The sequence below is a fragment of the Pseudomonas kitaguniensis genome, from assembly GCF_009296165.1.
Classification (GTDB): Bacteria; Pseudomonadota; Gammaproteobacteria; order Pseudomonadales; family Pseudomonadaceae; genus Aquipseudomonas; species Aquipseudomonas kitaguniensis.
In genome coordinates this window covers 1-55,152 of record NZ_VUAZ01000130.1, presented here as the reverse complement: position 1 = coordinate 55,152, position 55,152 = coordinate 1, and the positions used below count along the sequence as shown (strand labels likewise).

Genomic DNA, 55,152 nt, shown 5'->3' with positions numbered 1-55,152 from the left:
GCCAATTACTGCGTACTCGGCGCGTGGGGCTTTCAGAAGCGTGCCGACGGCCGGCTGACACCCGCCGCTCGCTGGCTGTATGCACCTTACCTGGCTGCGGCGTGGGTTAACTCGCGGCTGTGGACGCGACACCATCCAAAGCCCGACCAGATTGTGGATAACGTTTGGCTGGGTCGACTGCCTGCAACAAGCGAACAGGGCTCATTCAAGGCCATCGTAGATCTGTGCGCCGAATTGCCGATTAATCCACAGGGCCGCGCTTATCACAGCATCCCTGTGCTGGACCTGATCGCACCCACGCCTGCCGAATGCCTGCAAGCTGCGCAGGCCATCGAACGCCTGCGTTCAAACGGGCCGTTGCTGGTGTGTTGCGCGCTCGGTTACTCGCGCAGCGCCACCGCCGTCGCCGCCTGGCTGCTGCACAGCGGCCGCGCCGCCACGATTGATCAGGCGTTGACTATTATTCGTACAGCACGGGCCGATGTGGTCCTGCATCCCGCTCACCGCGAAGCCTTGGAGGGCTTACCCAATGCCCGCTGATATGGAACTCCAGGTGGTCGCCAGCCTGCTGCGTCGTGGTCGTTCACTGGATCAGTTATCCACAGGCCTGACGCTACTCGGCGTGTTGTTCGGCCTGGCCCAGTTGCTGATGGCGAGTATTTCGAGCATCTGCCTGCTACTCGCCCTGTGGATGATTATCTTGGGGCTGCTGCAAAAGTACTGGGCGCTGCGGGTGGCGTTTGATGCCGACCTGTTCGCTCTGCTGGCCCGCGATACCAAACGCACCGCCGACCTCGACCAGGCCTTGCAAGCCCTTGGCCTGCAATCGGCCAAGCGTGCTGGCAGACCGTGGACAGAACGTCGTCGCGGCGCCCTCAAACTGCTGCGCAAGCAAGCCTGGTTGCTCGGTGCGCAAGTGCTGCTGACCGTGGCCGTGATTTTCGCCAGCCCTTGGCTACCTTTCGCCGGATAAGGAAATCCCATGTTCGAACCCGTGGTCGCCGCGCTGATTACCTCAATGGCCCGCACTGTCACCGGCGCCCGCAGCCTATGGTTGGGCTGCGCGCCAGTGCCGGTACAACGTATCTATTTCGCCAACCACAGTAGCCACGGCGATTTTGTATTGCTGTGGGCGTCGTTACCGCAAAACCTGCGCAAATTCACGCGCCCGGTGGCCGGTAGCGATTACTGGAACAAAAGCGCCTTGCGTCGCTACATCATCAACCGCGTGTTTAACGGCGTGCTGATTGATCGCGAGCGCAAAGAGCCTGTGGATAACCCCTTGCAACCAATGCTTGCGGCCCTGGAAGGTGGCGACTCGCTGATCATCTTCCCCGAAGGTACACGCAACCTTGAAGAAGGCTTGCTGCCGTTCAAAAGCGGCCTGTATCACTTGGCAAAAAGTTACCCACAGGCCGAACTGATCCCGGTATGGATCGCCAACCTTAACCGCGTCATGCCCAAAGGCCGCGTACTGCCGCTGCCGTTGCTGTGCACCACCAGCTTTGGCGCGCCGCTGCACTTGGAAGAAGGCGAAGACAAAGCCGTGTTTCTTCAACGCACACGCGATGCCCTGCTTGCCCTCGCCCCGGAGCTTGTCTGACATGGATAGCCAAACCCTGATGTTGTTCGGCGGGATCGGCGCGATCCTGGTGCTCGCCTCGCTGATCGGCCTGATCCTCAAGCTGCGCACCCGTGGCACGCCGAATGCGGTAATCGATAACCTCAACGCGCGTATCAACGCGTGGTGGGTGATGGTGGTGGTGATCGGCATTGCCTTCTGGCTCGGCACTGCCGCGGTAATCTTGCTGTTCTACGCGGTGTCGTTCTACGCCCTGCGCGAATTCCTCACCCTCACACCCACGCGCCGCAGCGACTACCCGGCGCTGGTGGCCGCGTTTTACCTGGCGCTGCCGCTGCAATACCTGCTGATCTACGCCGACTGGTACGGGCTGTTCTCGATCTTTATCCCGGTGTACGTGTTCTTGCTGCTGCCGATCCTCGCCTCCCTCGGCGGCGACAGCACACACTTCCTCGAACGCGCCTCCAAGGTGCAATGGGGCTTGATGATCGCGGTGTTTTGCGTGTCCTTCGTACCCGCGCTGCTGACCCTCGACATCCCCGGCTACGAAGGCCGTAACCTGCTGCTGATCGCCTACCTGGTGATCGTGGTGCAACTGTCGGACGTGTTGCAGTACGTGTGCGGCAAGCTGTTCGGCAAACACAAGATTGCGCCCAACCTGTCGCCGTCCAAAACCTTCGAAGGCTTCTTCGGCGGAATTCTGCTGTCATCGCTGATCGGCGCCGCGCTGTGGTGGACCACGCCGTTCAACCCGTGGCAGTCATTCTTGATCGCGCTGTTGATCAACCTGCTGGGTTTTGCCGGCGGCATTGTGATGTCGGCGATCAAGCGCGACCGTGGCGTGAAAGACTGGGGGCATATGATCGAAGGGCACGGCGGGATGCTGGATAGGCTGGATTCGGTGTGCTTTGCGGCGCCGATTTTCTTTCATCTTGTGCGCTACTGGTGGACCTGAACCTGGCCCCTAATCGGAGAGCTCCAGGTAGTGGGATTCCCCACCGCCTGTCGCGCCCGACAACCAGCCCCATACAAAACTCAGCGTGGTGCGCCCGGCCTGATCAACGCTGACCGTGCCACGCGACCAACCGGCCAGCAACTCGCCCTCGTGGGTCAGGCACTGATAAAGCAGCTCGATGGTGTCAGGGCCGGTAACGCGCCCGACTTGGGTTCCCGCGCGAATTCGCCCGCCCTGGTAAGTACCGGAAATGGCATCACCCTCGACACGGTAGTGAAACACCGTGCCGGCACCGGAAAGCCCGTGGGTGTTGGCGGCGACCGTAAATCGGCGGTTGTTCAAACGCTGGTGGAGTTGTGCGAGGGTTTGCATCGAAGTCGCATCCTTTCGCTGAGGTCTGGAGGCCCGTTGGTGATCTTGAGGATTAAAAACTGTCTCAGGCCGTGCCCGTAATCCGGGCGCTTCGACCAGGGGCGTTGATGTTTTAAAAACTGTCTCAACGCTACAAATTCGGCCCTTGTACCAAGCTCCAAGGATTAAAAACTGTCTCAGCACATCGCAAAGCTCGCTTTGTGAATGAGCCGAAGATTAAAAATCTGTTTCGGTCCACAGAAAGAAGGTCTTTTCATCCGCTGAATCAGGAGCGTACCCGTCTGTAGTGATAACCACTCTCTGGGAATCCCGTTTTTGAGCGCCGATGCCAAATTGAAGCTTCAGCCAAGATGTCACTGATGCAACCTGACTTCTTGCGAACCATTCCCTGTGATGAATTTGTGCCGATTGGAACTGGGGCAGTCTTGTGTCGACACGTGGATCAATTCGGCAGGGGTATCAACATGCAATATTGCCACAGCACTATCAGTAGCTCTTTCGCAGCAAGTCGAATTGCTCCGTCATTGACGAACCTTCGAGACAAAATCTGCACGCACATCAGGGCCGAGGGACAACGCAGTGGCATCTGCCGCTAAGAGCATAAGTTGGCACAAAAAGCTCTCATTATTGCCTGAATTTGACAGAGCCGCTTTCAAAGGTGGGACTGTACTCAAAGGTGTGACAAGCTGAAACACCTCTGAGGAAATAATCCTCATCCAAGCAAAGCGCTGCCATAACGCGATTATGGGGATCAAATCACTTTTTATGTACGAATGAGCCACTAATTGAAGTGATCGAATACCCGCCAACGCATAGTTTCTAGGTGTTGGATGAACACCTTCGCAAAATACGGACAGGTCATCTATTAGGCTCTCTTCAAACGAGGTTGGTGAAGTTAGCTTCGCACCTGTTTCAATCCTCGCAAGGATGGTGCTTTCCACCGGGCCGATACCGAATCTCGAAACCATAGCGGCTTTCAGTTCTAAAACATCTTCAAATCGATGCTTGCTTGCGCACCTAACGGCATACGCAAGGAGTGCTTCATTCAGGATGTTCTTAGGCTGAGGGTCGAGCGCAGCTATCTTCAGCACTGGGATTTTTTCTCGAGCTGGCTGTAGCATATTGAGCTCTGCTAGATTTAACCGGCTGAATGCGTGAGACGCGCACTCTACATAACGTAGAACACATTCAGGAAACTCCAAGTAGTTACTATCTTCAATAATAACTACAAGTTCCCTAATACACAGGCTAAACTCCAAACTTAAAATAGTACTCGAGCCCAATTCCTCACGAAGTTTAGCCGCGTATCCAATCTTAGTGCGGGCCAAGACGTCCAGCTTCGCCAGCATATACCACGCAACGTCCATTGCTGCGACCGGACGCTCTGCGATCGCTGCTGGCGGTTCGGGATTACTGCAACTCCCAGGTACTAGTAATATAGGTTTACCCTCGACCTCTACAGAGATATCTTCAATACATGACGTTAGCCAGAGTAAGGTATGACGCACGACATTATGGCAGTATATAGATCGCAAAGAGGTGTGTGGATCAATACTCTCTAGCTCAGTCAGAGCGCGCCCAATTAGGATCAACGATTTTTCTACATTACCAGCCTTGAAAGCCGCTGCTGCGGCATCAGCACCAAGTCCAATGCCCATGACTTTCATGTCTTGGAGGCCGGCCTGAAACGCCGATTCTCTGCTTTCTAGGAACCACTGCTCCGCTTGTGCCCAGTCGCTAGTCTTAGCGGCGCTGATTGCGGCCTCACGCAAAGCGAAAGTTCGCTCGACACAATTGTCACTGCCGATTACATCAGCAATGCCACGCAGTATTGTTAACGCTTTAGTATGATCTTGCGCCCGCCAGTAAATTTTTGCGCGCGCACGTGCTAACAGAACATCCTCGCCGCAAGCAGCCACTGCCTCATCAAGGACACGAAGAGCACCTGCCTGATCACTGGCATGCTCATCGAACATTACGGCCCTAGCAATCCAGCATTGCAGAGTTAAAGCACGAATCCCCCAATCCTTAGTGAGATTTGCCATCCGATAATAACGCGCTGAAGTATCTATATAATCTAGAGACGCTCGGTCCTGAGCGACCCATGGACCATTCACCATGACGGAATAATCGGGCGTTATATCTTGGATAGTACTAAGATAAAAAGTCCTATCGCTGGGCTCAAGATCATTCAGCTGGCTTAAGACTTCCTCCAGCGTAACAACACTATCCAAACCGGAAACTCCGACTGCGAAAAGGCTCGAAACAGCGCCATCCAAATTAAAGTTTTCTTCTAACATTTCGTCTGCTTCAGTATCGAGCCATGTACTTTCCCGCATGAACTCTCGATATTCCTGCAAAATCACGAACCAATCGCTAAAATAATTTGCAACACCTAACGAATTCAATATTACGAGCAGCCCGGAGACGTGCATCGCATCTCTCGCCGGCCCTTCAGGCAAAAACTGAATTTCCTTACGCAATGCCGAAAAACAGGACGGTATCTTATCTCTAGATTTAGCAGCTACGAGAACTTTCAACTGCACCATTCGAAGCAATGCCGCCACCTGAGTATCATGTGGATATATTGGAGCATTGGTTTCAAGCACTTGAAATAACGAAAAGTTTTCACAGAGATAGCTTATGATAGATTCGTCTGCTTTCAGCAGCTTCGTAGCAATTACTGCCAAAGCAAGGGTATTTTTCCCGATGATTGAGTGAGTTATTATTTTGTCAACGTCGCTAACGTCAACGCTTGATTTGAAAATTAAATGCTGCGCAATCCCGCTATGGATGAGTGTTTGAAGAGATGGAGAAAGCATTTCTTTTCCAAACTTAGCAGCCAAGGGCGAAATTCGGTACCGATCTCTTCCCACTGTTTCGACCCAGGGGCCAATAAGTTTATCCAAATCTTCGCCCGGGGCGCTTCCAGGCGGTGGAATTTCAGCAACGATCATAGCCATGTTGCGATCGAAGTTACCTATTAACAGGCTGAGACGATAGAGGAGCGCTCTCGTATGCTCTGGGAGTGCATCAACGATTTTTCGACGAGCACTATCTCGCTCTGCGGCGACATCTCCAGATGATAGGCCAGCATCCAAAAGCTTCAGCATCTCGGACTTTGGCCAATCCCGAGCGGCCATACCTGCAATAAATGCATGCACCAATTGAGGATGCCCAAAAGCCCCTGTTATTCGAGTTAATTGGCCCCAAACTCCTGGATCACCACCATGTAGCGACACCAACTCGTCAACTTCATTTTGATTAAAGTATAAACATTCGTGAATGCAATTAATCTTTAGACCAAAGCTAGCCAAGTCTCTTGCTGTGGGTTTGCTGTAGCACGTTATCATTACGCCTATGTCGCGTCTAGCTAGCGCCTGAAACACTTGACTAAGTAATAGACCAACTTGAGGGTTTTCATAGCAATTGAGGTCTTCTAAAAGGATCACCTGTGCTTGAAGACCACCTAGACGAGAAAGCAATACATCTAACCGGTTCTTTGTCTCTTCAACTTCTGCATCCCGAAAATCAACTAGGAAAAATCTTCCACCGATTGCTTCCGCAACAGCACGAACTATATTCGTTTTTCCAACGCCGCTAGTCCCAACAATAAAGCCGACTCCAGCCTCGCGTACGATTGCCTCAATATCATTCTTAACGACCGGCCGAGAGAGAAAGCCTCGAGCCCTCGGAAGCGAACGTCCGTCGATTAGCCAGCGCAGTGCTGGGGTGGGTGGCATCCCGGGCTGGACACCTCTGGCGAGCCCGCCTGAGAATTCCGTCAGGTTGTCGAGCATCACCCTAGGAACCGATATCCGGGTGCATGTATCTACTGCAGTAATTAGGTCCGCTCGTGTCAACCACCGTTCTGAAGCGTTCTTGCCTATGCTCTTCTCAAGCACAATGTAAAGCAGAGTGTCTGCGATGCTCTCACTTTCTGAAGCAGGCACCTGGAATCGCTCCCTTGCCACCACTATCAAACGCTGATTGAACTCTCTGCGCAGCGCGGCCAGATCGGGTTGGCCGCAGTTCCAATGAATTCTCCGTAGTAATTCATTTCTCAGCTGTTCGTCGTCTCGCTCTCTTACGAAGGTTCTAACCGGTTCTACGAATGAGTCGCTATTGAGAAACTGTCGCAGAAGTGAAATATCTCCACTTTTAGCTGTTGAACGCCAGTATGCCAGGCCCGACTCTCCCGATGGAAAAGGCGTAGATCCGGCTAATTCTTTACCGATCTCGGAGGTTGTAAAATATTCAAAATGTACCTCAACTGAGGGGTTTTCAAGGGTCAAACAAACAAAGTTGGCGATCGCCTTGCGGACGCTCTTTGTATTGAGAGTGACCGTAGTTGATGCTTGGGTATCCTTAACTTGCACAGCCTTGAGGACTTTACCAGCCATCGTTGCATAGTCCTCAGCAACCTCTAGAAAAATTCGAGATCGTTCACCGATATCCAACCACGCAAGGGCCGCCGCAGTCACCTGATAGACGTAACCCCGCAGCGAGTCCACAGCTTGGCGCGCGGAGTCAGCTTGGGGGATGAGTCCTTCATCACCTACGGTATACAGCTGTTCTTTATTCATATTTGGCTAGAAAATCCGTTTTATATAAAGTAAATCGCCCCGAGTTTCGTATATTCCGGACACGCGATGAGCCACGGGCGGATATATTTGCGTACGGTGAACGTGTTCGTGACCGAAGAATACTTCGTATGGTCTCTAGAAAAAATGTGAAGCTTTGAGCTTTTTTAGCACCGTCATTAGAAACGTGATAGATCCCCTTCAGAAAATCGTCATCGGACCGGTTGAAAAATCTAGCTGAAATTTCGACACTCAAATCCAACTCCGATTTCCGATGGCCCCTCTCCACTCCGATTTCGACGTTTTTTCGTTAACCAATTTCACTTGACGCTAAACGTTGCATTAGGCAGTATTACCCTCAATCGCGCCCGATCCTCTGGTGCTGGCTTAGTCCGGCATTACGTTCGGGCCTTCTAATTTCTGGAGACATGGAAGTTGCTAGCTCCGAAACCGTTCCGGACCTACCCCGATCTCGTCTCCCTGCTCACTCAGCGCAATATGCACGTAGCCGACCAGGCACGGGCAGAGCGTAAGCTCGCTCAGTTGGGATACTACCGCCTCAGCGGATACTGGTATCCCGCACGAGAGTTCGACAAAGATCCCGCGACCAACCAGACCAAAATCTGTCCGATTTCAGGCAAACCGCTTCGGCAGGATGTGTTCGCAGCTGGGGCAAATTTCGACGACGCGGTTTCCCTTTATCAGTTCGATAAGCATCTCCGGCTTCTCATGCTTGATGCTATCGAGCGGTTAGAAGTTAACCTGAAGACCGTGGTGGCCCACGTTGTGGGGTATCACCACCCGATGGCATACGCCGATCCCAATTTCATCCGGCCAAAGCACGTCAAGAACTTTACTTCGCGCGGGAAGGTAAGGAACAAGTGGAACGAGTGGGTAGCTCGGCAGCAGGAGCTACTGAATAGGAGTACCGAGGACTCCATCGAGTGGCATCGTCAATCGGGGAGACCCATTCCTTTCTGGGTAGCGGTGGAGGCTTGGGACTTTGGTGCGTTGTCTCGCTACTTCGAGATGCTTAACGGCACTTACCAGAACCAGATTCTTGCAAGATTTGGCCTATCCGACGCGCGGATCTTCGCGCGTTGGTTGCAGGAGATCAATCTCCTACGTAATCGTTGTGCTCATCACACTCGGATCTGGAATCAGGTGTCCCTGAACCCGCTTTCCGCACTTCCTGCTGAACCATATTTCACTGCACTGAACCTAGACTGCAATGCGCTGACTAGATTATATGGTCTGGTGTCCATTGTCTGGTTCTTGCTGGAGAAAATCGCACCACGCTCGAACTGGATCAAGGCCGTCGCGAATTTGGTTGATACTAAGCCGCGGTTGCCAGGATGCACGTTTGCATCCTTCGGCCTCCCAACTGAGACAGGGTTCCCCCGGGCTTCCTTCGGGATCTAGCTTCACGGCAAATTTCCAACCCCGTTATCAAGTAGCTGCGCCAAAAGGGTCTCACGCGAAAGCCCTAGGCTTGATAGGCGAACCAATGCGTTAGCGGCGCCTTGTGCAAGGCCGCGTGCCATGACCCGATCTTTGGTTGAGATGGGCTGAAGACCAGCGCGTCCATGGACAAACATACTCCTCAAGTCGAACAGGTTCAGAAAGTCTCGTGCTGCTTGAGGCTCTCCGACTGCCGCGCTAAGCCTGGCTGCAACTCTTTTAGTTGCCCAAATTTTTTTATGGGGGTCGGGCTTCGGGCGTAATTGAGACTTATGGTCACTCTCGGTCCCGAAGGCAGCCTCGACCACCGTCAGGTGCGCCATGAGTTCATCTATTTTATTCGTAAGCGTCCGCCAAACACTCCTGCATGATTACGCGCACGCCCACCTAGCCTCTGATCAATACATTTTGAGTTGTTATTTCAGGCACTTTTCGAAGCGAACATCACCTTCTGGTAAATTTTCCACGGGTTGCCAGCCGAGATTTCGATAGAAGCCACTCGCGCGGCTTGCTTCAGCGGTTTCTAGCCATATCATTTGGTGGTGTTGAAATAGGCAAGCCTCCGCTTTATTCATTAGGCTGCGCCCCAATCCGTTCCCCTCGAACTCAGGAAGAACGAAAGCAGCGAACACACAACCATCCTCAACATCAACCATGGAAAACCTACAGGAACACCATCGACTTCGGCGACCCAGGCACATGGAGTATCTAAAATTGCCTGTCGTATAGTTTCGGGAGTAATGCCCATATCCGTCAACTGATCATGAGACAAGTGGTTTTCCTGAACACTGGTTCGAATATCAAAAATGGCATTGATATCTGCCGGATTGGCGAGTCTGATTGTTTTTTCCATGACGTACTCCGTTGTATTCCATCAACGCGATGGAAAGTATCCTTACATATATGACGTGATCAAAGGTGGCCCCACTTATGCGGCAGCAACTGATCGATTTCACTCGCCCGCTGAGTCGGCAGCCGCGTGAGAACATCCTTCAAATAGGCGTACGGATCATGACCATTCAGCCGCGCTGACTGGATCAGACTCATGATCGCCGCCGCTCGTTTACCGCTGCGTAGCGAGCCTGCAAAGAGCCAGTTCTTGCGTCCAAGAGCCCATGGTCGGATCTGGTTCTCTGCCCAATTTTTGTCTATGGGTACCAACCCGTCATCGAGGTAGCGCGACAGCGCTGCCCAGCGTTTCAGGCTGTAATCGAGTGCTTTGCTGATGGCTGAGCCTTCGGGCACAAGATCGCGCTGGGCGCTCATCCAAGCATGTAGCATGTCCATTACCGGGACGGCCTTTTCTTGTCGTATTTGGCGCCGTAAATCCGGTTCCAGATCGCGGACTTCGCTTTCGATTTCGTACAGCAACAGGATATAACGCAGTGCTTGCTCTGCAAGCATACTTTTATTTGTAGCGTGCAGTTCAAAGAACTTACGCCGCGCATGGGCCATGCACCCAATCTCGGTCACGCCGAGTTCGAAGCTGGCTTTGTAACCGCCAAAATCATCACAGACCAGCTTTCCTTTCCAGTCATTTAGGAAGTTGCGAGCATGTTCTCCGGCGCGGCTGGGGCTGAAGTCATAAACTACCACTGCCACATCGGCGAATTGGCTGGTGGCGTAGGCCCAAACATAGGAACGGTGGGTTTTCTTTGTTCCCGGCATGAGCATTTGCACGGATGTTTCATCGGCATGGATGACTTGTTGCCCGAGTACCACCTCGCGCAGCGCATCGACCAGCAGCTGCAACTGAACCCCAGTCACGCCAACCCATTGAGCCAGGATTGAGCGTGGAATCGCCAGGCCCGCTCGACCGAAGATCGATTCCTGACGGTAAAGCAGCAGGTGGTCGGCAAACTTGGCAATCATGACGTGAGCAAGTAGGCCCGCAGTCGGGATGCCCTTATCAATAACCTGCGCCGGCACGGGTGCCTGGATCAGCGTTTCGCAGTCATCGCAGACCCATTTGCCGCGCACATGGCGCTCGACGGTGAACACGCCCGGCGTGTAATCCAGCTTCTCACTGACATCTTCACCGATGCGCTTGAGGGCGCAGCCGCATGGGCAGTGAGTGTTGTCCGGTTCGTGGTGGATCAATGTGCGTGGAAACTCAGCCGGTAATGCAGTGCGTTTGGGTTTCTGCTTTTTCTCAGTCGCCGCTGGCACTGTTTGCAAAGCCTGAAGCTCTGCTTCAATCGCTGCGATATCGGTATCGATCAGGTCATCGAGCAAGCTGGCCTGTTCGGGATTCATCTGCTCGCTGCGCTTGGCAAACTTCAAACGCTTGAGCTGGGCGATCTCGTGGGTCAGTTTCTCGATCAGCGTTTGGTCGCGGCTGATCTTCTTGCCCATGGTCTCAACGGTCTTACCCATCGTCTCAACTTGTTGGTCGAGCGTCTCGACACGCTGCATCAACTGCGCCGCCAAGGCGCGCAGTTGTTCAGAGGAGAGGTGGTCGAGATTGGGTAGCGAAGTTATGGGGCCGATTTTGCCAGAGCAGGCAATTTGCGGCGATAGACCGATAGGCTAATGGCAGCCATTAAAGCAGTGTGATCGAGCCTCCAGAACCTGCGCGTTGCCATGGCAGACCCAGCACTAATGCCTGAAGTTGCTCAGTATCCAGTTCCATCTCAGAGCCATGGCGAATGCCGGGCCAGTGAAACTTGCCTTGGTTCAACCTGCGCGCCACCAGCCATATTCCGAAGCCGTCATGCACCAGCACTTTCATACGATTGGCGCGGCGGTTTGCGAACAGATAAGCACAGTGCGGCTGCGCCGCACCGAACACTGCGATCACCTTGGCCAATGCCGTCTCGGTACCGGCGCGCATGTCCATCGGCTCGGTGGCGAGCCAGATTGAGTCGATGCGTATCATCGCAAAAGGTCTCGAAGAAAGGTCGCGCAGGCAGCAGCATTTTCAGTTGGCCAATTCACTTTGACGGTGCCACGCGGATGCTGGATTTCAACGCAGATATTCGATGATGCTGGGTGCAAGCTTGCCCCGGCCAGCGGCACGGGTAACGGAATAAATACAGGTTGCAGCGCTGTGCTTTTCTGCGATTGCAGCCGAATCCATTTGTGGACGAGGTTTGCATTGAGGTTATGGCTGAGTGCGATGCTCGCAATCGAAGCACCTGGCTGGGCACACTCTTGAATGACTTGGGCCTTGAAGGGTTTGGAATAGGAACGGCGTGTTGGCTGCATGAAATACCCGCTTAAAAGGCTAGAACTGGTGTCCACTTAATTTAAGTGCACACCATGTATTGGCCTTGTGCGGCTGGGTAGATGACTTGGGCGGACGCATACGGATGATGTAGTGTGAAACCATCCTCGGGCCTTCGTGATGGCTTCAGCGGCTATACGACGCGCATTAACGCGGGGTTCCAGCTTCATGCCCACGGCAGATAAAAAAAACCTGCTGTCAAAGCACAAGAGACCAAACCGACATAGCCGTATCACACGAGGCAAACATGTCGATTGCCAGCATGTACAAGGCTCCGCTTAATCAGAGCTGGCTCCGCAAGCGCACTGAGGAATTTTCTCATCGCAGTCTTTGCACACCTCACAGGAACAGTCAGGTTCTTTCTCACCGCAGTTGTCGCAAGTTTCACAGGTGCAGTTATCTTCTTTGGCGCTACAGTGACTACACCGCTCGCACACACAGTCAGCTTCCTTTTGCTCACAGTCTTCGCAATAGCTGCATTCACAGGCGCTGCCTGGCTGTTCACAACCATCACAAATTTTATCCATGGGATCCATAGCTAGCACTCCTTCAGTTTATGGGCACGGAATCCGCACCTCTCCTACGGGCTTAGCCCGCACTTGGCGGGCTTGTGGATGCAGCGATTTTTCCGAACTATTTGGGGTTGGAGGCCGATGCCGCTATTTCGCGAAGGTCACTAATGATTTTCGGAACGAAAACAGATAATTTACCGTCCCGCAGTGCAGCATTTCTGATCGTGGTGGCCACGTCTTCGACGCGCCAATACTCCTCAACAATCGGCGCTGAAACTTCCGCTTTTTCATAGATGTAACTGCTGAGCAGGACGCCTGGCACATGAGTCAACACAAAGCCCATTGCAACGCGCCCGTGGCGATTAACGCGGGCAACCAGTAGGGCAGTCATTTCGTCAAAGCGCCCATCCTTCGCCAGCTCGCGTAACGCTCCAAGAGCAGGCTCGCTGACGTATTTTTGGTCCCAACTTTGAAAGAACTCAGCAATGATTTCTTCAATCGCCCGCATCGTGCTATCTCACCGAAAATGGTTAATAAGCAGTCAAAGCTGCCCTTCTTACGTCATGAGCCCCGCATTCGATAGGGCTAGGTTGCCTTTCTAAAAATGATCGGAGAGATTCGTCTGGCTGAATGGTTAAAAGCATGTGGGGGCGCCTCGGCTTTCCGTTAGGCCTTGAAGGAGCTGTAGAGAGGGAGAGCCGTTTGAGCCCCACAGGGGCTCCACGCGAGACAGTTTTTAATACTCAGAGACAGTTTTTAATCCTTAACACCATTGGGCCTCCAGAGTCTGCGGTATTACTCCACCGTCACCGATTTTGCCAGGTTACGTGGCTGGTCAACGTCAGTGCCCTTAAGCACAGCAACGTAGTACGACAGCAGTTGCAGCGGGATGGTGTAGAGGATCGGCGACAGGGTGTCGTGGATGTGCGGCATGTTGATGACGTGGGTGCCTTCGCCATTGGTCATGCCGGCTTTTTCGTCGGCGAACACGATCAGTTGGCCGCCACGCGCGCGCACTTCCTGCAGGTTGGATTTAAGCTTTTCCAGCAGTTCGTTGTTTGGCGCGACGGTGACCACCGGCATGTCGTCATCCACCAGGGCCAGCGGGCCGTGTTTCAGTTCACCGGCCGGGTAGGCTTCGGCGTGGATGTACGAGATTTCCTTGAGTTTCAGCGAGCCTTCCATCGCTACCGGGTACTGCGCGCCACGGCCGAGGAACAGGGTGTGGTTTTTGTCGGCGAACAGCTCGGCGACTTTTTCCACGGTGCTGTCCATGGCCAACGCTTCGCCGAGACGGGTTGGCAGGCGGCGCAGTTCTTCGACCAGCGTGGCTTCGACGCCTTCGGCGAGGGTGCCGCGCACTTGGCCCAAAGACAGGGTCAGCAGCAGCAGGCCGACCAGTTGGGTGGTGAACGCTTTGGTCGATGCCACGCCGATTTCGCGACCGGCCTGGGTCAACAGGGTGAGGTCGGATTCACGCACCAGCGAGCTGATGCTGACGTTGCAGATGGCCAGGCTGCCGAGGAAGCCCAGCTCTTTGGCGTTACGCAATGCGGCCAGGGTGTCGGCGGTTTCGCCGGACTGGGAGATGGTCACGAACAGGGTGTCGGGCTGCACCACAACCTTGCGGTAGCGGAACTCGCTGGCAACTTCGACCTGACACGGGATGCCGGCCAGTTCTTCGAGCCAGTAACGCGCAACCATGCCTGCGTGGTAGCTGGTGCCGCAGGCGACGATCTGCACGTTGCGCACTTTGGCAAACAGCTCGGCGGCTTGTGGGCCGAAGGCGTTGACCAGCACTTGGTTCTGGCTCAGGCGACCTTCCAGGGTGCGCTGCACCACGGATGGCTGCTCGTGGATTTCCTTGAGCATGAAGTGGCGGAATTCGCCTTTGTCAGCGGCTTCAGCACCGTCGCGGTATTGCACAGCTTCGCGCTCGACGGTCTGGCCGTTGATGTCCCAGATCTGCACGCTTTCACGGCGAATGTCGGCGATGTCGCCTTCTTCCAGGTACATGAAACGGTCGGTGACCTGACGCAAGGCGAGTTGGTCGGACGCGAGGAAGTTTTCACCCAGGCCCAAGCCGATCACCAATGGGCTGCCACTGCGCGCGGCGACCAAACGGTCAGGCTGGCTGGCGCTGATCACGGCCAAGCCATAGGCGCCGTGCAGGTCTTTGACCGTCGCCTTGAGGGCGGTGGTCAGGTCGCTGTGGTCCTTGAGCTTGTGGTTCAGCAGGTGCGCGATGACTTCGGTGTCCGTGTCCGAGGTGAACACGTAACCCAGGCCCTTGAGCTGTTCACGCAGCACTTCGTGGTTTTCGATGATGCCGTTGTGCACCACCGCCAAATCACCAGAGAAATGCGGGTGCGCGTTGCGTTCGCACGGCGCGCCGTGAGTCGCCCAGCGGGTGTGAGCGATGCCGAGGCGGCCGACCAGCGGCTCGCCGGCCAGGGCCTGGTCCAACTCGCTGACTTTGCCCGGGCGACGCATGCGCTCAAGTTTGCCGGCATTCGTGAAGATCGCCACGCCAGCGCTGTCATAGCCGCGGTATTCAAGGCGCTTGAGGCCTTCGATCAGAATGGCAGTAACGTTACGTTCGGCGACTGCGCCAACAATTCCACACATGGTGTATCTCCTAGATGACGGCCGCGCATATCAGCGTTATGCCGCGGGCTTGGATCTGGTCGCGGGCCTCAAGCGGCAGGCGATCATCGGTAATAAGGGTATGGACGCTGCTCCATGGCAGTTCCAGGTTAGGAATCTTGCGGCCGATCTTGTCGGACTCAACCATCACCACCACTTCACGGGCAACCTCGGCCATTACGCGGCTCAGCCCAAGTAATTCGTTAAACGTGGTAGTGCCGCGCTGTAGATCGATGCCATCGGCGCCGATGAACAGTTGATCAAAATCATAAGAACGCAGTACTTGCTCGGCGACCTGGCCCTGGAACGAGTCGGAATGCGGGTCCCAGGTGCCGCCGGTCATCAACAGCACCGGTTCGTGTTCCAGCTCGCTCAAGGCCCCGGCAACGTGCAGGGAGTTGGTCATCACCACCAGGCCGGGCTGGTGGCCCAGCTCGGGAATCATCGCGGCGGTGGTGCTGCCGCTGTCGATGATGATGCGCGCGTGTTCGCGCAAACGCATGACGGCCGCCCGCGCGATGGCACGCTTGTAGGCCGAGATCGGTTGGGCGGCGTCGCCGACAAGTTCCTGCGGCATGGTGATTGCGCCACCGTAGCGGCGCAGCAACAGGCCATTACTTTCGAGGGCTGCGAGGTCCTTGCGGATGGTCACTTCCGAAGTTTCGAAACGTTTGGCCAATTCATCCACACTGACTTCGCCCTGTTCGGTGAGCAAGGTCAGGATGTTGTGGCGTCGTTGGGGGGTATTTCGTTTCGACATTGTGATGATAAGTTTCGTTTCGAAAGATAACGAAGGCAATCAAAACCTATTGGCGTAAAATCGTCAAGCGGTGGATAGCGATTTTTGCTGCAGCGCCTAATAAATGTGGAAGCGGGCTTGCTTGCGATGGCGGTCGGTCAGTCACTGAATAGGTGACTGATACACCGCCATCGCGAGCAAGCCCGCTTCCACACAAGAGGAGGTTTCTTATGCAGCTGTGGATAACTTAGCGTTTGGTGATTTTGACCGGGCGTTTCCAGCCGTCGATGTTGCGTTGGCGGGCGCGGGCAACGGCAAGTTGCGACTTATCCACATCCTGGTTAATCGCCGAACCGGCGGCGGTGTTGGAGCCGTCACCGATGATCACAGGCGCAATCAGCGAATTGTTGGAGCCGATGAACACGTCCTCACCAATAGTCGTCTGATATTTGTTCGCGCCGTCATAGTTGCAGGTGATGGTGCCTGCTCCGATATTGCTGCGCGCACCGATCACGGCATCGCCCAAGTACGTCAAGTGACCGACTTTGGCGCCCTCACCCAGATGGGCGTTTTTCAGTTCGACAAAGTTACCCACATGGGCTTTGGCTTCCAGCACGCTGCCAGGGCGCAAGCGCGCGAACGGACCGGCATCGCTGCCCTCGCCCATCACGGCGCCGTCAATGTGGCTGTTGGCTTTCACTACCACGCCTTTGCGCAAGGTACTGTCCTTGATCACACAGTTCGGGCCAATCACTACGTCGTCTTCGATGATCACGCGGCCTTCAAGAACCACGTTGATGTCGATCAGCACGTCGCGGCCGACGGTCACCTCACCGCGTACGTCGAAGCGTGCCGGGTCGCGCAAGGTCACACCTTGCGCCATCAGGCGGCGGCCTTCGCGCAGTTGGTAGTGGCGCTCAAGCTCTGCCAGCTGCTTGCGGTCGTTGGCGCCCTGCACTTCCATCGGGTCGTGAGGCTGTTCGGTGGCGACCAGCAGGCCGTCATTCACCGCCATTTCAATCACGTCAGTCAGGTAATACTCGCCCTGCGCGTTGTTGTTGGACAAACGGCTCATCCAATCCGCCAGGCGATCGGCCGGCACCGCGAGAATCCCGGTGTTGCCTTCGGTGATGGCGCGTTGGGCTTCGCTGGCATCCTTGTGCTCAACGATGGCTGCGACTTTGCCGTCAGCAGTGCGCACGATGCGCCCATAGCCGGTAGGGTCGTCCAGCTCAACGGTGAGCAGGCCCATCTGGCCAGGCACCACGTGTTTGAGCAGGCGCTGCAGGGTGTCGACTTCAATCAGCGGCACGTCGCCGTAAAGGATCAGCACAGTGTCGGCGCTGATGAACGGTACGGCCTGCGCGGTGGCGTGGCCGGTGCCCAGTTGTTTGTCCTGCAATACGAAATTCAGGTCATCCGCCGCCAGGCGTTCACGCACCGCGTCGGCACCGTGGCCGATGACCACGTGAATGCGTTGTGGGTCGAGTTGACGAGCGCTGTGGATAACATGGCCAAGCATGGAGTTGCCCGCCACCGGGTGCAGCACTTTGGGCAAGGCTGAACGCATACGGGTGCCCTGGCCTGCGGCGAGAATGACGATTTCAAGAGACATGAATGGCTACCAATCCTGGGTGGTCCGGGTTCAGACCTGAGAAGTGTTTTTGCAAAAAAGAAAAAGGGTAGCCGAGGCTACCCTTTTTAATCAATCACACATGAAGCATTACGGCTGGGCCGCTTACTTCTTGCGGATCTGCTGGAGCGTGCGCAGCTGAGCTGCAGCCTCGGCCAGACGTACAGCAGCAGCGCTGTAGTCGAAGTCCGCGCCCTTTTCGTTCAGGGCCTTCTCGGCAGCCTTTACGGCTTCCTGAGCGGAGGCTTCATCCAGGTCGCCAGCACGTTGCACGGTGTCGGCAAGTACCTTGACCATGTTCGGCTGAACCTCGAGGAAACCACCGGAGATGTAAAACACCTCACGTTCCCCGCCTTGCTTGGTCAGAGTGATCGGACCTGGCTTCAAGCTGGTGATCAACGGCGCGTGGCCCATGGCAATACCCAGGTCACCGAGTTCGCCGTGTGCAATCACCATTTCTACCAGACCGGAGAAGATTTCCCCTTCCGCGCTGACGATATCGCAATGGACTGTCATAGCCATCTGATTGCCTCAACCTGATGAGCGCCCGTTGCCGGGCGCCGGGATTACAGTTTCTTGGCTTTCTCGATCGCTTCTTCGATGCCGCCGACCATGTAGAACGCTTGTTCTGGCAGGTGGTCGTAGTCACCGTTGAGGATGCCTTTGAAGCCAGCAATGGTGTCTTTCAGGGAAACGTATTTACCCGAAGCACCGGTGAAGACTTCAGCCACGAAGAACGGCTGCGACAAGAAGCGCTGGATCTTGCGAGCACGGTTTACCAACTGCTTGTCGGTTTCCGACAGCTCGTCCATACCCAGGATCGCAATGATGTCCTTCAGTTCTTTGTAACGCTGCAGCACGTACTGAACGCCGCGAGCGGTGTCGTAGTGCTCCTGGCCGATCACGTTCGGGTCCAGCTGGCGCGACGTCGAGTCGAGTGGATCGACCGCTGGGTAGATACCCAGGGAAGCGATGTCACGGGACAGAACGACGGTGGCGTCCAAGTGGGCGAAGGTGGTCGCAGGCGACGGGTCGGTCAAGTCATCCGCAGGTACGTATACCGCTTGGATCGAGGTGATCGAACCTTCTTTGGTCGAAGTGATACGTTCTTGCAGAACGCCCATCTCTTCAGCCAGAGTCGGCTGGTAACCTACTGCAGAAGGCATACGGCCCAGCAGTGCGGATACTTCAGTACCGGCCAGTGTGTAACGGTAGATGTTGTCGACGAACAGCAGAACGTCGTTACCTTCGTCACGGAACTTCTCGGCCATGGTCAGGCCAGTCAGTGCTACGCGCAGACGGTTACCCGGCGGCTCGTTCATCTGACCGTAAACCAGTGCCACTTTGTCCAGAACGTTGGAGTCCTTCATCTCGTGGTAGAAGTCGTTACCCTCACGAGTACGCTCACCCACACCGGCGAACACGGAATAACCGCTGTGCTCGATGGCGATGTTACGGATCAGTTCCATCATGTTTACGGTTTTGCCTACACCGGCACCACCGAACAGACCGACTTTACCGCCTTTGGCGAACGGGCAAACCAGGTCGATAACCTTGATACCGGTTTCGAGCAGATCGTTGCCGCCAGCTTGTTCGGCGAACGAAGGTGCTGGACGGTGAATGCCCCAGCGCTCTTCGGTGTCGATCGGGCCAGCTTCGTCGATCGGGTTGCCCAGCACGTCCATGATCCGGCCCAGGGTCGCTTTACCGACCGGTACGGAGATGGCAGCGCCAGTGTCAAGCACGCCCAGACCGCGCTTCAGGCCCTCGGTGGAACCCATTGCAATGGTCCGTACCACGCCGTCGCCCAGCTGCTGCTGAACTTCGAGAGTGGTGCCGGCATCGCTCTGTACTTTCAAAGCGTTGTAGATGCTCGGTACGCTGTCGCGTGGGAATTCCACGTCGATAACGGCGCCGATGATTTGAACGATACGTCCGCTACTCATAGCTGGATCCTCTGAATATTTGAACCGTTAAACCGCGGCAGCGCCGCCGACGATTTCCGAGATCTCTTGGGTGATCGCAGCCTGACGCGCCTTGTTGTAGATCAGCTGCAAATCGCTGATCAGATCACCGGCGTTATCGGTAGCGTTTTTCATCGCGATCATCCGCGCCGCTTGTTCAGCTGCGTTGTTCTCGACCACCGCCTGGTACACCTGCGACTCCACGTAGCGCACCATCAAGCCGTCAAGCAGCTCTTTGGCGTCTGGTTCGTAGAGGTAGTCCCAGTGGTGCTTGAGTTCCTGATCCGGATTCGCCACCAGTGGAATCAATTGCTCCACGGTTGGCTGCTGGGTCATGGTGTTGATGAACTTGTTGGATACCACGGACAGGCGGTCAATCCGGCCATCCAGGTACGCATCCAGCATCACCTTCACACTGCCGATCAAATCATTGATCGACGGTTCTTCACCCAGGTGGCTGATAGCTGCTACGACGTTGCCGCCGAAGTTACGGAAAAAGGCCGCACCCTTGCTACCCACAACACACAGATCGATCTCGACGCCCTTTTCGCGGTTTACCGCCATGTCCTTGACCAGGGCCTTGAACAGGTTGGTATTCAGACCACCGCACAAACCACGGTCACTGCTCACTACCACATAACCCACACGCTTAACGTCGCGGTCGATCATGAACGGGTGGCGGTATTCCGGGTTAGCGTTAGCCAAATGCCCAATTACCTGGCGGATACGCTCCGCATAAGGACGGCTAGCAGCCATGCGCATTTGTGCCTTGCGCATTTTGCTGACCGCCACTTTTTCCATGGCGCTGGTAATCTTTTGCGTGCTTTTGATGCTCGCAATCTTACTGCGAATCTCTTTTGCGCCTGCCATGTAACACCTATCAGGTTAGCAAGCGGGAGCCTTGCGGCTCCCGCTGCGGCTTACCAGGTTTGGGTGGCCTTGAACTTCTCGATACCGGCTTTCATGCCAGCATCGATATCGTCATTGAAGTCACCCTTCACGTTGATCTTCGCCATCAATTCGGCGTGATCGCGGTTGAAGTAAGCAATCAGCGCTTGTTCAAAGCTGCCGACCTTGGTGATTTCAACGTCGGTCAGGAACCCACGCTCAGCGGCATACAGCGACAACGCCATGTCAGCGATCGACATTGGGGCGTATTGCTTCTGCTTCATCAGCTCGGTAACGCGCTGACCATGCTCAAGTTGCTTACGGGTCGCTTCGTCCAGGTCAGAAGCGAACTGGGCGAATGCCGCCAGTTCACGGTACTGAGCCAGAGCGGTACGGATACCACCGGAGAGCTTCTTGATGATCTTGGTCTGAGCGGCACCACCCACACGGGATACCGAAACACCGGCGTTCACTGCAGGACGGATGCCTGAGTTGAACATGGCCGATTCCAGGAAGATCTGACCGTCGGTGATGGAAATCACGTTGGTCGGAACGAACGCGGAAACGTCGCCAGCCTGGGTTTCGATGATCGGCAGTGCGGTCAGGGAACCGGTTTTGCCGGTCACTGCGCCGTTGGTGAACTTCTCTACGTATTCTTCCGAAACGCGGGATGCGCGCTCCAGCAGACGGGAGTGGAGATAGAACACGTCGCCTGGGTAAGCTTCACGGCCTGGTGGACGGCGCAGCAGCAGGGAAATCTGGCGGTAAGCCACTGCTTGCTTGGACAGATCGTCATAAACGATCAGCGCGTCTTCACCGCGGTCGCGGAAGAATTCACCCATGGTGCAACCGGAGTACGGTGCCAGGAATTGCAGCGCAGGAGATTCCGAAGCACTGGCAGCCACGATGATCGTGTTGGCCAGGGCGCCGTTTTCTTCCAGCTTGCGAACCACGTTGGCGATGGTCGATTGCTTCTGACCAATGGCTACGTAGACGCAGAAAATGCCGCTGTTCTTCTGGTTGATGATCGCGTCGATCGCCAGAGCGGTTTTACCGATCTGACGGTCACCGATGATCAGCTCACGCTGGCCACGGCCGACAGGAATCATGGCATCGACAGCCTTGTAGCCAGTCTGTACAGGCTGGTCTACCGACTTACGCCAGATCACGCCTGGAGCAACTTTCTCGACCGCATCGGTCAAGGTGTTGTTCAGCGGACCTTTGCCGTCAACTGGGTTACCCAGTGCGTCGACTACGCGGCCCAGCAGTTCCTTACCAACCGGAACCTCCAGGATGCGGCCTGTGCACTTGGCGCTCATGCCTTCAGCCAGACTGGTGTACGCGCCCAATACAACGGCACCTACGGAGTCTTGCTCCAGGTTGAGGGCCATACCGTAGACGCCGCCCGGAAACTCGATCATCTCGCCGTACATTACGTCGGCCAGACCGTGAATCCGCACGATGCCGTCAGATACGCTGACGACAGTGCCTTCGTTACGGGCTTGGGAGGTCACATCGAGCTTGTCGATGCGGCCCTTGATAATTTCACTTATTTCGGAAGGATTGAGTTGCTGCATTGCTCTGCTGCCCCTTCAAACTCAAGATTTCAATGCTTCGGCAAGATTCGCGAGTTTGCCGCGAATCGAGCCATCGATAACCAGGTCGCCGGCGCGAATGATGACACCACCAATCAGGGTGGCATCCTCCGCAACTTGCAGGCGCACTTCCCGGTCGAGTCGTGCACTGAGAACCTTGGCGAGTTTGTCTTGCTGTTCTTGGTTCAATGCAAAAGCACTGGTGACTTCAACGTCTACCGACTTCTCTTGCTCGGCCTTGTACAGGTCGAACAGAGCGGCAATCTCCGGCAGAAGCGGGAGACGGTCGTTTTCGGCAACGACGTTAATGAAGTTCTGCACTTTCACATCAAACTTGTCGCCGCACACGTCAATAAACGTGGCGGCCTTGTCTGCGCTCGTCAGTCGCGGGGCCTTGAGCACGCGCTGCATGGTGTCGTCTTGCGACACTGCTGCAGCCAGGCCGAGCATGGCTGACCAAGAGGCCAGCTGCTGGTGGGCCTGGGCGTGCTCGAAGGCTGCCTTAGCGTAAGGTCGGGCCAACGTGGTCAATTCTGCCATGATCGCCCTCGCTTAAATTTCAGCAGCCAGTTTGTTAACCAGCTCCGCGTGCGCGTTTTGATCGATTGTGGCACCCAGGATCTTCTCGGCGCCGCCGACGGCCAGAGCACCCAGTTGGGCACGCAGCGCATCTTTGACACCATTCAGTTCCTGCTCGATCTCGGCCTGAGCCTGAACCTTCACACGGTCAGCGTCGATACGGGCTTTTTCAACAGCCTCTTCAACAATCTGGTTACCGCGTTTCTTGGCTTGCTCAATGATTTCGGCTGCCTGAGCTTTCGCTTCGCGCAGTTGTTGACCCACTTTATCGTGGGCCAACTCCAGGTCGCGAGCTGCTCGTGCGGCAGCGTCCAGTCCATCCGCGATCTTCTTCTGACGTTCGTGCAAAGCTGCGATGACCGGAGGCCATACGAACTTCATGCAGAAAACGACAAAAATCAAGAACGCTAAGGACTGACCAATAATGGTTGCATTAATGTTCACGCCAATACCTCGCTCATTCGTTGCACAACACACCAATCACTCGAAAAAACGAGTGATTAACCGGCGAGTTGACCAACGAAGGGGTTCGCGAAGGTGAAGAACAGAGCGATACCAACACCGATCATGGTCACGGCGTCGAGCAGGCCGGCAACGATGAACATTTTAACTTGCAGCATTGGAACCATTTCTGGCTGACGCGCTGCGCCTTCCAGGAACTTGCCGCCCAGCAGGCCGAAACCAATGGCAGTACCCAGGGCGCCCAGGCCGATCAACAGTGCAACAGCGATAGCGGTTAGACCAACTACAGTTTCCATCTTTCCTCCCGACTTTTACGTCGTATGGTTTAGGTTTTTTAGATTTTAAAGCGGTAAAACAAATCGTTTCATAGCCCTTTCAGGCCACCTTCCCGTTTCACCGGGAAGGACATCAGACTGGCCGAGGCCGGTCTTAATGGTTCTCTTCGTGCGCCATCGACAGGTAGACGATGGTCAGCATCATGAAGATGAAGGCCTGCAGGGTGATGATCAGGATGTGGAACACAGCCCACGCCCACTGCAGAACAATACCCAGGCCGCTAAGCCAGAGCAGACCGCTGCCGAACATCACAGCGATCAGAATGAACACCAGCTCGCCGGCATACATGTTGCCGAACAGTCGCAGAGCCAGGGAAATCGGCTTGGCGATCAGGGTCACGAATTCCAGCAGGAAGTTCACCGGGATCAGCAGCGCTTGCAAGAAGATGTTCTTGCTGCCGAACGGGTGCAGGGTCAGTTCGCCGATGAAGCCGCCGATGCCCTTGATCTTGATGCTGTAGAAAATGATCAACGCAAACACCGAAAGGGCCATGCCCAGGGTGGCGTTCGGGTCAGTGGTCGACACGGCACGGAATGGAATGTGCGGATCGCCGCTGATCGCCATGGCGAGCTGAGGAATCCAGTCAACCGGGATCAGGTCGACGGCGTTCATCAGGAACACCCAGACGAAGATGGTCAGTGCCAGCGGTGCAATCACCGGGCTACGGCCATGGAAGCTGTCTTTCACGCTGCCATCGACGAATTCGACCAGTACTTCAACGAAGTTCTGCAAGGCACCTGGCTGACCGGAAGTCGCCTTTTTTGCCGCCATGCGGAAAATCAGGACGAAGATCAGACCCAGTGCGACCGACCAGCCCAGAGTATCCAGGTGGAAAGCCCAGAAGCCCATTTCTTTGGCCTCTGCTGCGGAGTGGGCAAAGCCCCAGCCGCCGTTGGGAAGCTGACCGAAGGTCAGGTTCTGCAAGTGGTGCTGGATATAGCCCGAAGCGGTTGTTTCTGCCATGGTTGCCTCAAACGCCCTAAGGTTTCGAAAGTCTTGTTTTCATTAGCAGGGGAGCGAACCAGCTGACCAGTTGGGTCAACACGAACACGCCGAATACAGCCAGCGGCGCCAATGGCTTCACACCTGCAAAGGTCAGTGCGAACAGCACTGCCGTCAAAATCAGTTTGCCTGCTTCACCGGCATAAAAAGACCGGACGATAGCTTGGGCTGCTCGGGCGCCGGAAAACCGAAAGGCCCTGTGAGCAAAATACATATTGGGCAGCAAGGCTATCAGGCCTCCGCAAAGTCCTGAATACCCGGCGACGACTCCCTGCCAATACCAAAGCGCCAAAGCGGCGATCAGCAACACGACAAATTGCGCCAATAAAACCGGGAAAACGGCCAAGCGATGGAACGGCAACGTGTTTGGCGTGCGGGTTTCCATCACTCTTGCTCCTCAATGGTCGGCTGCCGGAAATCAATAACTTGGCATAATTTGTGCCGACAAAATGCGCGCAGAGTATAGGGGCGGTTCTGCCCCTATTCAACTGTCGGGTAGTGTTTTCCGATCGCGCGCTACATAAGCAAATGTTTCAGCGGATGTGGGCAAGGACGCCCTGAAGCTCATCAAGGGAGTTATATCCGATGACTAATTGCCCTTTGCCTTTCTTGCCGTGGCGAATTTGCACCGCAGAGCCTAGGCGCTCGGCCAGGCGCTGCTCAAGGCGCGCAATGTCCGGGTCAGGTTTTGCCGCTTCAACGGGCTCAGGTTTGCCGCTCAGCCACTGGCGAACCAGGGCCTCGGTCTGACGAACGGTGAGACCCCGTGCGACAACGTGTCGCGCCCCTTCAACCTGTTGATTTTCCGGCAAACCGAGCAAAGCACGGGCGTGGCCCATCTCCAGATCGCCATGCGACAACATGGTCTTGATGACTTCCGGCAACGCAATCAGGCGCAGCAAGTTGGACACGGTCACACGAGACTTGCCCACCGCATCGGCCACTTGTTGCTGAGTCAGCTGAAACTCCTGCTGCAAACGCTGCAACGCGATGGCTTCTTCGATCGGGTTGAGGTCTTCACGCTGGATGTTCTCGATCAACGCCATGGCGATGGCGGTTTCATCCGGCACATCGCGCACCATCGCCGGGATGGTTTCCTTGCCGGCCTGCTGGCTGGCACGCCAGCGGCGCTCGCCGGCGATGATTTCAAAGCGGCCGCCGCCAATGGGGCGCACCACAATCGGCTGCATCACGCCCTGAGCCTTGATCGAATTGGCCAGTTCTTCCAACGCCTGGGGGTCCATGTCCCGGCGCGGCTGGTATTTGCCGCGCTGGATCAGGTCCAGCGGCAGGTGCTGAAGCTCGCGCTCGTCGGCCTGCACCGCTTGTTCTTCCAGCGAAGTGACAGTCGGACCACTCAGCAGTGCATCCAGTCCACGTCCGAGACCTCGTTTCTTGACGGCCATGGGGATTCCTTAAGTTGGCTGGGCGGCAGCGGTGCGTGAGTTGCGGCGTTGACGGCGAACCATCTCGCCGGCCAGCGCCAGGTAAGCAATGGCACCGCGCGATGATTTGTCGTACGCCAGCGCGGGCATGCCATAGCTTGGTGCTTCGGCCAGGCGGATGTTGCGTGGAATCACGGTGTCATACAACTGATCGCCGAAGTGTTCCTTGAGCTGCGCCGACACATCGTTCATCAGGCTCAGGCGCGGGTCATACATGGTCCGCAGCAGGCCTTCGATTTGCAGGTTGGGGTTAAGCAACTCGGCGATGCGCTTGATGTTATCCACAAGGTCGCTCAAGCCTTCAAGTGCGAAGTACTCGCACTGCATGGGGATAATCACCCCATCGGCAGCCACCAATGCGTTCAGCGTGAGCATCGACAACGACGGCGGGCAGTCGATCAAAATGTAATCGTAGTTCTCCCGGATCGGCGCCAACGCGCTGCGCAGACGGCTTTCTTTCATCTGCATTTCCAGTAGCACCACTTCCGCCGCGGTTAAATCGCGGTTGGCCGGCAGCAGTTGATAACCGCCGTGTTCGGAGTAGTGCATGGCCTGCCCCAGGTCGCACTCGCCAATCAGCAAGTCGTAGACCGAGTTTTCCAGGCCGTGTTTATCCACACCGCTACCCATGGTGGCGTTGCCCTGTGGATCGAGATCGATCAACAGCACCCGGCGCTTGGTAGCCACCAGGGATGCTGCGAGGTTGATACAGGTGGTGGTTTTGCCCACGCCACCTTTCTGGTTCGCTATCGCGAATACCTTAGCCATTCTTGCTTGTGTTCCCAATCATGCCGTGCGGCGCAGTATCAGCAGATGGCGTTGGCCTTGGCAACCGGGTACGGCCAAAGCATGTTCGCTATCGAGGTGGAAGTCTGCCGGCAATGCTAACAGCTCGTCGCTTGGATGAACGCCCTTCATTGCCAGCCAGCGGGTGTCGCGGTCGCCCAAGTGGCGGGTCCAGTTGCTGAAATTCTCCATGCTGCTGAACGCCCGGGAAACAATCCCGTTGAAGGGCAGCTCAGGCGTGAAGGTTTCAGCACGGCTGTGGATAACCTGCAGGTTATCCAGTTTGAGTTCGAGTTTGACCTGAGTGAGGAAGCGGGTTTTCTTGCCGTTGCTGTCCAGGCACGTCACGTGCGACTCGGGAAACAGGATGGCCAACGGAATGCCGGGCATACCACCGCCGCTGCCAACGTCGAGCCAGCGGCCGTTTTCGATAAACGGCATCACGCTCAAACTGTCGAGCAGATGGCGCGAGACCATTTCGTCAGGGTCGCGCACCGCCGTCAGGTTGTAAGCCTTGTTCCATTTGATCAACAGGGCCAGATAACCCAGCAGCAACGTGTGCTGGGCTTCGGTCAAGTCGACGCCCAACTGGCGTGCACCTGTGGATAACTCTTCGGCGTGTTGCAAGGTGACCAACGAACTCAAGCGCTTTGCTCCAACTGACGGCCCGCGCCGCGTTTTTTCAAATGAATCATCAACAGCGAAATGGCCGCCGGTGTAACGCCCGGGATGCGTGACGCCTGACCCAGCGTTTCAGGACGAGTTATCCCCAGCTTGCCTTGAATTTCTTTCGACAACCCGGAAATACCGGTGTAGTCGATATCCACAGGCAGCTTGGTGTCTTCACTGGCGCGCAGGCGAGCGATTTCGTCCTGTTGGCGATCAATGTATCCGGCGTATTTGGTTTTGATCTCAACCTGCTCGGCGACCTGTGGGTCTTCAGCGCCGCCTCCGGTTACTTCAACCAGGCCAGCGTAGTCGATTTCGGGACGCGACAGCAGGTTCAGCAGGTTGTATTCGTGGGTCAACGGCGTGCCGAATTTTTCCGCAATCGCGTCGCCTTGCTCGGTGCCTGGGCGTACCCAAGTACTTTTCAGGCGCTGTTCTTCCAGCGTAATGCTTTCGCGTTTTTTGCAGAAGGCTTCCCAGCGCGCGTCATCGACCAAGCCCAGCTCACGACCTTTTTCGGTCAGGCGCAGGTCGGCGTTGTCTTCGCGCAGAATCAGGCGATATTCCGCCCGGGAGGTGAACATCCGGTACGGCTCCTGGGTGCCCAGCGTGATCAGGTCGTCAACCAACACCCCGATGTACGCTTCATCGCGACGCGGGCACCAGCTGTCTTTGCCCTGCGCGCGCAGTGCGGCGTTGGTGCCAGCCAGCAAACCCTGGGCGCCGGCTTCTTCGTAACCGGTGGTGCCGTTGATTTGCCCGGCGAAGAACAAGCCACCGATAACTTTGGTTTCAAGGCTGTATTTCAGGTCACGCGGGTCGAAATAGTCGTACTCGATGGCGTAGCCCGGACGCACGATGTGCGCGTTTTCCATGCCGCGAATCGACTGCACGATCTGAATTTGCACATCGAACGGCAGGGATGTGGAAATTCCGTTCGGGTACAGCTCGTGGGTGGTCAAGCCTTCGGGCTCGATGAACACCTGGTGGCTTTCCTTGTCGGCAAAGCGGTGAATCTTGTCTTCGATCGATGGGCAATAACGCGGGCCAATGCCCTCGATCACCCCCGAATACATCGGCGAACGGTCGAGGTTCGCGGCAATGATTTCGTGGGTACGGGCGTTGGTGTGGGTAATCCAGCAGCTCACCTGTTTCGGGTGCTGCTCTTTGGAACCCATGAACGACATCACCGGTATCGGCGTGTCACCGGCCTGCTCTGTCATCATCGAGAAATCCACCGAGCGCCCGTCAATACGCGGCGGCGTACCGGTTTTCAGGCGGCCGACGCGCAGCGGCAATTCACGCAGGCGTTTTGCCAGGGCAATCGACGGCGGGTCACCGGCACGGCCGCCGGAATAATTCTGCATGCCAATGTGGATAAGTCCGCCAAGGAATGTGCCGGTGGTCAACACCACGGATTCTGCGAGAAAACGCAGGCCCATTTGGGTAACAACACCGCGTACCTGGTCTTGCTCGACGATCAGGTCGTCGGCGGCTTGCTGGAATATCCACAGGTTCGGCTGGTTTTCCAGGGTTTCGCGTACCGCAGCCTTGTACAGAATGCGGTCAGCCTGCGCCCGGGTTGCCCTTACGGCCGGGCCTTTACGGCTGTTGAGCACGCGAAACTGGATGCCACCCTTGTCGGTGGCCATCGCCATGACGCCGCCGAGGGCATCGATTTCTTTGACCAGATGGCTTTTGCCGATTCCGCCAATGGCGGGGTTGCAACTCATGGCACCGAGGGTTTCCACGTTGTGCGTCAGCAACAGGGTTTTTACACCCATGCGTGCTGACGCCAGTGCTGCCTCGGTACCGGCATGACCGCCGCCGATGACGATCACTTCAAAACGGGAAGGGAAATCCACCACGCACCTCGTGCCTGCTTATGTAGGTAATCAGGAATTATGGGTTGAAAGGGTTTTACAGCTTGGCGGCAAGTATAGGGACTTAGCCGTTCCTAAAGAACCCTTTGCACAAAATTTAACCAGCTGTGGATGAATCACAGACAATAGAAATTAAAAGAGAGAGATTTATTAAATCTTTGTTTTTATGTTTATTTATACTGAGCCTGTTTTCTGTGGATAGATTGCTGCAGGCCTTTATTTATGATGTGTACAGAGATTCAAAAGTCTGTGGTCATGTGCCCATGAGGGGCTTGGATAAGTGCTTTAAGCCTGTGGATTAAACAGGTGGTTATCCACAGAGGGGTTTTTACTCAGGTTTCAAGCCCTGTTATCAACTGGGCACAGGGGCGGTTATGCACAGAGCTTAATCGACAGAATTCTGTACGTAGGTACAAATAACACCCACACAAAAGCCGCCAGGCGCCTGGTAATAATTCAAAAAGGTAGGAGAAAACGCTGAAATCGGGGAAACAGACAGGCGCGAGTGGCCTGTCTGTGAACATCGAAGGGTTATTTACCGATACAGAAGCTGGAAAAGATCCGCCCCAATAAATCATCCGAGCTGAAAGCGCCGGTGATTTCGCCCAGCAGTTGCTGCGCTTGACGCAAGTCCTCAGCCAGCAGCTCGCCAGCTCCCGCCAAGGTCAACTGAGCACGACCATGCTCCAACGCTGCGCTGGCGTGACGTAACGCCTCCAAGTGCCTGCGACGCGCGCTGAAGCTGCTCTCTGAGGTCTGCTCATAGCCCATGCAGGCCTTCAAGTGGTCGCGCAGCAGCTCTAACCCATCGCCGGCAGACTTGGCACTCAGGCTTATGGTGACGTGGCCATCCTCACTGGTGTGCAGCGCAATGGCTTCACCCGTCAGGTCAGCCTTGTTACGCACCAAGGTGACTTTGGCCGGGTCGGGCCGCTGCTCAAGGAATTCCGGCCACAGTGCGAACGGGTCCAGCGCCTCAGGCGCCGTCGCATCGACCACCAACAGCACGCGGTCTGCTTCGCTTATGGCTTTTAGCGCTCGTTCCACGCCAATTTTTTCTACCTGGTCTTCTGTGTTGCGCAACCCGGCGGTGTCGACCACGTGCAGCGGCATGCCATCGATGTGGATATGTTCACGCAAGATGTCCCGCGTGGTGCCGGCGATCTCAGTCACGATCGCGGCTTCACGCCCTGCCAGGGCATTCAGCAGGCTCGATTTGCCGGCATTCGGCCGCCCGGCAATCACAACGGTCATCCCGTCGCGCAGCAAGGCACCCTGGCCCGCTTCACGCAGTACTGTGGATAACTCATCACGGACTTTATCCAGCATTGCCAGAACGTGGCCATCGGCGAGAAAGTCGATTTCTTCTTCGGGAAAATCAATCGCCGCCTCAACGTAGATGCGCAGGCTGATCAACTGCTCGGTCAAGTTATGCACACGCAAAGAGAAAGCGCCCTGCAACGAGCGCAACGCATTGCGCGCCGCCTGTGCAGAACTGGCCTCGATCAAGTCAGCAATGGCTTCGGCCTGAGCCAGGTCGAGTTTGTCGTTGAGGAATGCGCGCTCGCTGAACTCACCCGGGCGCGCCAAGCGGCACCCCAGTTGCAGGCAGCGCTGCAGCAACATATCCAGCACCACCGGGCCACCGTGGCCCTGTAATTCCAGAACGTCCTCACCGGTGAAGGAATTGGGCCCCGGAAAATACAGCGCCAGGCCTTCGTCCAACACCGTTTCATCGGCGTCCAGAAAGGCACCGTAATGCGCATAGCGCGGTTTCAACTCGCGGCCGCTGATCGCCTTGGCTGCAACGCCTGCAAGCGGCCCGGAAATTCGAACGATACCGACACCGCCACGACCCTGAGCGGTAGCGACAGCAGCGATGGTTTCACGAGGAAAGCTCATCAGCAGGTTCCAGAACAAAAGTGACGGAAAGCAAAACGCCCCACTAGGGGGCGTCTTGAGTGGTTATCCACAGAGTAAATTACGCCGCAGCTTTTTTGGTAGCCGCTTCGATTTTACGTGTGATGTACCACTGTTGAGAGATCGACAACACGTTGTTGACCACCCAGTACAGCACCAGACCGGCTGGGAACCACAAGAAGAAGAAGGTGAAGATGATTGGCATCATTTTCATGACCTTCGCCTGCATCGGGTCCGGCGGAGTCGGGTTCAAACGCTGCTGGATAAACATGGTTGCGCCCATGATGATCGGCAGGATAAAGAACGGGTCTTTGATCGACAGGTCAGTTATCCACAGCATGAACGGTGCCTGGCGCATCTCTACGCTTTCCAGGAGTACCCAGTACAGCGACAGGAACACCGGCATCTGCACCAGAATCGGCAAGCATCCACCCAGCGGGTTGATCTTCTCTTTCTTGTACAGCTCCATCATGGCCTGCGACATTTTCTGCCGGTCATCACCATGTTGCTCTTTCAGCGCGGCCAGTTTCGGTGCCACGGCACGCATGCGCGCCATCGACTTGTAGCTGGCTGCCGACAGAGGGAAGAAGATCCCCTTGATCAGCATGGTCAGGAAGATAATCGAGAAGCCCCAGTTACCGACGATGCTGTGGATATGTTGCAGCAACCAGAAAATCGGCTGGGCAATGAACCACAGAATGCCGTAGTCCACTGTCAGTTCCAGACCTGGGGACAACTCTTTCAGCACGGCCTGGCTTTTCGGGCCGGCGTACAGAGTGGCGCTGGTTTCAGCCTTGGCACCTGGAGCGACGTTCAACGCCGGGCCAGTAAAGCCAATGATGTAGTTGCCTTGGCTGTCTTTGCGGGTTTGAACCAGGTTGGCTTCACCCTTGTTCGGGATCCATGCGGTCACGAAGTAGTGTTGCAACCAGGCAACCCAGCCACCTTGAACGGTTTCTTTCAGCGCGCCCTTGTCGATATCTTTCATCGACACTTTTTTGTACGGCTCGCCACTTGTCCACAGGGCTGCGCCCAGGTAAGTCGCGGTGCCGGTGGCGGTGCTGGAAGAAGGATCGGCGCTGTTGTCACGCTTAAGCTGGGCAAACAGGTTGCCCGTCCACGGCTTGGCACTTTCGTTGTCGATCAGGTAAGTGACCTTCAAGTCGTACAAACCGCGGGTAAAGCTGAAACGCTTGATGTAGTTGACGCCGTCCTGACTGAATTTCAGGTCGACGTTCAACTGGTTCTGGCCATCAGCCAGTTGATAAGTCTTTTGTTCGGTCGAATAAACCGGACGACCGGTAGCACGCGCATCCGGACCGTCAGTGCCGGTCAGGCCGCTTTGTGCCAGATAAGTACGTTCGCCACCGTTATCAAACAGTTGGAACGGCACATCCGGATGGTCTTGGCGACGTGGATACAGCGGCAGTTTCAACTGCGCGATATCACCACCTTGTGGGTCGATAGCCAGGTCGAGCACATCCGTTTTTACATGGATGAGGTCTTTATTGGTGACCACTGGCGTTTCTAGAGGGGCGCTTGTCTCGCCATTCGCGCTGGGAACATCGGCACTCGCGGACGCATTGGTACCCAGAGGCGTGTCCGAAATAGCCGGCGCAGCCTGATTGGTAGCAACATTCTGAGTCGGCAGGGCAGCTTGGCCGTAGTCCTGGTTCCACTTAAGAACCATGACGTAGGACACGATTGCCAGGGCGACGATCAGGATCGTGCGTTTAATATCCATGATTACTCGGCCATCGAAGAAGAACGGGAGGTAGGGATAGGCGGAACCGGGTCATAACCACCGGGATTCCACGGATGACAGCGACCTAAACGACGAAAGGCCAGCCAGCCACCGCGCACAAGGCCATGATTTTCTATGGCCTCTAACGCGTAGCAGGAACAACTGGGGTAGAAACGACAGTGGTTAGCCATCAGAGGACTAATGGCATAACGGTAAAACTGGATCGGAACGAGGGCCAGTTTACGCATTGGTGCTGTATACCCCTACAGTTTCGGTGCTGACTGCTGGTGCTGGCTTATTGGTACGCGCCAAACGTTTCCAGAGCTTGCCGAAATGCTGAATCAATTCGGGGTTTTCTACGTCCCCCAAGCCTTTGCGCGCGACGATAACAATATCCCAACCAACCAGAGTGTCCTGGTGGAGGCGAAACGATTCGCGCATCAGACGCTTGAGGCGATTGCGCTCAACGGAGAGCTTTACGCTCTTCTTGCCGATCACCAACCCGAGACGGGGGTGATCAAGATCGTTGTTACGCGCAAGGAGCAGGAGATTTTTCCCCGGAACCTTGCCGGTGGGGGAGTCAAAGACTGCCTTGAAATGCCGGGGGGTTAGCAGACGCTTTTCCCGACTGAAGTCCTGACTCACCACCAGTACCGGATTATCAAACTGCCAGACGCGCACGACCTTTGGCGCGGCGACGCGACAGGACAGCACGGCCGTTCTTGGTAGCCATGCGAGCACGGAAGCCGTGAGTACGGGCGCGTTTGATGGTGCTTGGTTGGAAAGTACGTTTCATGGCGTTGTTACCTGGTTCGTCCACAACGGGCCGGAATGGCCCCCGTTTTAAGAGACCGGCGATTCTAGAGAAAGCAAGCCTCTAGGTCAATTTCCAACCAGCTTTTCCTCTAATTATATGTTTGTGGCCCCTCGCCACGTTTTTGTCCGACCGGGCTTTCATGAGCAGTGCCATAGATATAAAAATAAAGAAGGAAGTTATTTAAAGCTTTTCTGTAAAGCTTATAAAAGCTATAGGGCCACTTATCTGTGGATAACTACCTTTAGGCCACGTTTTACGTGCTGTACAGAGGATGACAAAGCGGGGGAGAAACGGTGCTCTGCCTGTGCTGCGCTGTCGGATAAGCTGTGTGTGGAATGGCTTGTTATCCACAGGCCAGTTACCCACAGACTTTCGACCCCACTTGTGCAACGGGCTTAGGTGCGCTTATCCACAGAGCTTATGCACACACCACTGGTCGGCTTTTTGATGCTTAACGCGTTGATTTTGGCTGCCTTGTGAGCAACCTACATGTGGATAAGTAGGCGGCTGACCGCTACAATGGCGGCTGTTTTTGCCTCACCGGCTTTCAACTTAGGGGATATCCGTGTCAGTGGAACTTTGGCAGCAGTGCGTGGAGCTTTTGCGCGAAGAGCTGCCTGCCCAGCAATTCAACACCTGGATCCGTCCGCTACAGGTCGAAGCCGAAGGCGACGAGTTGCGTGTCTACGCGCCGAATCGTTTTGTTCTCGACTGGGTTAACGAGAAGTACCTGAGCCGCGTTCTCGAATTGCTCGATGAACACGGCAATGGCATCGCGCCCGTTCTTTCCTTATTAATAGGCAGCAAACGCAGCTCCGCACCGCGCGCGGCTCCGAATGCGCCGTTGGCGGCAAGTGCTTCGCAGGCGCAGCAAACCTCGGCACCTGTTAATAACGTGCAAGCGCCCGTTGCCCAAGCGTCTTCGAAATCCACGTCGCAGAAAAACGCGCCTATTAATGAAGAGCCGTCGCGCGACAGCTTTGACCCAATGGCGGGTGCCAGCTCCCAACAAGCACCGGTACGCGCCGAACAGCGCACCGTGCAGGTTGAAGGCGCGCTGAAGCACACCAGTTACCTGAACCGCACGTTTACCTTTGAAAACTTCGTCGAAGGTAAATCCAACCAGTTGGCCCGCGCGGCTGCCTGGCAGGTGGCTGATAACCCCAAGCACGGTTACAACCCGCTGTTCCTGTATGGCGGCGTTGGTTTGGGTAAGACGCACTTGATGCACGCTGTGGGTAACCATCTATTAAAGAAGAACCCGAATGCCAAGGTCGTGTACCTGCACTCGGAGCGCTTCGTGGCCGACATGGTCAAGGCCTTGCAGCTCAACGCAATTAACGAGTTCAAGCGCTTCTATCGGTCTGTCGATGCACTGTTGATCGATGACATTCAATTCTTTGCGCGCAAAGAGCGTTCCCAGGAAGAGTTTTTCCACACCTTCAACGCCCTGCTCGAAGGCGGCCAGCAGGTCATCTTGACCAGCGACCGTTACCCGAAAGAAATCGAAGGCCTGGAAGAACGCTTGAAGTCGCGCTTCGGCTGGGGCCTGACCGTTGCGGTCGAGCCGCCGGAGCTTGAAACCCGCGTTGCCATCTTGATGAAAAAGGCCGACCAGGCGAAAGTCGATCTGCCCCACGATGCGGCGTTTTTTATCGCCCAACGTATTCGCTCCAACGTGCGTGAACTGGAAGGCGCGCTCAAGCGTGTCATCGCTCACTCGCACTTCATGGGCCGCGACATCACCATCGAGCTGATCCGCGAATCCCTGAAAGACTTGCTGGCGCTGCAAGACAAGCTGGTGAGTGTGGATAACATTCAGCGCACCGTTGCCGAGTACTACAAGATCAAGATTTCCGACCTGCTGTCCAAGCGCCGTTCGCGCTCGGTAGCACGTCCCCGTCAGGTGGCGATGGCGCTCTCTAAAGAGTTGACCAACCACAGCCTGCCGGAAATCGGTGATGTGTTTGGCGGTCGCGACCACACCACGGTTTTGCACGCCTGCCGAAAGATCAACGAACTTAAGGAATCCGACGCGGATATTCGCGAGGACTACAAGAACCTGCTGCGTACACTGACTACGTGATGACACCAGCGCAGCTTATTAAGGCAAGGGACTAGACCATGCATTTCACCATTCAACGCGAAGCCCTGTTGAAACCCCTGCAACTGGTCGCAGGCGTCGTTGAGCGCCGACAGACCTTGCCGGTGCTTTCCAACGTATTGCTGGTTGTCGAAGGCCAGCAATTGTCCCTCACCGGTACCGACCTGGAAGTCGAACTGGTGGGTCGTGTACAGCTGGAAGAACCTGCAGAACCGGGCGAAATTACGGTGCCGGCGCGCAAGCTGATGGACATCTGCAAAAGCTTGCCCAACGACGCGCTGATCGACATCAAGGTTGATGAGCAAAAGTTGGTGGTCAAAGCCGGGCGCAGTCGCTTCACCCTGTCGACGTTGCCTGCCAACGACTTCCCGACGGTGGAAGAAGGCCCTGGCTCGCTGACGTGCAGCCTTGAACAAAGCAAACTGCGCCGTTTGATCGAGCGCACCAGCTTCGCCATGGCTCAACAGGACGTGCGTTACTACCTCAATGGCATGCTGCTTGAGGTGTCGGAAGGCATCATCCGTGCAGTCGCCACCGACGGCCACCGCTTGGCGATGTGTTCGATGAAGGCCGATATCGGTCAGCCGGACCGTCACCAGGTCATCGTGCCGCGTAAAGGTATCCTTGAACTGGCACGGTTGCTCACCGAGCCGGAAGGCAACGTGAGTATCGTCCTCGGTCAGCACCACATCCGTGCAACCACCGGCGAGTTCACCTTTACCTCCAAGCTGGTTGACGGCAAGTTCCCGGACTACGAGCGCGTGCTGCCTAAAGGTGGCGACAAGCTGGTGGTCGGTGATCGTCAGGCCCTGCGCGAAGCGTTCAGCCGTACCGCGATTCTGTCGAACGAGAAGTACCGTGGTATTCGCCTGCAACTGGCTAATGGTCAGCTGAAAATCCAGGCAAATAACCCGGAGCAAGAAGAAGCGGAAGAAGAAGTGGGCGTCGACTACAACGGCGGTTCGCTGGAGATCGGCTTTAACGTGAGTTACCTGCTCGACGTACTCGGCGTGATGACGACTGAACAGGTACGCCTGATTCTGTCTGACTCCAACAGCAGCGCCTTGGTGCAAGAATCCGACAACGACGACTCGGCTTACGTTGTTATGCCGATGCGCCTGTAACCATGCTCAGCAGAAGCTAGATGTCCCTCAGTCGCGTCTCGGTCACCGCGGTGCGCAATCTGCACCCGGTGACCTTCTCCCCCTCCCCCCGCATCAATATCCTCCATGGCGCCAACGGCAGTGGCAAAACCAGCGTGCTGGAAGCCATCCATTTGCTGGGGCTTGCGCGTTCCTTTCGTAGCGCGCGCCTGTTGCCGGTGATTCAGTACGAGCAATTGGCATGCACGGTGTTTGGCCAAGTCGAATTGGCTGAGGGCGGGCACAGCAGCCTGGGCATATCTCGTGATCGCGGCGGTGAATTTCAAATTCGCATTGATGGGCAAAATGCTCGCAGTGCCGCGCAGCTTGCGGAAATTCTGCCGCTGCAACTGATCAACCCCGACAGTTTCCGCCTTTTAGAGGGCGCGCCAAAAATCCGCAGACAGTTCCTCGATTGGGGAGTGTTCCACGTGGAACCACGGTTTATGGCCACGTGGCAGCGGTTGCAGAAGGCCCTGCGGCAGCGGAACTCGTGGCTGCGGCATGGTACACTTGACGCCGCTTCGCAAGCAGCTTGGGACCGGGAACTGTGCCTGGCCAGCGACGAAATAGATGAATACCGCCGCGCCTATATCAAAGCCTTGAAACCAGTCTTTGAACAGACCTTGAGTGAGTTGTTGGATCTCGAGGGGCTGACGCTGAGTTACTACCGTGGTTGGGATAAAGAACGTGAGCTGAGCGCAGTGCTCGCCACCTCTTTACAACGGGATCAGCAAATTGGTCACACCCAGGCAGGCCCCCAACGCGCTGATTTGCGCCTTAGATTAGGCGCACATAATGCCGCGGACATCTTGTCCCGTGGTCAGCAGAAATTGGTGGTGTGTGCATTGCGGATCGCGCAGGGTCACCTGGTTAGCCAGGCCCGCCGCGGTCAGTGTATTTATCTGGTGGATGACTTGCCGTCTGAACTCGACGAGCAACACCGCCGCGCGTTATGCCGCTTGTTGGAAGACTTACGCTGCCAGGTGTTTATCACCTGTGTAGACCACGAATTATTGAGGGAAGGCTGGCAGACGGAAACGCCAGTCGCTTTGTTCCACGTGGAACAAGGCCGTATCACCCAGACCCACGACCACCGGGAGTGAAGGCATGAGCGAAGAAAACACGTACGACTCGACCAGCATTAAAGTGCTGAAAGGTTTGGATGCCGTACGCAAACGTCCCGGTATGTACATCGGCGACACCGATGATGGTAGCGGTCTGCACCACATGGTGTTCGAGGTGGTCGACAACTCCATCGACGAAGCTTTGGCCGGTCACTGCGACGACATCAGCATCATCATCCACCCGGATGAATCCATCACCGTGCGCGACAACGGTCGCGGCATTCCGGTCGATGTGCATAAAGAAGAAGGCGTATCGGCGGCAGAGGTCATCATGACTGTGCTCCACGCCGGCGGTAAGTTCGACGACAACTCCTATAAAGTCTCCGGCGGTTTGCACGGTGTAGGTGTGTCCGTCGTGAACGCGCTGTCCGAAGAGTTGGTGCTTACGGTTCGCCGTAGCGGCAAAATCTGGGAACAGACCTACGTGCATGGCGTTCCACAGGAGCCGATGAAAATCGTTGGCGAGAGTGAAACCACCGGTACGCAGATCCACTTCAAACCGTCTGACCTGACCTTCAAGAATATTCACTTCAGCTGGGACATCCTGGCCAAGCGCATTCGTGAACTGTCCTTCCTCAACTCCGGTGTGGGTATCGTCCTCAAGGACGAGCGCAGCGGCAAAGAAGAGCTGTTCAAATACGAAGGCGGCCTGCGTGCATTTGTTGAATACCTGAACACCAACAAGACTGCGGTTAACCAGGTGTTTCACTTCAACATCCAGCGCGAAGACGGCATCGGCGTGGAAATCGCCCTGCAGTGGAACGACAGCTTTAACGAGAACCTGTTGTGCTTCACCAACAACATTCCACAACGCGACGGCGGCACTCACTTGGTGGGTTTCCGTTCCGCGCTGACGCGTAACCTGAACAACTACATCGAAGCTGAAGGCTTGGCCAAGAAGCATAAAGTCGCCACCACCGGTGACGATGCTCGAGAAGGCCTGACGGCGATTATCTCGGTGAAAGTGCCAGACCCTAAATTCAGTTCCCAGACCAAAGACAAGCTGGTGTCTTCCGAAGTGAAGACCGCAGTGGAACAGGAGATGGGCAAGTACTTCTCCGATTTCCTGCTCGAGAACCCGAACGAAGCCAAGCTGGTTGTCGGCAAGATGATCGACGCCGCACGTGCGCGTGAAGCAGCACGTAAAGCCCGTGAGATGACCCGTCGTAAAGGCGCGTTGGACATCGCAGGCTTGCCGGGCAAACTGGCCGACTGCCAAGAGAAAGACCCTGCCCTCTCCGAGCTGTACCTGGTGGAAGGTGACTCTGCTGGCGGTTCCGCCAAGCAGGGTCGTAACCGTCGCACCCAGGCTATCCTGCCGTTGAAAGGCAAGATCCTCAACGTTGAGAAAGCCCGCTTCGACAAGATGATTTCCTCTCAGGAAGTCGGCACGTTGATCACGGCGCTGGGCTGCGGTATCGGCCGCGACGAGTACAACATCGAGAAGTTGCGCTACCACAACATCATCATCATGACCGATGCTGACGTCGACGGTTCGCACATCCGTACGCTGTTGCTGACCTTCTTCTTCCGTCAGCTGCCGGAGTTGATCGAGCGTGGTTACATCTACATCGCTCAGCCGCCGTTGTACAAAGTGAAAAAGGGCAAGCAAGAGCAATACATCAAAGACGACGACGCCATGGAAGAGTACATGACGCAGTCGGCCCTGGAAGATGCAAGCCTGCACTTGAATGACGAAGCCCCGGGCATCTCCGGTGCGTCGCTGGAGCGTCTGGTTAACGACTTCCGCATGGTCATGAAGACCCTCAAGCGTCTGTCGCGCCTGTACCCTCAGGAACTCACCGAACACTTCATCTACCTGCCGGCTGTAAGCCTTGAGCAGTTGGGTGACCATGCGGCGATGCAGGATTGGCTGGCCCAATACGAAGTGCGCCTGCGCACTGTCGAGAAGTCTGGCCTGGTCTACAAAGCCAGCCTGCGTGAAGACCGTGAACGTAACGTGTGGCTGCCAGAGGTTGAACTGATCTCCCACGGCCTGTCGAACTACGTCACCTTCAACCGCGACTTCTTCGGCAGCAATGACTACAAGACGGTCGTAACCTTGGGCGCGCAACTGAGCACGCTGTTGGACGACGGTGCTTATATTCAACGTGGTGAACGCAAGAAGCAGGTCAAGGAATTCAAAGAAGCCCTCGACTGGCTGATGGCCGAAAGCACCAAGCGCCATACCATCCAGCGATACAAAGGTCTGGGCGAAATGAACCCGGATCAACTGTGGGAAACCACCATGGACCCCGCTCAGCGTCGCATGCTGCGCGTGACCATCGAAGACGCCATTGGCGCGGACCAGATCTTCAACACCCTGATGGGTGATGCGGTCGAGCCACGTCGTGACTTCATCGAGAGCAACGCCCTGGCAGTGTCCAACTTGGATTTCTGATCAGGTAACCCTGCTACAACAAAAAGGCCAACGCTTAGCGTTGGCCTTTTTTATTGCGCGATATTTGAGAATGCTCCACGTGGAACATCGCATTTCTCAGCGAGCTTAGGCCGGCGTCACACTCTCCGATCGATACCCATACCCATAAATCGTCAGCAACTGCCAACCGCGATCCGCGGTCAGCCCCAGCTTGTTGCGCAGCCGATAGATATGCGTGTCGAGTGGCCGCGATGAGACTATTTCCTCATGCGTCCAGAAGCGCTCATACAGGTATTCCCGAGACAGCGGGCGTGTCAGGTTGGCAAACAAGCAGCTCGCCAAGCGGTATTCGCGCTCGGTCAATGTGATCGGTTTACCCGCGCGGGTGACGGTCAGCTCCGCATCGTCGAAGGTAAGGTCGTTGAAACTCTGTACTTCATGGGTGGAAGATTTTTGCAGGCCGTGGCGGCATAAAACAGCGCTGACATCGAGCCTTTAGCTCGTTGGGGCGGAACGGTTTGCTGAGGTCATCATTCGCCCCGCAATTGCCAACCGCGTTGCTCGTGAAGTGTTTGGTAATGACCTGGTGACTGAAAACATCCTGGAGCAACTCGCCGACCTGGGGTATCCGCCGCTGCACAATGGCGTTCGCCCTGCCCTCTCGGCGATCCTGGCGTTGCTGGATGTGCATAACGACACCTCACCGATATGTGCCCGGATCGAGCAACAGGTTAAGCGAGCCTTGAACCTCACTGAAGCCTTCGTGCAGTTGGCCAAAGCCGCAGCAGATCTGCCGGAGCTGTTCAGCCAATATAGGCGGTTTGATTCGGCGCAAGGCAGCGAGGGTTTAGGGCTGGGCCTGACGATGGTTAAAGCGGTGATAGAGCGTCACGGCGGGCGCATTTTATGTCAAAGCGAGTTGGGTAGATGCTCTACCTTCAGCCTGCGATTGCCGTTGCTGGACCACTGAAATATCCGGCTTTTTGGTTGTGCATAAAAAACCGGTCTCAAGGACCGGTTTTTTAATGCGCGAAAAACTTATGCACGGTTTTCGATATTTTATGAGCTTAAGAAATATGTAATAAAATCAGCTCGTTATGGACAAAAAATGGCAGTTTTCGCACAAACCGTACACAGGTTATCCACAATTTTTTATAGCACTGGCGTCTCGACCACAACAGGCTCCGGCGGCAACGAACCCATGGCGCGTTGCTGCGCTTCGTTCCATGCCGCAGCGCGGTCATTCAACGCGGCAATTGCACGCGGGCCTTCGCCTTCGGCGTACATGGGCTGGCCAATCACCACGGTGATCGTGCCGGCACGTTTCGCCCAGCCGGTTTTCGGCCAGAACTTGCCGGCGTTGTGCGCAATCGGCAGCACCGGCAGGTTGGCATTGACCGCGAGTGCTGTGCCGCCGCGCGAAAACTTGCCGACAGTGCCGAACGGCACGCGAGTACCTTCCGGGAAGATCAGCACCCAAACGCCATCTTTGAGCAACTCGTCGCCCTTCTTGGCCACGTGCTTGAGCGCAGCCTTGGGGTTATCCCGGTCGATAGCGATCGGTCGCAGCATGGCCATGGCCCAGCCGAAAAAAGGCACGTACAGCAGCTCACGCTTGAGTACCTGGCTAAGCGGCGAGAAGTACGCCGAGAGGAAGAACGTCTCCCACGTGCTCTGGTGGTTCGACAGAATCACGCAAGGCTGCTGCGGGACGTTTTCAGCGCCCTTGATTTCGAAGCGGATGCCGAGGAATACCTTGCTCAGCCACAACGCGCAGCGGCACCAATAAACGTTGATAAAACGATAGCGCGCCTTAAACGGCAGGAACGGCGCAATAAAAAAGCTCAGGGTGCACCAGAGAAACGAACTGGTGCCCAGCAGCAGGTAAAAGAAAAAGGTTCTGATGGCCTGCAAGATCGACATGGCAGCATTTACCGTTGCGGGTCATGGCCCGCCTGCTAAAAGCGCACTCCCGAGCAATCCTGATCAGGACGTCGGGGCGGCTAGTTGTTAATAAGTTCTGCGGCAACCGCCGCCAGATCGTCAAAAATCAAGGTGCCTACCGGCAGGTTTTTCGCCTGGGTCTTTTCGCCTTTCCCGGTCTTCACCAAAACTGGCTGAGAGTCGACGGCTTTGGCCGCCTCCAGGTCACCGAGGCTATCCCCGACAAACCATAGCCCAGCCAGCGGTACCTTGTAATGTTCTGCAATGGTTTTCAACATCCCGGGCTTGGGTTTGCGGCAATCGCAGCCCTCATCCGGCCCGTGTGGGCAATACACCACCAACCCCAGCTCACCGCCCTGCTCGGCCACCAACGTGCGCAAGCGCGCGTGCATGGCGTCCAGCGTGGCGATGTCGTAGTAACCGCGGGCGATGCCGGACTGGTTGGTAGCGATGGCCACCGTCCAGCCGGCTTTGCTCAACTGCGCGATGGCCTCAATCGAGCCGGGCAGTGGAATCCATTCCGCCACCGATTTGATGTAAGCGTCGGAGTCATAATTAATCACCCCGTCCCGATCGAGAATCAGCAGTTTCACCATGGTCAGCTCAGCGTCGAAATATCAGCGATATTGACGAACAAGCCGCGCAGACGCGCCAGCATGGCGTAGCGGTTTTTGCGTACACCCGCATCTTCGGCATTGATCATTACGGCTTCGAAGAACGCATCCACCGGCTCACGCAAGCTGGCCAGTCGCGCCAACGCTTCGGCGTAATTACGCTCGGCGATCAACGGCTTCACCGCGTTTTCGGCTTTGGCGATGGCGGAGTTCAGTGAGAACTCTTTGGCATCGGCAAACAGCCCAGGGTCGACTTCGGTATTGCCGAGGTTATCGGCCTTGCTCAGCAGGTTCGACACGCGCTTGTTCACGGCAGCCAGTGCATCGGCCTCCGGCAGTTTGCGGAACGCTTGCACGGCTTGCACGCGTTGGTCGAAGTCCAGCGCCGAACCCGGTTGCAGGGCACGCACCGACAGGTACACGGACACGTCCACGCCTTCGTCTTCGTAACGCGCACGCAGGCGGTCGAAGACGAATTCGAGCACTTGCTCGGCCAAGCCGGCTTGTTTGACCTTGGCGCCGAACTGGCCGACCGCGAACACCACGGCTTGGGTCAGGTCGAGGTCGAGCTTTTTGTCGATCAGGATGCGCAGCACGCCCAGCGCGGCACGGCGCAGGGCATATGGGTCTTTGCTGCCGGTGGGCAACATGCCGATACCGAAGATACCGACCAGCGTATCGAGCTTGTCGGCGATGGCCACGGCCGCACCGGTCAAGGTGGTCGGCAATTCTGCGCCGGCACCGCGCGGCATGTACTGCTCGTTCAGCGCCAGGGCTACTTCGTCCGGCTCGCCATCGTTGAGGGCGTAGTAGTAACCGGCAACGCCTTGCATCTCAGGGAACTCGCCCACCATCTCGGTGGCCAGGTCGCATTTGGACAGCACGCCCGCGCGCGCAGCCCAGGCAGCGTCACCGCCGATGCGCGGCGCAATGTAAGCGGCCAGCTTGGAAATGCGTACGGCTTTGTCGTAAACGCTGCCGAGTTTTTCCTGGAACACCACGTTTTGCAGGCGCAGGTTGAAGTCTTCGAGCTTCTGCTTTTTGTCTTGCTTGAAGAAGAACTCGGCGTCGGTCAGGCGCGGGCGAACGACTTTCTCGTTACCGGCGATGATCTGTTGCGGGTCCTTGCTTTCGATGTTGGCCACGGTGATGAAGCGCGGCAGCAATTTGCCGTCCACGTCCAGCAGGCAGAAATACTTCTGGTTGTCCTGCATGGTGGTGATCAGCGCTTCTTGCGGCACGTCGAGGAAACGTTCTTCGAACGAGCACACCAGCGGCACCGGCCACTCAACCAGCGCGGTAACTTCATCAAGCAGGCTTGGCGGCACGATAGCGGTGCCTTCCTGCTGGCGGGCCAGCTCTTCGGTGCGTTTGCTGATCAGTTCGCGACGCTCGTTGGCATCGGCCAGCACGTAGGCGGCGCGCAGGTCGGCGGCATAGTTGGCCGGCGAGGTGATGCGCACAGCTTGCGGGTGGTGGAAGCGGTGACCACGCGATTCGCGACCTGCGGTTTGGGCGAGGATCGTGCAATCGATGACCTGGTCACCGAGCAACATCACCAACCACTGGGTTGGGCGTACGAATTCTTCTTTGCGCGCACCCCAACGCATGCGCTTGGGGATCGGCAAGTCGTTCAGCGAGTCTTCAACGATAGTCGGCAACAGGCTGGCGGTTGGCTTGCCGGTGATGACCTGGCTGAAACGCAGTTTCGGGCCGCTCTGGTCGATTTCACTCAGCTCGACGCCACACTTCTTGGCAAAACCCAGCGCGGCTTGAGTCGGGTTACCTTCTGCGTCGAACGCCGCCTGACGCGGCGGGCCGTCGAGGTTGATGCTGCGGTCCGGTTGCTGGGTTTCCAGCGCGGTCAGCAACACGGCCAGGCGACGTGGCGCGGCGTAGACTTTTTTCGCTTCAAACTTCAGGCCAGCGCTGTGCAGGCCTTTTTCGATACCGGCCAGGAACGCATCGGCCAGGGTATTGAGCGCCTTGGGTGGCAGCTCTTCGGTGCCCAGTTCAACCAAAAAATCTTGAGCACTCATTGTGCAGCCTCCAGCTTAGCCAACACTTCATCACGCAGGTCCGGGGTTGCCATCGGGAAGCCCAGCTTGGCGCGAGCCAGCAGGTAGGCTTGGGCGACGGAACGCGCCAGGGTGCGTACACGCAGAATGTATTGCTGACGCGCGGTTACCGAGATGGCACGGCGGGCGTCCAGCAGGTTGAAGGTATGGGACGCCTTCAAGACCATTTCATAGCTCGGCAACGGCAGCGGCTGGTCGAGTTCGATCAGGCGCTTGGCTTCGCTTTCATAGAAGTCGAACAGTTCGAAGAGTTTTTCGACGTTGGCGTGTTCGAAGTTGTAAGTGGATTGCTCCACTTCGTTCTGGTGGAACACATCGCCATAGGTGACTTTGCCGAACGGGCCGTCAGCCCACACCAGGTCGTACACCGAGTCCACGCCCTGCAGGTACATGGCCAGGCGCTCGAGCCCGTAGGTGATCTCGCCGGTCACCGGGTAGCACTCAATGCCGCCGGCTTGCTGGAAGTACGTGAACTGCGTGACTTCCATGCCGTTCAGCCAAACTTCCCAACCCAGGCCCCAGGCGCCCAGCGTTGGCGACTCCCAGTTGTCTTCGACGAAACGGATGTCGTGCACCAGTGGGTCCAGGCCAACATGTTTCAGCGAGCCGAGGTACAGCTCCTGAAAGTTGTCCGGGTTTGGCTTCAACACCACCTGAAACTGATAGTAGTGCTGCAGGCGGTTAGGGTTTTCGCCGTAGCGGCCGTCAGTCGGGCGACGACTGGGCTGCACATAAGCGGCGTTCCAGGTTTCCGGGCCGATGGCCCGCAGGAAGGTAGCGGTGTGGAAAGTGCCGGCGCTACTTCCATATCGTAGGGCTGAAGTACCACACAACCTTGCTCGGCCCAGTATTGCTGGAGGGCGAGGATCAAGTCTTGGAAGGTACGCACGGCTGGCGTAGGCTGGCTCACGAAATTCACCTGTTACTTGGGCTGCGATTTAAAGAGCGGGAGTATACCCGATTCGGCCGCGCCACCATCCCCTGGAGCCTTATGCCACGCTGCTTTTGGTGTTCTGAAGATCCGCTGTACATGGCTTATCACGATCAGGAGTGGGGAACGCCGCTGCGCGATGCGCAGGGCTTGTTCGAGTTACTTTTGCTCGAAGGGTTCCAGGCGGGCCTGTCCTGGATCACCGTTTTACGCAAACGCGAGCATTATCGAAAGGTTCTGTTCGGCTTTGATGCGCAGCGCTTGGCGCAACTGACCGACGCCGAGATTGAAGCGCTGATGCTCGACCCCGGCATTGTGCGCAATCGCCTCAAGCTCAACGCCACTCGGCGTAACGCCGCCGCCTGGCTGGCGCTGGAAGATCCGGTGGGTTGGCTCTGGTCGTTTGTCGGCGGCGTGCCCAGGGTCAATCACTTCAAGGACCGCAGCCAAGTCCCGGCGATCACACCCGAGGCCGAAGCCATGAGTAAAGCCTTGAAAAAAGCCGGCTTCACCTTTGTCGGCCCGACCATTTGCTACGCATTCATGCAGGCCTCGGGCATGGTCATGGACCACACCCAAGACTGCGACCGTTACGCGGTTTTGGCCAACGCCGGTTAGAATGGCGGTTTTGCGCACTACATTTGATCAGGAGTGACCTGTGGAAAAGTTTAAAGGCGCCTTGCTGGTAGGCGCTCTGCGGTTGTTTGCCCTGCTGCCTTGGCGCGCTGTACAGGCCGTCGGCACGGCGATTGGCTGGATCATGTGGAAAACCCCGAACCGCTCGCGCGAAACGGTGCGGATCAACCTCTCCAAATGCTTCCCGGACATGGACCCTGCCGCGCGCGAGCGCTTGGTCGGCCAGAGCTTGATGGACATCGGCAAGTCCCTGACCGAAAGCGCCTGTGCGTGGATCTGGCCGGCGCAGCGCTCCATCGATCTGGTGCGCGAAGTCGAAGGCCTGGACGTGTTGCACCAAGCCTTGGCCTCGGGCAAAGGTGTGGTCGGCATTACCAGCCACTTGGGCAACTGGGAAGTGTTGAACCACTTCTATTGCAGCCAGTGCAAACCGATCATTTTCTACCGCCCGCCCAAGCTCAAGGCGGTGGACGATTTGCTGCGCAAGCAGCGCGTGCAACTGGGTAACCGCGTCGCGGCGTCGACCAAGGAAGGCATTCTCAGTGTGATCAAAGAAGTGCGTAAAGGTGGCCAGGTGGGCATTCCCGCCGACCCGGAACCGGCAGAATCGGCCGGCATCTTTGTGCCGTTCTTCGCCACTCAGGCACTCACCAGCAAGTTCGTGCCGAACATGCTCGCCGGTGGCAAGGCGGTTGGCGTGTTCCTGCACGCCCTGCGGCTGCCGGACGGCTCGGGTTACAAGGTGATTCTGGAAGCCGCGCCGGAAGACATGTACAGCACCGATACCGCCACCTCCTGCGCGGCGATGAGCAAGGTGGTCGAGCGCTATGTCGGCGCTTACCCGAGCCAGTACATGTGGAGCATGAAACGCTTCAAGAAACGCCCGCCGGGTGAGGCGCGGTGGTATTGATATACGGCTGACTCAAGGTCGACAACAAACACTGTGGGAGGGGGCTTGCTCCCGATGGCGATCTATCAGTTACAGATAAATTGACTGACACTCTGCTATCGGGAGCAAGCCCCCTCCCACATTTTTGGCCTGAGCAGTTAAGCCAACCTCTTGGGTAGCGCGTCAGGCCTTGCGGTCGAGTTTCTTCAGGAACACCGTCATCTCTTTCTCGGCCTGTTTGTCGCCATGCGCCTTGGCCGCTTCGATACCCTTCTCCCACGCCTGTCGTGCTGCGCCACTGTCACCTTGCGCGTGCTGCGCCTTGCCCAACAGCTTCCACGCCGCCGAGTACTTCGGATCAAATTCGACGCACCTGAGCAAATGCTCCGCCGCCTTGGCGTAGTCCTTCAGGTCCAGATAACCCTTGCCTAAACCAAAGCGCAGCAGCGAGTTATCCACACCCTTGGCGAGCATTTTCTCCAGCGATTCGAGCATGCAGGTGTACTCCGTTGTGTCAGAAGAAGCTCAGCCCAACGTGGAATAACTTCTCCACATCGCGGATGTGTTTTTTATCCACAAGGAACAGGATCACGTGGTCGCCCGTGGCAATTACCGTGTCGTCGTGGGCGATGATCACCTCTTCGTCACGGATGATCGCGCCAATGGTGGTGCCCGGCGGCAAGCCGACATCGCGAATGGCTTTGCCGATAACCTTGCTCGACTTCGAATCGCCGTGGGCAATTGCCTCGATGGCTTCCGCCGCGCCACGCCGCAGCGAGTGCACGCTGACAATGTCGCCACGGCGCACGTGCGCGAGCAACGTGCCGATGGTCGCCAGTTGCGGGCTGATGGCAATGTCGATATCGCCGCCTTGAATCAGGTCCACGTAAGCCGGGTTGTTGATGATGGTCATCACCTTCTTCGCCCCCAGCCGCTTGGCCAACAAGGAAGACATGATGTTGGCCTCGTCATCGTTGGTCAGGGCCAGGAAAATATCCGCGTCGGCAATGTTTTCTTCCATCAGCAGGTCGCGGTCCGAGGCACTGCCTTGCAGTACGACAGTGCTGTCGAGCGTGTCGGACAAATGCCGGCAGCGCGCCGGGCTCATCTCGATGATTTTCACTTGGTAGCGGCTTTCAATCGCCTCGGCCAAGCGCTCGCCGATCTGCCCACCGCCAGCGATGACGATGCGTTTGTAGGTTTCATCGAGGCGGCGCATTTCGCTCATGACGGCGCGAATATTTGCCTTGGCGGCGATGAAAAACACTTCGTCGTCGGCCTCTATTACCGTATCGCCTTGCGGCAGAATCGGCCGGTCGCGACGGAAAATCGCGGCTACGCGAGTTTCCACATTCGGCATGTGTTCGCGCAGTTGGCGCAGTTGCTGGCCCACCAGCGGCCCGCCGTAATAGGCTTTTACCGCGACCAATTGCGCTTTGCCGCCGGCGAAGTCGATCACCTGCAAGGCGCCGGGAATTTCGATCAGGCGCTTGATGTAATGGGTAACCACCTGCTCCGGGCTGATCAGCACGTCGACTGGAATCGCGTCGTTGTCGAACAGGCCGGCGCGGGTCAGGTAAGCCGCCTCACGCACGCGGGCGATTTTGGTCGGGGTGTGAAACAGGGTGTGGGCGACCTGGCAGGCGACCATGTTGGTCTCGTCGCTGTTGGTCACGGCCACCAACATGTCGGCATCGTCGGCGCCCGCCTGGCGCAGCACTGTCGGGAATGACGCGCGGCCTTGCACGGTGCGGATGTCGAGGCGGTCACCAAGGTTGCGCAAGCGCTCGGCATCGGTGTCGACCACGGTGATGTCGTTGGCTTCGCTGGCCAAATGTTCAGCCAGCGAGCCACCCACCTGCCCTGCCCCGAGGATGATGATTTTCATCCGGTCACTCCCTTAAACCCATTCAGCCGCGCGCGGCGGCAATCTTGATCAGTTTGGCGTAGTAGAAGCCATCGTGCCCGCCTTCTTGCGCGAGCAACTGGCGACCATGCGGCTGCTTGATACCGGCAGCCGTGGCCAGGTCCAGCTCACGTGCGCCACTGGTGCGAGCGAGGAACGCCGCGATCACTTCGGTATTTTCGGTGGGCAAGGTCGAGCAGGTGGCGTAGAGCAGGATGCCGCCGACTTCCAGCGTCGGCCACAGCGCGTCGAGCAGTTCGCCTTGCAGCGCGGCCAGGGCAGCGATGTCATCAGCTTGGCGGGTCAGCTTGATGTCCGGGTGGCGGCGGATCACGCCGGTGGCGGAACAGGGCGCGTCCAGCAGGATGCGCTGGAACGGTTTGCCGTCCCACCACGTGGCGGTGTCGCGGCCGTCGGCGGCGATCAGGTCGGCACTCAGGCCCAGGCGCGCAAGGTTTTCGCGCACGCGCACCAACCGCTTGGCTTCCAGGTCAACCGCGACCACACCAGCGAGGTCTTTTTCGACTTCGAGAATGTGACAGGTCTTGCCGCCCGGTGCGCAGCAGGCGTCCAACACGCGCTGGCCGGGCGCCAGGTCGAGCAGGTCGGCGGCCAGTTGCGCGGCTTCGTCCTGCACGCTGACCCAGCCTTCGGCAAAGCCCGGCAGGCTGCGCACGTCGCTGGCCGCGTCCAGCACGATGCCGTCCGCACTGAACACGCACGGTGTGGCCGCGATGCCGGCAGCGCTCAGCAATTGCAGGTACGCGTCGCGGCGGTGATGGCGGCGGTTGACCCGCAGAATCATCGGCGGGTGGGCATTGTTGGCCGCGCAAATGGCTTCCCATTGTTCAGGCCAAAACGCCTTGAGGGATTTTTGCAGCCAGCGCGGGTGGGCGGTGCGCACCACCGGGTCGTGTTCCAGCTCGGCCAGCAGCGCTTCGCTCTCGCGCTGGGCGCGGCGCAATACGGCATTGAGCAGGGCTTTGGCCCAAGGTTTTTTGAGTTTTTCGGCGCAACCGACGGTTTCGCCGATGGCGGCGTGGGCCGGCACACGGGTGTACAGCAACTGATAAAGGCCGACCAGCAGCAGCGCTTCCACATCCGCATCGGCTGCCTTGAACGGCTTTTGCAGCAGCTTGGCGGCCAGCGCCGACAAACGAGGCTGCCAGCGCGCGGTGCCAAAGGCCAGGTCTTGGGTGAAACCACGGTCGCGGTCTTCAACCTTGTCCATCTGAGTCGGCAATGAACTGTTCAGCGACGCCTTGCCGTTGAGTACGGCGGCGAGAGCCTTGGCGGCGGCCAGACGCGGGTTCATTGCGCGACCGCCCCGAGAACGGTGCCCAAGGCAAATTTCTCACGACGGCTGTTGAACAAATCGCTGAAATTAAGCGCTTTGCCACCCGGCAATTGCAGACGGGTCAGGCACAGCGCCTGCTCACCACAGGCCACCAGCAGGCCGTCCTTGCTGGCGCCGATGATCTCACCGGGGGCGCCTTGGCCGTCAGCCAGCGTGGCGGCCAATACTTTCAAGGCTTCGCCATTCAGCGTGCTGTGGCAGACCGGCCAAGGGTTGAAGGCGCGCACTTGGCGCTCCAGCTCCACGGCCGGGCGGCTCCAGTCGATGCGGGCCTCATCTTTGTTCAGTTTGTGCGCGTAGGTGGCCAGGCTGTCGTCCTGTACTTCGCCTTCCAGCGTACCGGCAGCGAGCCCTGCGATGGCCTGGATCACGGCGGGCGGGCCCATCTCGGCGAGGCGGTCGTGCAGGCTGCCGCCGGTGTCTTCGGCGCTGATCGGGGTAATCACTTTAAGCAGCATCGGGCCGGTGTCCAGACCCGCCTCCATGCGCATCACGGTCACGCCGCTTTCACTGTCACCGGCTTGCACCGCGCGCTGAATCGGCGCCGCACCGCGCCAGCGTGGCAGCAGCGACGCATGGCTGTTGATGCAGCCCAGGCGTGGAATATCCAGCACGGCTTGCGGCAGGATCAAGCCATAAGCCACCACCACCAGCAGGTCCGGTTTTAATGCTGCCAGCTCAGCTTGAGCCTCGGCGTTGCGCAAGGTCGGCGGTTGCAGCACAACAATAGTGTGCTCAAGCGCCAGTTGCTTGACCGGGCTCGGCATCAGTTTTTGCCCGCGACCGGCCGGGCGATCCGGTTGGGTGTACACCGCCACGACTTCATAAGGGCTGGCAAGCAACGCCTTGAGGTGTTCGGCGGCAAATTCAGGAGTGCCGGCAAAAACTATGCGCAGTGGCTCGGTCATGGGAGGTCTCGTTAAAAACAGTCACAAAAGAAAAAGGCTTGCCGCAGCAAGCCTTTGGAAGAAGGGAATCAAGCTTGCTGGCGATGCTTTTTTTCCAGCTTCTTCTTGATCCGGTCGCGTTTAAGCGTGGACAGGTAATCAACAAACAGCTTGCCGTTGAGGTGGTCGCATTCATGCTGAATGCACACCGCGAGCAGGCCTTCGGCAACCAGCTCGTAGGCCTTGCCGTCACGGTCCAGGGCCTTGATCTTCACGCGTACCGGGCGTTCGACGTTCTCGTAGAACTCCGGCACCGACAGGCAGCCTTCCTGGTATTCGCCCATCTCTTCGGTCAGCGGTTCGAACTCGGGGTTGATAAACACCCGAGGTTCGCTGCGATCTTCCGACAGGTCCATGACCACGACGCGTTGATGCACGTTGACCTGGGTCGCGGCGAGGCCGATGCCCGGTGCTTCATACATTGTTTCAAACATGTCATCGACCAACTGACGAACCTTGTCGTCCACTACGGCCACCGGTTTGGCGATCGTGCGCAGGCGCGAGTCGGGAAATTCGAGGATGTTCAAAATAGCCATAAGCGTAATTGCTGCACATGTGAGGTAGAGGCAAATCGGCGTTGGGATGGACCCACACAGCCGGTGTGAAACGTTCGGAAGCCGCGAAGGCTATGGCATTTCACGCGAACGTACATAATAAAGGAGATTCACCCCATGAGGAAATCGCTACTCGTCTTGCTGCTGTGGGCACCGCTCGCCACGGCCCTGATTCCAAAGCCCGGCCAAGCGCTGAATCAAACGACGCAGCAGGCTATTCAGCACTTTCTAGTGCATAACCGCATCCTCAATACGCCCCAGGAACTGGACAACGCGCCGTACATCGTCGCGGCCGGTGCCGGTCGCGTACTCGGCGCCAATGGCGAGCGTGTGCACGCGCGGGGTCACCTGGACCCGGCCCAGCCAACCTATGGGATCTTTCGTCGGGGCAAAACCTACATCGACCCCGACACCCAGGAATTGCTGGGTATCAATGCCGACGACGTCGGCACCGCACGGTTTGTAACGGCTGGCGACCTCACCACGCTGGCGGTGCAACGGGTAACCCAGGAAGTGCGCCCGGGCGACCGTTTGCTGCGTGCCGAACCGCGTGTCGAGCTGGCCAACCTGCAAACGCCCAAGCCTGCACCCTTTATCGAAGGGCACATTATCGACATCCCCAAAGGCGTGACCCAGATCGGCGTGCGGGATGCCGTGACCTTGAACAAGGGCCGCCGCGACGGCCTGCTCGAAGGCCAACTGCTGACGGTGATCAAGGCTGGCGCTACCGTGCGCGACGTTATCAGCGGGGCGTCGACAACACTGCCGGATGAGCGTGCAGGCACCGTGTTGGTGTTTCGCACGTACGAAAAACTCAGTTATGGCGTGGTGCTCAGCGCTTCGCGCTCACTGGCCGTAATGGATCGATTCGAGGCTGCCCGACAGACTGAATAAGTAGCTTGCTAAATAAGTTACCAACAGAGTTATCCACAGCTTGTTGCGGTCGAGGACGATCAAATGTATCCGATAAACAGCAGTGAAATTTCCCCGTCTGAACTGGAAGCTCGACTACGCTTGCACAGGCTGCCGGAACTGGGTCCCAAGCGTTTTCGCGTATTGATTGACGCGTTCGGTTCTGCCTCAAAGGCGATCAGTGCACCGGCCAGCGCCTGGCGCTCGCTGGGGTTGCCAGCCAGCAGCGCCGAGGCTCGACGCAGCCCCGAAATACGTGATGGCGCCAGCCACGCATTAGCGTGGCTGGAGCGCCCCGCCCAGCATTTGCTGATGTGGGACCAGCCCGAGTACCCCGCACTGCTTGCGCAGATTGACGATGCGCCGCCGTTATTATTTGTTGCAGGCGACCCTGAAATTCTTGAAAAACCACAGGTGGCGATGGTCGGCAGCCGCCGTGCTTCCAGGCCTGGCCTGGACACTGCGGCGGCCTTTTCGCGCAGCCTGGCGAGCGCCGGTTTTGTCATCACCAGCGGCTTGGCTTTGGGTATCGACGGCGCTGCACATCAAGCGGCGCTGGATGTCGGCGGGCAGACAATCGGCGTGCTCGGCACAGGCCTCGAAAACTTTTATCCACAGCGCCACCGCCACCTCGCAGCAGCGATGATTGCCCAAGGCAGCGCAGTGGTTTCCGAGTTTCCGCTGGACGCCGCACCGCAGGCGGCCAACTTTCCGCGGCGCAATCGAATCATCAGTGGGCTGTCGTTGGGGGTGCTGGTGGTGGAAGCGGGCATGGCCAGTGGTTCGTTGATCACCGCGCGGCTGGCGGGTGAGCAAGGGCGCGAGGTGTATGCGATCCCGGGCTCTATCCATCATCCCGGCGCCAAGGGCTGTCATCAATTGATCCGCGATGGCGCAACGTTGGTGGAGTCCATCGAGCACATCCTCGAAGGCCTGCGCGGTTGGCAAGCGTTGTCCCGCCCTGCGCCGATGCCGGTCACCCATCCGTTGGTGGCACTGCTGCACGCGGCGCCGCACACCAGCGAAGCCTTGGCGATTGCCAGCGGGCGCGCGTTGTCGCAGGTGCTGGCGACGCTGACGGAGCTTGAGCTTGAAGGCTTGGTGACCTGCGATAGTGGGCGCTGGCTTGCGCGCCGCCAGCTTTTTTAGCGTGGTTTTTGTGGCTGGGTTTTGCAAAGAACATCGGTAAACTGCGCAGAGCTTTAGTCCGGAGAGTGAGCAATGGTCAACAGGTGGCGTGTGCTGGAAACCGCACGAGAAATTCGCGCAGGCGCGGTGATTGCCTATCCGACCGAAGCGGTCTGGGGCTTGGGCTGCGACCCTTGGAACGAGGCAGCGGTAGACCGTCTGCTGGCGATCAAGAATCGCTCGGTGGACAAGGGCCTGATCCTGGTGGCAGACAACATTCGCCAGTTCGATTTTCTATTTGAAGACTTCCCCGACACCTGGATCGAGCGCATGGCCAGCACCTGGCCTGGGCCGAATACCTGGCTGGTGCCGCACCAGAACTTGCTGCCCGAATGGGTGACCGGTGTGCACGACACGGTCGCCTTGCGCGTCAGCGATCACCCGCTGGTGCGCGATTTGTGCGCGCTGACAGGGCCGTTGATTTCCACCTCGGCCAACCCGCAGGGCCGCCCGGCAGCGCGCACGCGAATTCGTGTGGAGCAGTATTTCCGAGGCCAGGTCGACCTGGTATTGGGTGGCGCCTTGGGCGGGCGTAAAAACCCAAGCCTGATTCGTGACCTGGCAACGGGTGAGGTTGTGCGGCCCTCTTGAGACCGAGTTGGCGGAGTGGATCAAACACGCTCCCACAGTTTGAATGCATTCTG

General features: G+C 57.0%; 51 protein-coding genes and 3 pseudogenes. 15 read left to right on the top strand and 39 right to left on the bottom strand.

Annotation, left to right across the window (positions count from 1 at the left end):
- The 4 genes from F0169_RS21320 to F0169_RS21305 form a co-directional block, all read left to right on the top strand.
- Positions 1-540, top strand: a 540-nt coding sequence (locus F0169_RS21320; RefSeq protein WP_172979507.1) for a dual specificity protein phosphatase family protein, incomplete at its 5' end; no start/stop codon positions are given.
- Complete coding sequence (locus F0169_RS21315; protein ID WP_152747548.1) at positions 530-973, top strand: hypothetical protein; 444 nt, start codon at positions 530-532, stop codon at positions 971-973. The genes F0169_RS21320 and F0169_RS21315, both read left to right, overlap by 11 nt.
- 9 nt (positions 974-982) lie before the next feature.
- Entirely contained in the window at positions 983-1,603 is a 621-nt protein-coding gene (locus F0169_RS21310; RefSeq protein WP_152747547.1) for a lysophospholipid acyltransferase family protein, read from the top strand.
- A 1-nt stretch (position 1,604) separates the two neighbouring features.
- Positions 1,605-2,537 carry a phosphatidate cytidylyltransferase gene (locus F0169_RS21305; RefSeq protein ID WP_058415803.1) on the top strand — a complete coding sequence of 311 codons (933 nt, stop codon included), beginning with the start codon at positions 1,605-1,607 and terminating at the stop codon, positions 2,535-2,537.
- Between the two features lie 9 nt (positions 2,538-2,546).
- On the opposite strand, the gene F0169_RS21300 is transcribed toward F0169_RS21305, so the two are convergent.
- Both F0169_RS21300 and F0169_RS21295 read right to left on the bottom strand, forming a co-directional pair.
- Positions 2,547-2,909: an avidin-fold protein gene (locus F0169_RS21300; protein WP_152747546.1), complete on the bottom strand. Its 363-nt coding sequence runs from the start codon at positions 2,907-2,909 to the stop codon at positions 2,547-2,549.
- Between the two features lie 521 nt (positions 2,910-3,430).
- Positions 3,431-7,495, bottom strand: a complete 4,065-nt coding sequence (locus F0169_RS21295; RefSeq protein WP_152747545.1) for an AAA family ATPase — start codon at positions 7,493-7,495, stop codon at positions 3,431-3,433.
- A 432-nt stretch (positions 7,496-7,927) separates the two neighbouring features.
- Here F0169_RS21295 and F0169_RS21290 point away from each other — a divergent pair, with 432 nt between their 5' ends.
- Complete coding sequence (locus tag F0169_RS21290; RefSeq protein WP_241679154.1) at positions 7,928-8,914, top strand: Abi family protein; 987 nt, start codon at positions 7,928-7,930, stop codon at positions 8,912-8,914.
- Between the two features lie 455 nt (positions 8,915-9,369).
- Here F0169_RS21290 and F0169_RS28525 read toward each other — a convergent pair whose 3' ends face one another.
- The 27 genes from F0169_RS28525 to rpmH form a co-directional block, all read right to left on the bottom strand.
- A complete protein-coding gene (locus F0169_RS28525; protein WP_425274311.1) occupies positions 9,370-9,609 on the bottom strand; it encodes a GNAT family N-acetyltransferase in 240 nt (79 codons plus the stop codon).
- The gene (locus F0169_RS28520) at positions 9,528-9,806 is read right to left on the bottom strand and encodes a GNAT family N-acetyltransferase (RefSeq protein WP_425274312.1); all 279 of its coding nucleotides are present in this window, start codon (positions 9,804-9,806) and stop codon (positions 9,528-9,530) included. The genes F0169_RS28525 and F0169_RS28520 overlap by 82 nt, the downstream gene beginning before the upstream one ends.
- Before the next feature lie 59 nt (positions 9,807-9,865).
- Positions 9,866-11,434 (bottom strand): IS66 family transposase, encoded by a 1,569-nt coding sequence (tnpC, locus tag F0169_RS21280; protein WP_172979508.1) that lies wholly within the window; start codon positions 11,432-11,434, stop codon positions 9,866-9,868.
- Positions 11,435-11,495: 61 nt separating this feature from the next.
- A complete protein-coding gene (tnpB, locus tag F0169_RS27945) occupies positions 11,496-11,831 on the bottom strand; it encodes an IS66 family insertion sequence element accessory protein TnpB (protein WP_152747543.1) in 336 nt (111 codons plus the stop codon).
- On the bottom strand, positions 11,828-12,160 hold the full coding sequence (gene tnpA, locus F0169_RS21270) for an IS66-like element accessory protein TnpA (protein WP_152747542.1): 333 nt from the start codon (positions 12,158-12,160) through the stop codon (positions 11,828-11,830). The genes tnpB and tnpA overlap by 4 nt, the downstream gene beginning before the upstream one ends.
- 652 nt (positions 12,161-12,812) lie before the next feature.
- Positions 12,813-13,199: a hypothetical protein gene (locus F0169_RS21265; protein WP_152747541.1), complete on the bottom strand. Its 387-nt coding sequence runs from the start codon at positions 13,197-13,199 to the stop codon at positions 12,813-12,815.
- Positions 13,200-13,486: 287 nt separating this feature from the next.
- Positions 13,487-15,319, bottom strand: a complete 1,833-nt coding sequence (glmS, locus tag F0169_RS21260; RefSeq protein WP_058415804.1) for a glutamine--fructose-6-phosphate transaminase (isomerizing) — start codon at positions 15,317-15,319, stop codon at positions 13,487-13,489.
- A 10-nt stretch (positions 15,320-15,329) separates the two neighbouring features.
- The gene (locus F0169_RS21255; protein WP_058415805.1) at positions 15,330-16,097 is read right to left on the bottom strand and encodes a DeoR/GlpR family DNA-binding transcription regulator; all 768 of its coding nucleotides are present in this window, start codon (positions 16,095-16,097) and stop codon (positions 15,330-15,332) included.
- 226 nt (positions 16,098-16,323) lie between these two features.
- A complete protein-coding gene (gene glmU / locus F0169_RS21250) occupies positions 16,324-17,691 on the bottom strand; it encodes a bifunctional UDP-N-acetylglucosamine diphosphorylase/glucosamine-1-phosphate N-acetyltransferase GlmU (protein ID WP_152747540.1) in 1,368 nt (455 codons plus the stop codon).
- 123 nt (positions 17,692-17,814) lie between these two features.
- Positions 17,815-18,231 (bottom strand): F0F1 ATP synthase subunit epsilon, encoded by a 417-nt coding sequence (locus F0169_RS21245; protein WP_032885166.1) that lies wholly within the window; start codon positions 18,229-18,231, stop codon positions 17,815-17,817.
- Positions 18,232-18,275: 44 nt separating this feature from the next.
- On the bottom strand, positions 18,276-19,655 hold the full coding sequence (atpD, locus tag F0169_RS21240) for a F0F1 ATP synthase subunit beta (RefSeq protein ID WP_099236589.1): 1,380 nt from the start codon (positions 19,653-19,655) through the stop codon (positions 18,276-18,278).
- 27 nt (positions 19,656-19,682) lie between these two features.
- A complete protein-coding gene (gene atpG, locus F0169_RS21235) occupies positions 19,683-20,543 on the bottom strand; it encodes a F0F1 ATP synthase subunit gamma (protein ID WP_152747539.1) in 861 nt (286 codons plus the stop codon).
- 50 nt (positions 20,544-20,593) lie between these two features.
- A complete protein-coding gene (gene atpA / locus F0169_RS21230; protein WP_058415809.1) occupies positions 20,594-22,138 on the bottom strand; it encodes a F0F1 ATP synthase subunit alpha in 1,545 nt (514 codons plus the stop codon).
- Positions 22,139-22,159: 21 nt separating this feature from the next.
- The gene (locus tag F0169_RS21225) at positions 22,160-22,696 is read right to left on the bottom strand and encodes a F0F1 ATP synthase subunit delta (protein ID WP_152747538.1); all 537 of its coding nucleotides are present in this window, start codon (positions 22,694-22,696) and stop codon (positions 22,160-22,162) included.
- Positions 22,697-22,708: 12 nt separating this feature from the next.
- Positions 22,709-23,179, bottom strand: a complete 471-nt coding sequence (locus F0169_RS21220; protein WP_058415810.1) for a F0F1 ATP synthase subunit B — start codon at positions 23,177-23,179, stop codon at positions 22,709-22,711.
- A 56-nt stretch (positions 23,180-23,235) separates the two neighbouring features.
- Positions 23,236-23,493, bottom strand: a complete 258-nt coding sequence (atpE, locus tag F0169_RS21215; RefSeq protein WP_002555987.1) for a F0F1 ATP synthase subunit C — start codon at positions 23,491-23,493, stop codon at positions 23,236-23,238.
- Positions 23,494-23,626: 133 nt separating this feature from the next.
- The gene (atpB, locus tag F0169_RS21210; RefSeq protein WP_058415811.1) at positions 23,627-24,496 is read right to left on the bottom strand and encodes a F0F1 ATP synthase subunit A; all 870 of its coding nucleotides are present in this window, start codon (positions 24,494-24,496) and stop codon (positions 23,627-23,629) included.
- Between the two features lie 16 nt (positions 24,497-24,512).
- Complete coding sequence (locus F0169_RS21205) at positions 24,513-24,920, bottom strand: F0F1 ATP synthase subunit I (RefSeq protein ID WP_058415812.1); 408 nt, start codon at positions 24,918-24,920, stop codon at positions 24,513-24,515.
- A gap of 148 nt (positions 24,921-25,068) precedes the next feature.
- Positions 25,069-25,941: a ParB/RepB/Spo0J family partition protein gene (locus F0169_RS21200; RefSeq protein WP_058415813.1), complete on the bottom strand. Its 873-nt coding sequence runs from the start codon at positions 25,939-25,941 to the stop codon at positions 25,069-25,071.
- Positions 25,942-25,950: 9 nt separating this feature from the next.
- Complete coding sequence (locus tag F0169_RS21195) at positions 25,951-26,748, bottom strand: ParA family protein (RefSeq protein WP_058415814.1); 798 nt, start codon at positions 26,746-26,748, stop codon at positions 25,951-25,953.
- 18 nt (positions 26,749-26,766) lie between these two features.
- Complete coding sequence (gene rsmG / locus F0169_RS21190) at positions 26,767-27,411, bottom strand: 16S rRNA (guanine(527)-N(7))-methyltransferase RsmG (RefSeq protein ID WP_152747536.1); 645 nt, start codon at positions 27,409-27,411, stop codon at positions 26,767-26,769.
- Complete coding sequence (gene mnmG, locus F0169_RS21185) at positions 27,408-29,300, bottom strand: tRNA uridine-5-carboxymethylaminomethyl(34) synthesis enzyme MnmG (RefSeq protein ID WP_172979506.1); 1,893 nt, start codon at positions 29,298-29,300, stop codon at positions 27,408-27,410. The genes rsmG and mnmG overlap by 4 nt, the downstream gene beginning before the upstream one ends.
- 549 nt (positions 29,301-29,849) lie before the next feature.
- Positions 29,850-31,220, bottom strand: a complete 1,371-nt coding sequence (mnmE, locus tag F0169_RS21175; protein WP_152747535.1) for a tRNA uridine-5-carboxymethylaminomethyl(34) synthesis GTPase MnmE — start codon at positions 31,218-31,220, stop codon at positions 29,850-29,852.
- A gap of 79 nt (positions 31,221-31,299) precedes the next feature.
- Positions 31,300-32,982, bottom strand: a complete 1,683-nt coding sequence (gene yidC / locus F0169_RS21170; RefSeq protein WP_058415817.1) for a membrane protein insertase YidC — start codon at positions 32,980-32,982, stop codon at positions 31,300-31,302.
- Positions 32,983-32,984: 2 nt separating this feature from the next.
- Positions 32,985-33,230, bottom strand: a complete 246-nt coding sequence (gene yidD, locus F0169_RS21165; protein WP_082649112.1) for a membrane protein insertion efficiency factor YidD — start codon at positions 33,228-33,230, stop codon at positions 32,985-32,987.
- The gene (gene rnpA, locus F0169_RS21160; protein ID WP_341869108.1) at positions 33,223-33,627 is read right to left on the bottom strand and encodes a ribonuclease P protein component; all 405 of its coding nucleotides are present in this window, start codon (positions 33,625-33,627) and stop codon (positions 33,223-33,225) included. Before rnpA ends, yidD begins: the two co-directional genes overlap by 8 nt.
- Positions 33,628-33,643: 16 nt before the next feature.
- A complete protein-coding gene (gene rpmH / locus F0169_RS21155) occupies positions 33,644-33,778 on the bottom strand; it encodes a 50S ribosomal protein L34 (RefSeq protein WP_003213577.1) in 135 nt (44 codons plus the stop codon).
- Positions 33,779-34,364: 586 nt separating this feature from the next.
- Here rpmH and dnaA point away from each other — a divergent pair.
- From dnaA to gyrB, 4 genes are read left to right on the top strand one after another with little or no spacing between them, the layout of a single operon-like run.
- The gene (dnaA, locus tag F0169_RS21150) at positions 34,365-35,885 is read left to right on the top strand and encodes a chromosomal replication initiator protein DnaA (RefSeq protein WP_058415818.1); all 1,521 of its coding nucleotides are present in this window, start codon (positions 34,365-34,367) and stop codon (positions 35,883-35,885) included.
- A gap of 38 nt (positions 35,886-35,923) precedes the next feature.
- A complete protein-coding gene (dnaN, locus tag F0169_RS21145) occupies positions 35,924-37,027 on the top strand; it encodes a DNA polymerase III subunit beta (protein ID WP_010565855.1) in 1,104 nt (367 codons plus the stop codon).
- Between the two features lie 20 nt (positions 37,028-37,047).
- A complete protein-coding gene (recF, locus tag F0169_RS21140; RefSeq protein WP_010565854.1) occupies positions 37,048-38,151 on the top strand; it encodes a DNA replication/repair protein RecF in 1,104 nt (367 codons plus the stop codon).
- A gap of 4 nt (positions 38,152-38,155) precedes the next feature.
- Positions 38,156-40,573: a DNA topoisomerase (ATP-hydrolyzing) subunit B gene (gyrB, locus tag F0169_RS21135; RefSeq protein WP_058415819.1), complete on the top strand. Its 2,418-nt coding sequence runs from the start codon at positions 38,156-38,158 to the stop codon at positions 40,571-40,573.
- 105 nt (positions 40,574-40,678) lie between these two features.
- Here the strand turns inward: gyrB and F0169_RS21130 are convergent.
- A pseudogene (locus tag F0169_RS21130) lies at positions 40,679-41,099 on the bottom strand (response regulator transcription factor); the annotation flags it as partial.
- On the opposite strand from F0169_RS21130, the pseudogene F0169_RS21125 reads away from it, so the two are divergent.
- Positions 41,097-41,522 (top strand): annotated as a pseudogene (locus F0169_RS21125) (sensor histidine kinase); the annotation flags it as partial. The pseudogenes F0169_RS21130 and F0169_RS21125 sit on opposite strands and share 3 nt — an antisense overlap.
- 182 nt (positions 41,523-41,704) lie before the next feature.
- Here the strand turns inward: F0169_RS21125 and F0169_RS21120 are convergent.
- The 4 genes and pseudogenes from F0169_RS21120 to glyQ all read right to left on the bottom strand — a co-directional run bounded on the left by F0169_RS21120 (position 41,705) and on the right by glyQ (position 46,098).
- Complete coding sequence (locus F0169_RS21120; protein WP_058415821.1) at positions 41,705-42,475, bottom strand: lysophospholipid acyltransferase family protein; 771 nt, start codon at positions 42,473-42,475, stop codon at positions 41,705-41,707.
- Positions 42,476-42,555: 80 nt separating this feature from the next.
- Positions 42,556-43,092 (bottom strand): D-glycero-beta-D-manno-heptose 1,7-bisphosphate 7-phosphatase, encoded by a 537-nt coding sequence (gene gmhB / locus F0169_RS21115; protein ID WP_152747534.1) that lies wholly within the window; start codon positions 43,090-43,092, stop codon positions 42,556-42,558.
- A 2-nt stretch (positions 43,093-43,094) separates the two neighbouring features.
- Positions 43,095-45,149, bottom strand: coding sequence for a glycine--tRNA ligase subunit beta (glyS, locus tag F0169_RS21110; protein ID WP_152747533.1), 2,055 nt, complete (start codon positions 45,147-45,149; stop codon positions 43,095-43,097).
- A pseudogene (gene glyQ, locus F0169_RS21105) lies at positions 45,146-46,098 on the bottom strand (glycine--tRNA ligase subunit alpha). Before glyQ ends, glyS begins: the two are co-directional and overlap by 4 nt.
- Positions 46,099-46,179: 81 nt before the next feature.
- Here glyQ and F0169_RS21100 point away from each other — a divergent pair.
- Together F0169_RS21100 and F0169_RS21095 are read left to right on the top strand one after the other, a co-directional pair.
- Positions 46,180-46,737 (top strand): DNA-3-methyladenine glycosylase I, encoded by a 558-nt coding sequence (locus F0169_RS21100; protein WP_152747532.1) that lies wholly within the window; start codon positions 46,180-46,182, stop codon positions 46,735-46,737.
- A 40-nt stretch (positions 46,738-46,777) separates the two neighbouring features.
- Complete coding sequence (locus tag F0169_RS21095) at positions 46,778-47,665, top strand: lysophospholipid acyltransferase (protein WP_058415824.1); 888 nt, start codon at positions 46,778-46,780, stop codon at positions 47,663-47,665.
- Between the two features lie 162 nt (positions 47,666-47,827).
- Here F0169_RS21095 and F0169_RS21090 read toward each other — a convergent pair whose 3' ends face one another.
- The 5 genes from F0169_RS21090 to def all read right to left on the bottom strand — a co-directional run bounded on the left by F0169_RS21090 (position 47,828) and on the right by def (position 52,390).
- Positions 47,828-48,139 (bottom strand): tetratricopeptide repeat protein, encoded by a 312-nt coding sequence (locus F0169_RS21090; protein ID WP_152747531.1) that lies wholly within the window; start codon positions 48,137-48,139, stop codon positions 47,828-47,830.
- Between the two features lie 19 nt (positions 48,140-48,158).
- Entirely contained in the window at positions 48,159-49,532 is a 1,374-nt protein-coding gene (trkA, locus tag F0169_RS21085) for a Trk system potassium transporter TrkA (protein WP_058415826.1), read from the bottom strand.
- Between the two features lie 22 nt (positions 49,533-49,554).
- The gene (gene rsmB / locus F0169_RS21080) at positions 49,555-50,865 is read right to left on the bottom strand and encodes a 16S rRNA (cytosine(967)-C(5))-methyltransferase RsmB (RefSeq protein ID WP_058415827.1); all 1,311 of its coding nucleotides are present in this window, start codon (positions 50,863-50,865) and stop codon (positions 49,555-49,557) included.
- Positions 50,862-51,815 carry a methionyl-tRNA formyltransferase gene (gene fmt / locus F0169_RS21075; RefSeq protein WP_152747530.1) on the bottom strand — a complete coding sequence of 318 codons (954 nt, stop codon included), beginning with the start codon at positions 51,813-51,815 and terminating at the stop codon, positions 50,862-50,864. Before fmt ends, rsmB begins: the two co-directional genes overlap by 4 nt.
- 68 nt (positions 51,816-51,883) lie before the next feature.
- The gene (gene def, locus F0169_RS21070; RefSeq protein WP_058415829.1) at positions 51,884-52,390 is read right to left on the bottom strand and encodes a peptide deformylase; all 507 of its coding nucleotides are present in this window, start codon (positions 52,388-52,390) and stop codon (positions 51,884-51,886) included.
- 135 nt (positions 52,391-52,525) lie between these two features.
- On the opposite strand from def, the gene F0169_RS21065 reads away from it, so the two are divergent.
- The 3 genes from F0169_RS21065 (at position 52,526) to tsaC (ending at position 55,099) form a co-directional block, all read left to right on the top strand.
- Positions 52,526-53,302, top strand: coding sequence for a peptidoglycan-binding protein (locus F0169_RS21065; protein WP_152747529.1), 777 nt, complete (start codon positions 52,526-52,528; stop codon positions 53,300-53,302).
- A 63-nt stretch (positions 53,303-53,365) separates the two neighbouring features.
- Entirely contained in the window at positions 53,366-54,469 is a 1,104-nt protein-coding gene (gene dprA / locus F0169_RS21060; RefSeq protein WP_152747528.1) for a DNA-processing protein DprA, read from the top strand.
- A gap of 72 nt (positions 54,470-54,541) precedes the next feature.
- Positions 54,542-55,099 carry an L-threonylcarbamoyladenylate synthase type 1 TsaC gene (tsaC, locus tag F0169_RS21055; protein ID WP_099236575.1) on the top strand — a complete coding sequence of 186 codons (558 nt, stop codon included), beginning with the start codon at positions 54,542-54,544 and terminating at the stop codon, positions 55,097-55,099.
- Positions 55,100-55,152 lie beyond the last annotated feature (53 nt).

Excerpts from the sequence above, each read along its gene's own strand:
- F0169_RS21315 (WP_152747548.1), top strand. The coding sequence starts at position 530 with ATGCCCGCTGATATGGAACTCCAGGTGGTCGCCAGCCTGCTGCGTCGT.
- F0169_RS21310 (WP_152747547.1), top strand. The coding sequence starts at position 983 with ATGTTCGAACCCGTGGTCGCCGCGCTGATTACCTCAATGGCCCGCACT.
- F0169_RS21305 (WP_058415803.1), top strand. The coding sequence starts at position 1,605 with ATGGATAGCCAAACCCTGATGTTGTTCGGCGGGATCGGCGCGATCCTG.
- F0169_RS21300 (WP_152747546.1), bottom strand. The coding sequence starts at position 2,909 with ATGCAAACCCTCGCACAACTCCACCAGCGTTTGAACAACCGCCGATTT.
- F0169_RS21295 (WP_152747545.1), bottom strand. The coding sequence starts at position 7,495 with ATGAATAAAGAACAGCTGTATACCGTAGGTGATGAAGGACTCATCCCC.
- F0169_RS28525 (WP_425274311.1), bottom strand. The coding sequence starts at position 9,609 with ATGGTTGATGTTGAGGATGGTTGTGTGTTCGCTGCTTTCGTTCTTCCT.
- F0169_RS28520 (WP_425274312.1), bottom strand. The coding sequence starts at position 9,806 with ATGGAAAAAACAATCAGACTCGCCAATCCGGCAGATATCAATGCCATT.
- tnpB (WP_152747543.1), bottom strand. The coding sequence starts at position 11,831 with ATGATACGCATCGACTCAATCTGGCTCGCCACCGAGCCGATGGACATG.
- tnpA (WP_152747542.1), bottom strand. The coding sequence starts at position 12,160 with ATGCAGCCAACACGCCGTTCCTATTCCAAACCCTTCAAGGCCCAAGTC.
- F0169_RS21265 (WP_152747541.1), bottom strand. The coding sequence starts at position 13,199 with ATGCGGGCGATTGAAGAAATCATTGCTGAGTTCTTTCAAAGTTGGGAC.
- glmS (WP_058415804.1), bottom strand. The coding sequence starts at position 15,319 with ATGTGTGGAATTGTTGGCGCAGTCGCCGAACGTAACGTTACTGCCATT.
- F0169_RS21255 (WP_058415805.1), bottom strand. The coding sequence starts at position 16,097 with ATGTCGAAACGAAATACCCCCCAACGACGCCACAACATCCTGACCTTG.
- glmU (WP_152747540.1), bottom strand. The coding sequence starts at position 17,691 with ATGTCTCTTGAAATCGTCATTCTCGCCGCAGGCCAGGGCACCCGTATG.
- F0169_RS21245 (WP_032885166.1), bottom strand. The coding sequence starts at position 18,231 with ATGGCTATGACAGTCCATTGCGATATCGTCAGCGCGGAAGGGGAAATC.
- atpD (WP_099236589.1), bottom strand. The coding sequence starts at position 19,655 with ATGAGTAGCGGACGTATCGTTCAAATCATCGGCGCCGTTATCGACGTG.
- atpG (WP_152747539.1), bottom strand. The coding sequence starts at position 20,543 with ATGGCAGGCGCAAAAGAGATTCGCAGTAAGATTGCGAGCATCAAAAGC.
- atpA (WP_058415809.1), bottom strand. The coding sequence starts at position 22,138 with ATGCAGCAACTCAATCCTTCCGAAATAAGTGAAATTATCAAGGGCCGC.
- F0169_RS21225 (WP_152747538.1), bottom strand. The coding sequence starts at position 22,696 with ATGGCAGAATTGACCACGTTGGCCCGACCTTACGCTAAGGCAGCCTTC.
- atpE (WP_002555987.1), bottom strand. The coding sequence starts at position 23,493 with ATGGAAACTGTAGTTGGTCTAACCGCTATCGCTGTTGCACTGTTGATC.
- atpB (WP_058415811.1), bottom strand. The coding sequence starts at position 24,496 with ATGGCAGAAACAACCGCTTCGGGCTATATCCAGCACCACTTGCAGAAC.
- F0169_RS21205 (WP_058415812.1), bottom strand. The coding sequence starts at position 24,920 with ATGGAAACCCGCACGCCAAACACGTTGCCGTTCCATCGCTTGGCCGTT.
- F0169_RS21200 (WP_058415813.1), bottom strand. The coding sequence starts at position 25,941 with ATGGCCGTCAAGAAACGAGGTCTCGGACGTGGACTGGATGCACTGCTG.
- F0169_RS21195 (WP_058415814.1), bottom strand. The coding sequence starts at position 26,748 with ATGGCTAAGGTATTCGCGATAGCGAACCAGAAAGGTGGCGTGGGCAAA.
- mnmE (WP_152747535.1), bottom strand. The coding sequence starts at position 31,220 with ATGAGCTTTCCTCGTGAAACCATCGCTGCTGTCGCTACCGCTCAGGGT.
- yidC (WP_058415817.1), bottom strand. The coding sequence starts at position 32,982 with ATGGATATTAAACGCACGATCCTGATCGTCGCCCTGGCAATCGTGTCC.
- yidD (WP_082649112.1), bottom strand. The coding sequence starts at position 33,230 with ATGCGTAAACTGGCCCTCGTTCCGATCCAGTTTTACCGTTATGCCATT.
- rpmH (WP_003213577.1), bottom strand. The coding sequence starts at position 33,778 with ATGAAACGTACTTTCCAACCAAGCACCATCAAACGCGCCCGTACTCAC.
- dnaN (WP_010565855.1), top strand. The coding sequence starts at position 35,924 with ATGCATTTCACCATTCAACGCGAAGCCCTGTTGAAACCCCTGCAACTG.
- recF (WP_010565854.1), top strand. The coding sequence starts at position 37,048 with ATGTCCCTCAGTCGCGTCTCGGTCACCGCGGTGCGCAATCTGCACCCG.
- gyrB (WP_058415819.1), top strand. The coding sequence starts at position 38,156 with ATGAGCGAAGAAAACACGTACGACTCGACCAGCATTAAAGTGCTGAAA.
- F0169_RS21120 (WP_058415821.1), bottom strand. The coding sequence starts at position 42,475 with ATGTCGATCTTGCAGGCCATCAGAACCTTTTTCTTTTACCTGCTGCTG.
- gmhB (WP_152747534.1), bottom strand. The coding sequence starts at position 43,092 with ATGGTGAAACTGCTGATTCTCGATCGGGACGGGGTGATTAATTATGAC.
- glyS (WP_152747533.1), bottom strand. The coding sequence starts at position 45,149 with ATGAGTGCTCAAGATTTTTTGGTTGAACTGGGCACCGAAGAGCTGCCA.
- F0169_RS21100 (WP_152747532.1), top strand. The coding sequence starts at position 46,180 with ATGCCACGCTGCTTTTGGTGTTCTGAAGATCCGCTGTACATGGCTTAT.
- F0169_RS21090 (WP_152747531.1), bottom strand. The coding sequence starts at position 48,139 with ATGCTCGAATCGCTGGAGAAAATGCTCGCCAAGGGTGTGGATAACTCG.
- trkA (WP_058415826.1), bottom strand. The coding sequence starts at position 49,532 with ATGAAAATCATCATCCTCGGGGCAGGGCAGGTGGGTGGCTCGCTGGCT.
- rsmB (WP_058415827.1), bottom strand. The coding sequence starts at position 50,865 with ATGAACCCGCGTCTGGCCGCCGCCAAGGCTCTCGCCGCCGTACTCAAC.
- fmt (WP_152747530.1), bottom strand. The coding sequence starts at position 51,815 with ATGACCGAGCCACTGCGCATAGTTTTTGCCGGCACTCCTGAATTTGCC.
- def (WP_058415829.1), bottom strand. The coding sequence starts at position 52,390 with ATGGCTATTTTGAACATCCTCGAATTTCCCGACTCGCGCCTGCGCACG.
- F0169_RS21065 (WP_152747529.1), top strand. The coding sequence starts at position 52,526 with ATGAGGAAATCGCTACTCGTCTTGCTGCTGTGGGCACCGCTCGCCACG.
- dprA (WP_152747528.1), top strand. The coding sequence starts at position 53,366 with ATGTATCCGATAAACAGCAGTGAAATTTCCCCGTCTGAACTGGAAGCT.
- tsaC (WP_099236575.1), top strand. The coding sequence starts at position 54,542 with ATGGTCAACAGGTGGCGTGTGCTGGAAACCGCACGAGAAATTCGCGCA.